Annotated in this window: 53 protein-coding genes and 1 pseudogene (1 of these 54 running past the window's edge); 18 read left to right on the top strand and 36 right to left on the bottom strand. The window is 69.5% G+C overall.

Features of this window, described 5'->3' with window-relative positions; all coding sequences use genetic code 11:
• The 4 genes from VF106_RS06315 to VF106_RS06300 form a co-directional block, all read right to left on the bottom strand.
• Positions 1-629 carry the 5' portion of an HAD-IA family hydrolase gene (locus VF106_RS06315; protein WP_330838615.1) on the bottom strand. The gene continues 34 nt to the left of window position 1, outside the view, so only the first 629 of its 663 coding nucleotides appear in the window; the start codon lies at positions 627-629; the stop codon falls past the left edge of the window.
• A complete protein-coding gene (locus VF106_RS06310) occupies positions 629-1,552 on the bottom strand; it encodes a transglutaminase-like domain-containing protein (protein WP_330838614.1) in 924 nt (307 codons plus the stop codon). Before VF106_RS06310 ends, VF106_RS06315 begins: the two co-directional genes overlap by 1 nt.
• On the bottom strand, positions 1,539-1,781 hold the full coding sequence (locus tag VF106_RS06305; protein ID WP_330838613.1) for a hypothetical protein: 243 nt from the start codon (positions 1,779-1,781) through the stop codon (positions 1,539-1,541). The genes VF106_RS06310 and VF106_RS06305 overlap by 14 nt, the downstream gene beginning before the upstream one ends.
• A gap of 137 nt (positions 1,782-1,918) precedes the next feature.
• A complete protein-coding gene (locus tag VF106_RS06300) occupies positions 1,919-2,989 on the bottom strand; it encodes an LLM class flavin-dependent oxidoreductase (protein ID WP_330838612.1) in 1,071 nt (356 codons plus the stop codon).
• A gap of 25 nt (positions 2,990-3,014) precedes the next feature.
• Here VF106_RS06300 and VF106_RS06295 point away from each other — a divergent pair, with 25 nt between their 5' ends.
• The gene (locus VF106_RS06295) at positions 3,015-4,394 is read left to right on the top strand and encodes an alkaline phosphatase family protein (protein WP_330838611.1); all 1,380 of its coding nucleotides are present in this window, start codon (positions 3,015-3,017) and stop codon (positions 4,392-4,394) included.
• 5 nt (positions 4,395-4,399) lie between these two features.
• Here VF106_RS06295 and VF106_RS06290 read toward each other — a convergent pair whose 3' ends face one another.
• The 6 genes from VF106_RS06290 to VF106_RS06265 form a co-directional block, all read right to left on the bottom strand.
• The gene (locus tag VF106_RS06290; protein WP_330838610.1) at positions 4,400-6,223 is read right to left on the bottom strand and encodes a B12-binding domain-containing radical SAM protein; all 1,824 of its coding nucleotides are present in this window, start codon (positions 6,221-6,223) and stop codon (positions 4,400-4,402) included.
• A gap of 139 nt (positions 6,224-6,362) precedes the next feature.
• The gene (locus VF106_RS06285) at positions 6,363-7,652 is read right to left on the bottom strand and encodes an alkaline phosphatase family protein (protein ID WP_330838609.1); all 1,290 of its coding nucleotides are present in this window, start codon (positions 7,650-7,652) and stop codon (positions 6,363-6,365) included.
• Entirely contained in the window at positions 7,649-8,317 is a 669-nt protein-coding gene (locus VF106_RS06280; protein WP_330838608.1) for a hypothetical protein, read from the bottom strand. Before VF106_RS06280 ends, VF106_RS06285 begins: the two co-directional genes overlap by 4 nt.
• Positions 8,318-8,432: 115 nt before the next feature.
• Positions 8,433-9,773: an alkaline phosphatase family protein gene (locus VF106_RS06275; protein WP_330838607.1), complete on the bottom strand. Its 1,341-nt coding sequence runs from the start codon at positions 9,771-9,773 to the stop codon at positions 8,433-8,435.
• Positions 9,774-9,777: 4 nt separating this feature from the next.
• The gene (locus VF106_RS06270; RefSeq protein WP_330838606.1) at positions 9,778-10,032 is read right to left on the bottom strand and encodes an acyl carrier protein; all 255 of its coding nucleotides are present in this window, start codon (positions 10,030-10,032) and stop codon (positions 9,778-9,780) included.
• Between the two features lie 23 nt (positions 10,033-10,055).
• Positions 10,056-11,561 (bottom strand): alkaline phosphatase family protein, encoded by a 1,506-nt coding sequence (locus tag VF106_RS06265; RefSeq protein ID WP_330838605.1) that lies wholly within the window; start codon positions 11,559-11,561, stop codon positions 10,056-10,058.
• A gap of 189 nt (positions 11,562-11,750) precedes the next feature.
• Between VF106_RS06265 and VF106_RS06260 the strand changes: the two genes are divergently transcribed.
• A complete protein-coding gene (locus tag VF106_RS06260; RefSeq protein WP_330838604.1) occupies positions 11,751-12,401 on the top strand; it encodes an HAD family hydrolase in 651 nt (216 codons plus the stop codon).
• 258 nt (positions 12,402-12,659) lie between these two features.
• Here the strand turns inward: VF106_RS06260 and VF106_RS06255 are convergent, their stop codons facing one another.
• On the bottom strand, positions 12,660-13,430 hold the full coding sequence (locus tag VF106_RS06255; RefSeq protein WP_330838603.1) for an LLM class F420-dependent oxidoreductase: 771 nt from the start codon (positions 13,428-13,430) through the stop codon (positions 12,660-12,662).
• Positions 13,431-13,461: 31 nt separating this feature from the next.
• Here VF106_RS06255 and VF106_RS06250 point away from each other — a divergent pair, with 31 nt between their 5' ends.
• Positions 13,462-14,241 carry a phytanoyl-CoA dioxygenase family protein gene (locus VF106_RS06250; protein WP_330838602.1) on the top strand — a complete coding sequence of 260 codons (780 nt, stop codon included), beginning with the start codon at positions 13,462-13,464 and terminating at the stop codon, positions 14,239-14,241.
• Positions 14,241-14,693: a hypothetical protein gene (locus VF106_RS06245; protein ID WP_330838601.1), complete on the top strand. Its 453-nt coding sequence runs from the start codon at positions 14,241-14,243 to the stop codon at positions 14,691-14,693. Before VF106_RS06250 ends, VF106_RS06245 begins: the two co-directional genes overlap by 1 nt.
• A gap of 11 nt (positions 14,694-14,704) precedes the next feature.
• Here the strand turns inward: VF106_RS06245 and VF106_RS06240 are convergent, their stop codons facing one another.
• Complete coding sequence (locus VF106_RS06240) at positions 14,705-15,574, bottom strand: LLM class flavin-dependent oxidoreductase (RefSeq protein WP_330838600.1); 870 nt, start codon at positions 15,572-15,574, stop codon at positions 14,705-14,707.
• 63 nt (positions 15,575-15,637) lie between these two features.
• Between VF106_RS06240 and VF106_RS06235 the strand changes: the two genes are divergently transcribed.
• A complete protein-coding gene (locus VF106_RS06235) occupies positions 15,638-16,441 on the top strand; it encodes an alpha/beta fold hydrolase (RefSeq protein WP_330838599.1) in 804 nt (267 codons plus the stop codon).
• Here the strand turns inward: VF106_RS06235 and VF106_RS06230 are convergent.
• Positions 16,438-17,232 carry a PEP/pyruvate-binding domain-containing protein gene (locus tag VF106_RS06230; RefSeq protein ID WP_330838598.1) on the bottom strand — a complete coding sequence of 265 codons (795 nt, stop codon included), beginning with the start codon at positions 17,230-17,232 and terminating at the stop codon, positions 16,438-16,440. The genes VF106_RS06235 and VF106_RS06230 overlap by 4 nt on opposite strands.
• A complete protein-coding gene (locus tag VF106_RS06225) occupies positions 17,229-18,905 on the bottom strand; it encodes a PEP-utilizing enzyme (protein WP_330838597.1) in 1,677 nt (558 codons plus the stop codon). Before VF106_RS06225 ends, VF106_RS06230 begins: the two co-directional genes overlap by 4 nt.
• Positions 18,906-19,068: 163 nt before the next feature.
• Between VF106_RS06225 and aroB the strand changes: the two genes are divergently transcribed.
• A complete protein-coding gene (aroB, locus tag VF106_RS06220) occupies positions 19,069-20,163 on the top strand; it encodes a 3-dehydroquinate synthase (RefSeq protein WP_330838596.1) in 1,095 nt (364 codons plus the stop codon).
• Positions 20,164-20,228: 65 nt separating this feature from the next.
• On the opposite strand, the gene VF106_RS06215 is transcribed toward aroB, so the two are convergent.
• From VF106_RS06215 to VF106_RS06200, 4 genes are all read right to left on the bottom strand, one after another.
• Positions 20,229-20,561, bottom strand: a complete 333-nt coding sequence (locus VF106_RS06215; RefSeq protein ID WP_330838595.1) for a hypothetical protein — start codon at positions 20,559-20,561, stop codon at positions 20,229-20,231.
• Positions 20,562-20,879: 318 nt separating this feature from the next.
• A complete protein-coding gene (locus VF106_RS06210) occupies positions 20,880-21,245 on the bottom strand; it encodes an MmcQ/YjbR family DNA-binding protein (protein WP_330838594.1) in 366 nt (121 codons plus the stop codon).
• Positions 21,246-21,367: 122 nt separating this feature from the next.
• A complete protein-coding gene (locus VF106_RS06205; RefSeq protein WP_330838593.1) occupies positions 21,368-22,027 on the bottom strand; it encodes a response regulator in 660 nt (219 codons plus the stop codon).
• Positions 22,024-23,058, bottom strand: coding sequence for a sensor histidine kinase (locus VF106_RS06200; protein ID WP_330838592.1), 1,035 nt, complete (start codon positions 23,056-23,058; stop codon positions 22,024-22,026). The genes VF106_RS06205 and VF106_RS06200 overlap by 4 nt, the downstream gene beginning before the upstream one ends.
• Positions 23,059-23,316: 258 nt before the next feature.
• Here VF106_RS06200 and VF106_RS06195 point away from each other — a divergent pair, with 258 nt between their 5' ends.
• The gene (locus VF106_RS06195) at positions 23,317-23,694 is read left to right on the top strand and encodes a DUF6326 family protein (RefSeq protein ID WP_330838591.1); all 378 of its coding nucleotides are present in this window, start codon (positions 23,317-23,319) and stop codon (positions 23,692-23,694) included.
• On the opposite strand, the pseudogene purU reads toward VF106_RS06195, so the two are convergent.
• The 3 genes and pseudogenes from purU to VF106_RS06180 form a co-directional block, all read right to left on the bottom strand.
• Positions 23,695-24,575 (bottom strand): annotated as a pseudogene (purU, locus tag VF106_RS06190) (formyltetrahydrofolate deformylase).
• A gap of 10 nt (positions 24,576-24,585) precedes the next feature.
• Positions 24,586-25,431 (bottom strand): methylenetetrahydrofolate reductase, encoded by an 846-nt coding sequence (locus VF106_RS06185; protein WP_330838590.1) that lies wholly within the window; start codon positions 25,429-25,431, stop codon positions 24,586-24,588.
• Between the two features lie 78 nt (positions 25,432-25,509).
• Positions 25,510-25,806, bottom strand: a complete 297-nt coding sequence (locus VF106_RS06180; RefSeq protein WP_330838589.1) for a hypothetical protein — start codon at positions 25,804-25,806, stop codon at positions 25,510-25,512.
• Between the two features lie 45 nt (positions 25,807-25,851).
• Here VF106_RS06180 and VF106_RS06175 point away from each other — a divergent pair, with 45 nt between their 5' ends.
• Positions 25,852-26,340 carry a MarR family winged helix-turn-helix transcriptional regulator gene (locus VF106_RS06175; protein WP_330838588.1) on the top strand — a complete coding sequence of 163 codons (489 nt, stop codon included), beginning with the start codon at positions 25,852-25,854 and terminating at the stop codon, positions 26,338-26,340.
• Between the two features lies 1 nt (position 26,341).
• Here the strand turns inward: VF106_RS06175 and VF106_RS06170 are convergent, their stop codons facing one another.
• On the bottom strand, positions 26,342-27,577 hold the full coding sequence (locus tag VF106_RS06170) for an MFS transporter (protein WP_330838587.1): 1,236 nt from the start codon (positions 27,575-27,577) through the stop codon (positions 26,342-26,344).
• Between the two features lie 252 nt (positions 27,578-27,829).
• Here VF106_RS06170 and VF106_RS06165 point away from each other — a divergent pair, with 252 nt between their 5' ends.
• The 3 genes from VF106_RS06165 to VF106_RS06155 all read left to right on the top strand — a co-directional run bounded on the left by VF106_RS06165 (position 27,830) and on the right by VF106_RS06155 (position 31,028).
• Positions 27,830-28,777 carry an NADP-dependent oxidoreductase gene (locus VF106_RS06165; protein ID WP_330838586.1) on the top strand — a complete coding sequence of 316 codons (948 nt, stop codon included), beginning with the start codon at positions 27,830-27,832 and terminating at the stop codon, positions 28,775-28,777.
• Positions 28,778-28,908: 131 nt separating this feature from the next.
• The gene (locus VF106_RS06160; RefSeq protein WP_330838585.1) at positions 28,909-30,114 is read left to right on the top strand and encodes a PQQ-dependent sugar dehydrogenase; all 1,206 of its coding nucleotides are present in this window, start codon (positions 28,909-28,911) and stop codon (positions 30,112-30,114) included.
• A 17-nt stretch (positions 30,115-30,131) separates the two neighbouring features.
• Complete coding sequence (locus VF106_RS06155; protein WP_330838584.1) at positions 30,132-31,028, top strand: SMP-30/gluconolactonase/LRE family protein; 897 nt, start codon at positions 30,132-30,134, stop codon at positions 31,026-31,028.
• 3 nt (positions 31,029-31,031) lie between these two features.
• On the opposite strand, the gene VF106_RS06150 is transcribed toward VF106_RS06155, so the two are convergent.
• Together VF106_RS06150 and VF106_RS06145 are read right to left on the bottom strand one after the other, a co-directional pair.
• On the bottom strand, positions 31,032-31,409 hold the full coding sequence (locus tag VF106_RS06150) for a DoxX family protein (protein WP_330838583.1): 378 nt from the start codon (positions 31,407-31,409) through the stop codon (positions 31,032-31,034).
• 22 nt (positions 31,410-31,431) lie between these two features.
• Positions 31,432-32,298, bottom strand: coding sequence for an NAD(+)/NADH kinase (locus tag VF106_RS06145; protein ID WP_330838582.1), 867 nt, complete (start codon positions 32,296-32,298; stop codon positions 31,432-31,434).
• Between the two features lie 85 nt (positions 32,299-32,383).
• On the opposite strand from VF106_RS06145, the gene VF106_RS06140 reads away from it, so the two are divergent.
• The gene (locus VF106_RS06140) at positions 32,384-34,528 is read left to right on the top strand and encodes an autotransporter-associated beta strand repeat-containing protein (RefSeq protein ID WP_330838581.1); all 2,145 of its coding nucleotides are present in this window, start codon (positions 32,384-32,386) and stop codon (positions 34,526-34,528) included.
• Between the two features lie 42 nt (positions 34,529-34,570).
• Entirely contained in the window at positions 34,571-35,959 is a 1,389-nt protein-coding gene (locus tag VF106_RS06135) for a TIR domain-containing protein (protein WP_330838580.1), read from the top strand.
• Here VF106_RS06135 and VF106_RS06130 read toward each other — a convergent pair whose 3' ends face one another.
• Entirely contained in the window at positions 35,960-37,129 is a 1,170-nt protein-coding gene (locus VF106_RS06130) for an NAD(P)/FAD-dependent oxidoreductase (RefSeq protein ID WP_330838579.1), read from the bottom strand.
• A gap of 246 nt (positions 37,130-37,375) precedes the next feature.
• Here VF106_RS06130 and VF106_RS06125 point away from each other — a divergent pair, with 246 nt between their 5' ends.
• Entirely contained in the window at positions 37,376-38,953 is a 1,578-nt protein-coding gene (locus VF106_RS06125; protein ID WP_330838578.1) for a pectate lyase family protein, read from the top strand.
• An 8-nt stretch (positions 38,954-38,961) separates the two neighbouring features.
• Positions 38,962-40,233, top strand: a complete 1,272-nt coding sequence (locus VF106_RS06120) for a pectate lyase family protein (RefSeq protein ID WP_330838577.1) — start codon at positions 38,962-38,964, stop codon at positions 40,231-40,233.
• A gap of 50 nt (positions 40,234-40,283) precedes the next feature.
• Here the strand turns inward: VF106_RS06120 and VF106_RS06115 are convergent, their stop codons facing one another.
• The 3 genes from VF106_RS06115 to VF106_RS06105 form a co-directional block, all read right to left on the bottom strand.
• Positions 40,284-42,392: a choice-of-anchor P domain-containing protein gene (locus VF106_RS06115; RefSeq protein ID WP_330838576.1), complete on the bottom strand. Its 2,109-nt coding sequence runs from the start codon at positions 42,390-42,392 to the stop codon at positions 40,284-40,286.
• 142 nt (positions 42,393-42,534) lie between these two features.
• Positions 42,535-43,509, bottom strand: a complete 975-nt coding sequence (locus tag VF106_RS06110; protein WP_330838575.1) for a sodium:calcium antiporter — start codon at positions 43,507-43,509, stop codon at positions 42,535-42,537.
• Between the two features lie 3 nt (positions 43,510-43,512).
• Positions 43,513-44,880, bottom strand: coding sequence for a DNA-binding protein (locus VF106_RS06105; RefSeq protein WP_330838574.1), 1,368 nt, complete (start codon positions 44,878-44,880; stop codon positions 43,513-43,515).
• A gap of 102 nt (positions 44,881-44,982) precedes the next feature.
• Here VF106_RS06105 and VF106_RS06100 point away from each other — a divergent pair, with 102 nt between their 5' ends.
• A complete protein-coding gene (locus VF106_RS06100) occupies positions 44,983-45,405 on the top strand; it encodes a cupin domain-containing protein (protein ID WP_330838573.1) in 423 nt (140 codons plus the stop codon).
• A 66-nt stretch (positions 45,406-45,471) separates the two neighbouring features.
• On the opposite strand, the gene VF106_RS06095 is transcribed toward VF106_RS06100, so the two are convergent.
• The 8 genes from VF106_RS06095 to VF106_RS06050 all read right to left on the bottom strand — a co-directional run bounded on the left by VF106_RS06095 (position 45,472) and on the right by VF106_RS06050 (position 55,242).
• On the bottom strand, positions 45,472-45,873 hold the full coding sequence (locus VF106_RS06095) for an ankyrin repeat domain-containing protein (RefSeq protein WP_330838572.1): 402 nt from the start codon (positions 45,871-45,873) through the stop codon (positions 45,472-45,474).
• On the bottom strand, positions 45,870-48,131 hold the full coding sequence (locus VF106_RS06090; protein ID WP_330838571.1) for a catalase: 2,262 nt from the start codon (positions 48,129-48,131) through the stop codon (positions 45,870-45,872). The genes VF106_RS06095 and VF106_RS06090 overlap by 4 nt, the downstream gene beginning before the upstream one ends.
• A gap of 248 nt (positions 48,132-48,379) precedes the next feature.
• Positions 48,380-49,552 (bottom strand): ROK family transcriptional regulator, encoded by a 1,173-nt coding sequence (locus VF106_RS06085; protein WP_330838570.1) that lies wholly within the window; start codon positions 49,550-49,552, stop codon positions 48,380-48,382.
• Positions 49,553-49,771: 219 nt separating this feature from the next.
• Positions 49,772-50,671 (bottom strand): TauD/TfdA dioxygenase family protein, encoded by a 900-nt coding sequence (locus tag VF106_RS06080; RefSeq protein WP_330838569.1) that lies wholly within the window; start codon positions 50,669-50,671, stop codon positions 49,772-49,774.
• A 20-nt stretch (positions 50,672-50,691) separates the two neighbouring features.
• Positions 50,692-52,593: an FAD-dependent oxidoreductase gene (locus VF106_RS51125; RefSeq protein WP_422653103.1), complete on the bottom strand. Its 1,902-nt coding sequence runs from the start codon at positions 52,591-52,593 to the stop codon at positions 50,692-50,694.
• Positions 52,590-53,426 carry an ABC transporter permease gene (locus VF106_RS06060; RefSeq protein ID WP_330838568.1) on the bottom strand — a complete coding sequence of 279 codons (837 nt, stop codon included), beginning with the start codon at positions 53,424-53,426 and terminating at the stop codon, positions 52,590-52,592. Before VF106_RS06060 ends, VF106_RS51125 begins: the two co-directional genes overlap by 4 nt.
• A complete protein-coding gene (locus tag VF106_RS06055) occupies positions 53,423-54,220 on the bottom strand; it encodes an ABC transporter ATP-binding protein (RefSeq protein WP_330838567.1) in 798 nt (265 codons plus the stop codon). Before VF106_RS06055 ends, VF106_RS06060 begins: the two co-directional genes overlap by 4 nt.
• On the bottom strand, positions 54,220-55,242 hold the full coding sequence (locus VF106_RS06050; protein ID WP_330838566.1) for an ABC transporter substrate-binding protein: 1,023 nt from the start codon (positions 55,240-55,242) through the stop codon (positions 54,220-54,222). The genes VF106_RS06055 and VF106_RS06050 overlap by 1 nt, the downstream gene beginning before the upstream one ends.
• Before the next feature lie 271 nt (positions 55,243-55,513).
• Here VF106_RS06050 and VF106_RS06045 point away from each other — a divergent pair, with 271 nt between their 5' ends.
• Together VF106_RS06045 and VF106_RS06040 are read left to right on the top strand one after the other, a co-directional pair.
• Positions 55,514-56,287: an IclR family transcriptional regulator gene (locus tag VF106_RS06045; protein WP_330838565.1), complete on the top strand. Its 774-nt coding sequence runs from the start codon at positions 55,514-55,516 to the stop codon at positions 56,285-56,287.
• Between the two features lie 325 nt (positions 56,288-56,612).
• Positions 56,613-57,503, top strand: a complete 891-nt coding sequence (locus VF106_RS06040) for an IS982 family transposase (RefSeq protein ID WP_330838564.1) — start codon at positions 56,613-56,615, stop codon at positions 57,501-57,503.
• The last annotated feature ends 168 nt before the right edge of the window (positions 57,504-57,671 follow it).

The raw sequence follows: 57,671 nt of genomic DNA, 5'->3' as shown, positions 1-57,671 counted from the left end.
GCCGACGTTACGTCGGACGGCCGATGGCACACCAGGTCCGGCCGTTCGGCGAGCAGCGGCCCTGGGCCGTGGCCGTCCCCGCCCCACAGCGCCGCCACGGACCGCACCGCGGCCGCCCGTGCGCTCTGCATGTCGGCCGGGGCGTCGCCAACGTACATCGCGTACGCCGCCGGCACGCCGAGCTTGTCAAGGCAGGCCTCGACGATGTCCGGGGCCGGCTTGGGACGGGACACCTCGTCGCTGCCGATCACCACGTCCAATGTGGACGACAGGCCGACCGTGTCCAGCAGTTCCCGTGCACGCCAGCCGTGCTTGCCCGTCGCCACGCCGGTAGCCAGGCCCGCCTCGCGCAGCGACAGCAACATCTCGGCCACCCCGTCGTACACCAGCACCCGGTCCGCAAGCTGTTTGCTGGCCGCGATGAATGGGCCCTCCATCGTCAGCGGAAGGTCCATCTTCCGCATGATGTCGGGAAAGTACAGTCCCAGGTGCCGGCTGTACTCCTCGAACGGCGGCGTGCCGGATCCCACGACCTCCGTGTAGGCGATGGAGAAGGCCTCCCGCATCGCGGCGAAACTGTCCACGAGGACGCCGTCGAGATCGAACACGACGGCATGGACCGCGGTCATCACACCACCTCCGTAGGCAGGGACAGGCCGGCCCAGAGTCCGTTGTGGACGGCGACGCGGGTGAACCGGTCGGTCAGCCGGCAGAACAGGACCCCGGGCGACCGCGACTCCGGCCACTGTTCCGCCGGCAGCCCCGCCCACTCGGACATCGCGGCGACCATCAGCGGATCCACCGGCACCCAGGTCTCGTCGACCTCGAACTCCGCCCAGCAGTGCGGTGTCGAGTACGGCTTCGACACCAGCAGACCGAACGAGAACCGCACCGGTATCCCCCGCCGCCGGGCCGCGGCCACCAGGTACTTGGTCACGCCACCGCAGTCGGCCAGCCGGGTGTGGCACAGGAAGTCCAGGTCCCAGCGGATCGCCTCCGGCAGCAGGAAGAACCGCACCGACCGCACTTCGGCCAGCAGCTCCCGCACTGGCGTCGGCAGCTCCGGCCACTCCGCCCGCACCCGCACGTCAAGGCTCGTCACCGGCGCCATCGGGTCGTCGCAGCCCACACACTTGCGCCGCGTGCCACCGGGAACCAGCACCTGGTACTGGCACGGGCCCCGGTGACCCGGCGCGGGACAGGTCGGCACGTACCCGACCCGCCGGTCGAGGCCGCCGTCACCACCGCGCCGCAACGCGCCGGCCCACGCCCGCATCGCCCGCCGACGCACCGACATCAGCCCGAGGTGTAGCGCGATGTTGCTGATGTCGTAGTCGTCGAACAGACGGGTCGACCCGACCTCCACGTACGGCAGGCCCAGTGCCACCAACCGGTTCAGCAGCTCCTCGTCGACACGGTGCAGCGACCGGGCGGCCTCGACCGGCAGCGCGAACCGGCGGACCCCGTCCGGCACCCGCCGCACCAGGTCGACGAGGTCGCCCAGCTGGTCGGACGTGACGTCCGCCGCCGGCGGCGCGCTAGTCGTCGGCACGGTAGTCGAAGTACAGCGCCGCGGGAGTGCGCGTGCGCAGGTCGACGTCGTCGGGCAGGTACATGCCGAGCTCCAGCTCCAGCACGATCGACAGCTCCATCAGCCGGGAGGAGCTCACGTCGAGTTGCTCACCCAGCGGCAGGTGGGGATCCAGCACCGTGCCGGCCGCGCCGACCCATCTCGTCAGGTAGTCCGCGAACTCCTCGGCGGACATCTCCTTGCCCATCACGCCCTCTCCTCACTCGAGGTAGCCCAGCTCCTGCAGCCGCGCCGCGAGCTGCTCCTCCTCCTCGCGGCTGTAGACGTCCGCCTGGTCGACCGCCACCTCGGTGACCGGATCGTTCCGTTCTGGTTCCACGTCTCCTCCTAGTAGGGCTCGAACTCCGCCAGCGCCGGCATGACCTCGGCGGCGAACCGACGCATCGAGTCCGACAGCTCCGGCCAGTCCAGCGAGCCGAAGTTGAACTCGGCCAGCAGCGTGTTGAAGCAGCCCTCCTGCGCGGCCCGGCGGATCTGACCGGCCACGGTTTCCGGCGAGCCGGCGAAGACCAGGTTGTGCTCCATGAGGAAGCTCATGTCGCCGGCGTGCCGCAGGATGTCCTCGGTGGACAGCGCGCTGCGGGCGCCGTACCCGCCGCCGACCGGCTCCGCGGTGTTCCGGCCGTACCCCAGCACCTTTGTCAGCGTGTGGATCACGTGGGGCGCCGCCCGCGCCACCGCCTCCTCGTCGTCGTCGGCGACGTGCACCAGCGTCCAGTAGCCGATGTTCGGCTTCCCCGCGTGCCCCGCCTCCGCCCACCAACGCAGGTAGTGCCGGTACACCAGGCCCAGCGCCGTGCGCGGCACGATCATCGTCGAGGACGTGTGCGCGCCGATCCGCGCGAGGTAGCGCAACATGTTCCGGTCCCGGGTGGGAATCCACAGTGGAGGGTGCGGTCGCTGCACCGGACCGAACGACAGGGTCAGGTCGTGGTAGCTGTGTGTTGGGCCGTCGAACGAGAACGGCCCGTCCGCGGCCAGCGCGACCTGGATCAGCTCGAGGCACTCCTGGGTCAGCTCACGCCGCCGGTCGAAGTCCGCGCCGTACCGGTCGAAGAACGCCCGCATCAACCCGGACGTGAGCCCGATGTCGAGCCGCCCGCCGGTCACGTGGTCCAGCGCGGCGATCTCCTCCACGACCCGGATCGGGTTGTACAGCGGCGGGATGTACCCCATCGGCCCGAGCCGGATCCGCTCGGTGCGCGACGCGGCGCCGGTGCAGAAGATCGTCGGCGACGGCATCCAGCTCTCCTCCGGGGAGAAGTGGTGCTCAACGGAGAAGGCGTAGTCGAAACCCAGCCGGTCGGCGAGTTCGACCTCGTCCCAGAGGATTTCGTAGCGCTGCCCGGCGGTCAGTCCCGGACCGCCCCACACGTGCGAGAAGTAGCCGAACCTCACCGATTCCTCCGGTATTTTCCTTGATATGCCTCAACGAGTCGCACTCATCGGACTGGATTGCGGTACGCCCCAGCTCGCGTTCGACCGGTTCGCCGCCGACATGCCGACCCTGACGAGGCTGCGGGAGGACGCTGCGTGGGGGCCGATGCGCAGTGTCGTGCCGCCGATCACCGTGCCGGCCTGGGCATGCATGATGTCCGGCCGAACGCCGGGTGAGCTGGGCGTCTACGGCTTCCGCGACCGGCGCGACCACGACTACGGCTCGCTCGCCTTCGCCTCGTCGGACAAGTTCACGCTGCCCCGGCTGTGGGACGTGCTGTCCGGGCAGAACCGCCGCAGCGTCGTCCTCGGCGTGCCGGGCACCTATCCCCCGGCGCCCATTCACGGGGAGATGGTGTCGTGTTTCATGGCGCCGTCGACCGACGCCGACTTCACGTATCCCCGGGAACTTCGTGACGAAGTACAGGAAGTCACCGGCGGCTACCAGCTCGACGTCGACAACTTCCGGTCGCCGGAGCTGGCACGAATCTCCCAGCAGATCTTCGACATGTCCGAGCAGCGGTTCACCCTCGCCGGCCACCTGGCCCGCACGCGCGAGTGGGACTTCTTCTCCTTCGTCGACATGGGCCCGGACCGGCTGCACCACGGCTTCTGGCGTTACTGCGACCCCGAGCACCCTCGGTACGAGCCGGGAAACCAGTGGGAGCACGTCTTCCGCGACTACTACCGGGCGCTCGACGCACACCTCGCGACGTTCCTGGAGGGGTTGCCGGACGACACCGCCGTGCTCGTCGTGTCCGACCACGGCGGGCAGCCGATGGTCGGCGGGTTCTGTGTCAACGAATGGCTGCGGCAGCAGGGCCTGCTGGTGCTCGCCGAAGAGCCGACCGGGCCGACGAGGATGTCCGACGCCAAGGTCGACTGGTCCCGCACCACCGCATGGGCCGAAGGCGGGTACTACGGCCGGATCTTCCTCAACGTCGCCGGCCGTGAACCGCAGGGCACGGTGCCGGCCCGTGATGTCGAGTCCACACTGGACCAGGTGGCCGCGGCGATCGAGGCCATCGTCGACGAGGACGGCCAACCGATGGGCAACCGCGCGATGCGGCCCGCCGACGTCTACCCCGAGGTCAGGGCGATCCCGCCGGATCTGATCGTCTACTTCGGAGACCTGCGCTGGCGGGCACTCGCCACCCTCGGCCTCGGCCGCGGCCTGTACTCCCCTGACAACGACACCGGACCCGACCACGCCAACCACGCCGAGCAGGGCATCTTCGTCCTCGCCGGCACCGACCGCGACCCGGGACCGAGGGAAGGACTGTCGCTGTACGACGTGGCGCCCACCCTGCAGGACCTGCTGGGCCTGCCGCGCCAGCCCGGCCAGCGCGGCGTCGTGGTCGAGTAGGTCGATCACCATACGGCGCTCGCGCCCTCGGTGCTGTAGCTGCGTGGCGCGCCGCCCGGCCGGACGGGCGGCAGCGACGAGCTGATCTCGGCGACGGCGCAGCCCAGCCGGTGCAGCGCCCTGCCGACCCGCAGCTGCTCGCTCTTGATCTGGTTGATCCGCTGCCGGTAGTGGTGGTCGATCGCCTCGACGTCGCTGCGCTGCTTCGCCAGGTCCAGCCGGTCGTTCAGGACGTCGTCGAGGTTCTGCATGAAGAACTCGAAGTTGAACTGCCCGCACTCCTGACGGACGCCGTGCACCCAGTCCTTGAACCCCTGGATGACCTCGTTCGCGCCCGGCACCTGGTGGAACCGGCGGTACAGCCGCGAGATGAACGTCTGCACGACGACGTTGAACGTCTCGAACTCGAACACCGAGGACTGTTCGGTGATGACGCCGTGCCGGTGGTAGTCGTCGTTGTTGTACAGCGACGCGTAGTGTTTCGCGAGCCGTTCCACCCGAGGGTCGGCGAAGTGGTAGCCGTACGGGTCGAGGGTGTCCCAGTACCCGTCGGCGAGCAGGCCGTCGCCCTCGATCCGGCGCAGGATCGCGGTGCCCGGGTAGATCTCCAGTCGTTCGGTCAGCCGGCGCAGGTTGTGACCGGCGTTCTGGCGCAGGAACTCCGCGTTCTGCACCAGGGTTTCCGCCGTGGCGTAGGGGTGGAACGGGATGAAGCCCATCGCGAGGTAGACGCCGTGTTCGCGGAGCAGCCGGATGATCGTGGCGTTGTTCGCCACGGTCGCCCGCTTCTCCCACAGTTCCAGCTCCTCGGGGACACCGGACTCGATGCCGACGTTGACCTTCTCCAGACCGGACCGCACCAGCAGGTCGAGCAGTTCGTTGTCGTCGTCGCTCCAGTTCTCGGCGCGCATGCAGACGTTGTAGTAAATGTCCAGTCCGCGTTCGAGGATGCCGTTCGCGATGGCGGTGACGCGTTTCTTCCCGACCCGTCCGCCGTCGGGGTCCTCGAACGTCGAGTCGACGAAGTCGTAGGTGCGGAACTGGTACCGCTTCACCAGTTCCTCGACCTCGTCCACGACGATCCTCGGATCCCGCGCCCGCCACGGTTTGCCCGGTTGGGCACGGTTCTTCAGGTGCGGCGCCGAGCAGAACGTGCAGTGCGCGACGCAGCCGCGGCTGGTGCTCACCCGCACGTACTCCAGCTTGTTGCCGTGCTGTTCGAGTTGGTCGCGCGCGGGGAACGGCAGCACGTTCAGGTCGTGCAGCACCGGCCGCGGCGGGTTCTGCTTCAGCTCGCCGTCCGGGAGCCGCAGGCCGACGCCGGGGCACTCGGCCAGTGACTCGCCGAGGTAGAGCTTCTGGACGAGGTCGAGGATGACCGGTTCGCCCTCGCCGACCGCGACGACGTCCACGTTCGGGTTGTTACGCAGCACGTCCAGGCCGGCGAAGGTGCCCGCCGGGCCGCCGCACGCGATCACCGTGTCCGGCAGCCGTTCGCGGATGAGCGCCGCGACCCGTTGGCAGCTCGCGACGTTCAGGCTCATCAGCGTGAAACAGACCAGCCGCGGCCGGTACTCGGCGAGGTGGGCGACCGCGTCGTCCTCCTCGCCGTGCACGACCTCGCGGATCTCGGCGGTGACCCCCACCTGGCGCAGCACGGCCGCCATGTACGCAACGCCGAGGTGCTCCGGCGACATCACGAGGTCGCCGTCGAGCAGGATCAGGAAGCTGACGCGGAACGACGCCGGGTCGGTGATCCGCGGGTCGATCGCGATCTTGAACGCGCCAGGCTTCCGCCGCACCTGAGTGATCGGCAGCGTGGTGGTCATGACTGTTCCGCCTCCCCGCAATTCAAGGTGTTGGTTGCGCCGGGGAACGGGTGGTTCTGCATGGTCACGTACTTGTGGCTGGCTTGCGTCACGTTCCCCTGAGGTGCGGTTGCGAGCCGCGAGGCTGACACAGGGAGTGTCATGGCCATCCTCCAAGGGGAATCGTGGCCGGCACCCCCAGGCGCTCGAGCAGGACCGGTGCGACGTCCGCCATGTCCATGGGGTCCGGCAGGACCGGGTCGCCACGCAGGTAGAACACGGCGTTGCCGCGGGTGTGGGTGCCGGTGAAGACGTCCGGACGCACCACGGAGTCGGCCGCGAACGCGCCACGCAGCTGCACGCCCGGCGCCGGCATGACGACGAGGTCGGGGGCGCGGTCCAGCAGCGGCCCTCGGTAGACCTCCTCGCGCCGGTACACCCGGTCGACGACCGGCCGCCCCGCCCAGCGCAGGTCGAGGAGCGTCGCGACCAGTTCGTCGGCGAAGGCGTCACCCAGACCCGTGCGGCCACGCGGGAAGCGACCGGGCCGGTGCAGGTACAGCCGTGCGGGATCGAGGGCGAACACCGAGGTCCGCTCGTCCAGCTCGGCCAGCGCCGGACTGTCCTGTATGGACGCCAGGTGCCCCTGCTCGCGCAGCCAGGCGTTGACGTGGAACTGGCAGTCCGCCGGGCCGAAGCCGTGGTCGCTCACGATGGCGATCCCGTCGTCGTCGGCACACCGTTCGACCAACCGGGCCAGGCAGTCGTCGACCTGGCCGTACACGGCGAGCACCGCCTCGTGCAACGGGCTCGCCTCGTCGGTCACGTGCCGCCACAGGAAGTGCTGCAGCCGGTCGGTCTCGGTGATCACCGCGATCGCGAGGTCCCAGTGCTCGGTGTCCAGCAGGTACTCGAAGCTCCTGGAGCGGGCGGCCAGGGCCGCGCGAACGCGGCCGACGAACGCGAGTGGGTCGGCGGCCACGTCGCCGACCTCGACGTCGAGCTGGTATCCCTGTCGGCGCAACGGTTCCAGCAGCCGGGCCGGCCGGACCGCGCGGTCGAACGACGGCGCGACGAAACCGGACACCACGACGCCGTCGGTCTCCGGCGCCGGGTAGGTGCCGGGCACGTTCAGGCACAGTGTCCGGTGCCCGGCCGCCTGCTCCCACAGCGGCGGGACGCGCAGGTGCGTGACGTTCGGGAAGTATGTCTGGTAGCCACCGGGCACCAGGTCCACGAAGCCGTAGACGCCGTGCCGTGCGGGGTTGGCGCCAGTCAGGAACGACGCCCACGACGTCGAGCTGACCTCCGGCACGGGCGCACGCAGCTCGACACTGCGCCCTTGCGCCAACAGCTCTCCCGCGGCCGGCATGACGCCGGTCGCGGCCAGCCGGTGCAGCAGGTCCAGCGGCATCCCGTCCAGGCCGACGACCAGCAGCCGCCGTGTCATGCCGGCGTCCCGACGCGACTGTCCACCGCGGAGTGGACACCGACGACCAGCGGGTGGCAGCCGCCGAAACGGTTGGGGAACCGGTGGTTCGGCTTGGTCAGGCCGAGCGTGAGGAAGGTGTCCCCGCAACGCAGCGACGCCAGCAGGTCGGCCCGGAACGCCTCGTCGAGCCGGCCGTCGTGGACGTGCGGCCACACCCGCGCGCCGAACGCGATCTCGGGCACGATCCAGTCGTACTCTCGGCTCGCGCCGTCGCGGAACTTGCAGCGCAGGAACGCCTGTCCCCGGGTCGCACGACGGACCGTGACATCGAGGACCTCCGCCTGGATCAGTCCCAGCGTGCGCCGGGCGCCGCCGATCGCCGCCTCGGCGTCCGGTGCGCACAGCGGCGCCAGCAGGCCCGGCCTCTCGTCGGGCGGGACGTAGGAGCCGGCGTCCAGCGCGGGTGGCGCGAGCACCGCCCGATCCTCCGGCCGTGGGTCGGATGCCTCCGGCGGCCCGAGCGCGATCTCGGTGACGTACCAGTACCGGAACGGCGGCTCGGCCGAGGTGACGTGTCCGGTCAGCACCGGTTCTGGCCTGATCCACATGCCGTGCTCGGTGACCGCGCCAACGCACGCCTCGTGGTCGTCCACCTTGGTGATCGCCAGCGGCAGCAACCTCATGCTGCCCCCTCCCCCGCTCCGCGGCGCCGGAACGCTCCGCAGGCTCCGCTCCACCGGCGCCCTCCGCGGGCTCGGCGGCAGCCTGAACACTGTTGATTCGCTCCGCAAGCTGCGCTCATCGCAGGGCCTCCAGTGGAGTGCCGGCGAAGTCTCTCGGGATGTCGCGGCCCGCGTAGCCGACCACCGCCGCGGCCACGTCGACCGGCGTGGCCGGGCCGCTGGCCCGACCCGGTCGCACGCCGGCGCCCGCCGCGGCCCAGTACGAACGGGGCCGGTGCCATGCGCTTTGCCAGTGCCGGTGTACGTGCGACGCCCAGCCGGGCTCGCCCAACGGCAGGTAGCGCCAGTCGGCGGGTTCGAGGACGAGATCGGGGGCCTCGTCGAGGGCATCGCCCTGGTAGACCTCCTCGCGGCGCAGCACGGCGGCGAGGTAGGGCAGTCCGGTGCGCGGGTTGACGGCGTCGAGCAGCGCCTGGGCCGCGTCGTCGCGGACGCGGTCGTAGTCCGCCGGGTCGACCGTGCCGTCGCGGTACCGGCCGCGCAGGTTGACGTTGACCCCGTGCGTGCCCTGGACGGCCTCGAACGCGGAAGTCTTCGCCCAGGTGGTGCTGCCGTGCTCGTCGCGGCCGAGGAGCCCACCGCGCTCCAGCACCTCGTTCATCGAGCAGTACGCCCGCAGGGGCCCGAAGCCGATCTCGGAGAACGCGACCAGCGTGGTGCGGTCGTCCAGCCGGTCGAGGAACTGGCCGAGGACACCGTCCGCGGTCCGGTACGCGGCGAGCACCGCGCTGCCGGCCTCCCGTTCCGGCCCGAGTTCCAGTTCCTGCCAGAAGATGTGCGAGCAGCGGTCGATCGCGGTGAGGTTCACGAGCGTGATGTCGGCGCCCTCGTCGAACAGCGCCAGCGTCGCCTGTCCGCGTCGCGTGTCGGCCTCCAGCAGCCGGGGCAGCAGCTCCGACCGCGGCTGGCCGGACCACCAGATCGACACGTCGTGCACCGGCTTGATTCCCCGCTCGGCGAGGTCGCGGTGCAGGTTCGGCGGGTAGCACGCGCGCAGTGTCTGGCGCATCGGGTAGGTGATCAGCGAGCCGGGCATGGGGGCCGGCGGGTGCGTGCCGAAGATCCCGACGCTGGCGAAACGCAGCCCGTTGAGCTCGGATCGCTGCCACAGCAACGGGTGCCGGTGCCGCTCGGCACCCAGCACGCTCGGTTGGTGGTCGTGGTCGTGCGCCGACCAGTACGAGTAGAACCCGTGGTCGCCCGGACGCCGGCCGGTCAGCAGCGACACCAGCCCCGGCGGCTCGTACGGGACCCCGTCGGCGTCGAGCGGCCCGGACCGGCCAGAGCGGAACAACCGGTCGAAGTTCGGCAGCTCGCCCGCGTCGCACCACCGCGTCAGCAGTTCCGGGGTGGCGCCTTCGGTGATGACGACGACGACGCGGCGGGGCGTGGCCACGGCGTCACACCGACTCGGCCACTTGGGCCTCGACGTAGGAGGCCAGGTTGTTCAGGTCGTCGATGAGGTCGACGGACAGGTCCTCGTCGGCGATCTGGATGCCGAACTCGCTCTCCACCCAGATCAGGTACTCGAGGGTGTTGATCGAGTCCAACCCCAGCTCCTGCACGAGGTTGGTGTCGGGGATGTCGTCAGCGGCCCGGTCCAGCTCCAGCGAGTCCACGAGGATCTGCCGAAGCCGTGTCTTGGTGTCTGCCATGAGCTGTCCTTCGCGCGTCGGGGTTACAGGTAGCCCATCTCCCGGAGCCGTTGGCTGGTGTACTCGTCTTCCTCGGTCGGCCCTTCGTGGTGGCCGTCCCGGGCACCGGCCTGGTCCTCGGCGAGGGGGCCGAGCGGGCGGGCCGGCTGCTCGCGCACGACCGGGACGGGCTGGCCGTCGATCGTGTCCGGCCAGCTCGCGCCCAGGTCGGTGAGCAGCGTCGGCAGCAGGTCGACGATCCGCACCGGCTCGGCGAGCCGCCCAGGCTTGACCCGGGGTGAGCGGTGGATCCACATCCCCTGGTACCGGTGCAGCCCGGTCTGCCAGCTCGGTCGCCACACCGGACCGTCCAGGTCGCTCACCGGCAGCACGCTCTCGTCGCGCGGCACGAGCAGCAGGTCGGGCGCCCGGGTGACGTGCGCGCCGGGATAGACCACGTCGCGCGGCACGACTGAGGAGAACACGGGCTCGCCGTCCAGTCGGACGTCGGCCAGCACGTCGGTGGCCGCCGCCAGGACCGCGGCCCTGTCCCGCTCGGTGACGATGCCGTCCCGTTGCCGGCCGGCGAGGTTCACGTTGAGGCCGTAGCTGCCGGGCACCGGCATGTAGACCCGCGTCCGTCCAAAGTCGACGGATTGTTCCTCGCCGGTGAACCAGCTCGCCTGCTGACCATCCTGGCGCTGTCCGGTTGGGACGGTGGCGAGCAGCCCGGCCTCTGCCAGCAGTCGGTGGACCGCGACGCCGTACCGGCCGACGCCGAGCCCGTGGTCGGAGGCCACCACGACCGACGTCTCGTCGCCGACCATCTCCAGCAGCCGGCCGACGCCGTCGTCGAGTGCGGTGTAGATCCGTTCGACCGCCTCGTCCCAGCCGCTGCCGGACGGCGCCGCCTCATACCGAGGGTGCTCCGGGTCGCAGAAGTGCCAGTAGTGGTGGCACACCCGGTCGGCCTCGGTGAGCACCGCCATCACCAGGTCGGTCGGATGGTTGGTCATGAGGTACTCGAGCGAGCGGACGCGTGCCTCGACGCTGGCGACCGCCTCGTCGAGATAGCTCATGTCGCCACGGAACATCGTGGCCAGGTCGGACTGGAAGTGGACGCCGTTCTTCGCCAGTTCTGCGAGCAGCCCGGCTGGCCGGCAGTAGCGGATCGTCTGCTGCAGCGGCCAGGTGATCTGGTAGCCGGGCAGTTCGCGCGGCGGGTGCGACATCGGGACGTTCACCAGGCCGAGCGACCAACCCTGCGCGGTGAGCCAGTCCCAGGCGGAGGAACAGCCGAGGTCGGAGGCCTGCGTGAGGTGCGCGCCGTAGTCGCGGTCCTGGGTGTCGAAGAACTGGTAGATGCCGTGCCCACCCGGGCGCCGCCCGCTGACGAACGAGCTCCAGCCCGGGGCGGTGTGGGCGGGCCACGTGCAGTTGACCCTGGCCGAGGCCCCGCTGCCGAGAAGTGCCGCCAGATTCGGCAACCGACCGGTCGGCACGAGACGGTCGACAATGTCGAAACTGGCGCCGTCCAATCCGATGACCAACGCCTTTGGCGGGATGATTGAGGTGGCCAAAACAGTCCTCCGACAAGAGCTCGACATAACGTTAGGCAGCGGGCTCCGCGGCGGTCCAAACATTGAGGGAGCCTTCGTTAAGTCTCGCCGTGCGGGCTCCGATCTCGGCCGTACCCTACGGGAGTTGCGCCGCGCCACGAACGAGGAAGGTCGCGGAAGATGCCGAACAGTGAATACGGGGCACTGCTTTTCGACTACGGCGGCACGTTGACATTACCCGCCTCGCACGTCTTCGCCAACTTCGCCGCCGCCGAACGACTGGACCTCCAGCATTTCACGCAGTTGATGCGGGACTGGACCGAACGGCCGGCAATCGACGGAAAATACACACCCATTCAGTCGCTGGAACGCGGCGCCATGTCGATCCCGGTTTTCGAGCGGTTGTTCGCCGCCGCCATCCGCACCACCGACGGCCACGTCGTCGAACCGAAGGGCCTGGTGTCCCGGTTCCACGCGAGCGTGCGGATGGACGACGCCATGGAGGACCTGCTGGCACGCGCCCGCCAGCACGGCGTCCACACCGCGGTGCTGTCGAACTCGTGGAACTTCGACTACGACGCCCGCAACTGGTCGGGCCTGTTCGACACGGTCGTCGTCTCGGGCACGGTCGGGATGCGCAAACCCGAACCCGAGATCTACACCTACACCGCGGAACTGATCGGGGTGTCGCCGCAGGCGTGCGTCCACGTCGACGACAACGCCGCGAACGTCCGCGGCGCGGAAGAAGCCGGCATGACCGCGATCCACCACAAGACGGCGGAGGAGACCAGTACCCGGATCTACGAACTGATGGGCTGGCCGCCGGACTAGGGAGTGCGTCAGGTGCAAGCCGGGCTGGGGTGGCGATGTCCCGAAGGTGCCCCTGAGGACATGCGGTGCGCCAGGCGTGCAGGCGATGTCCTGAAAGACGCGCTCATGTCGTTGAACGTCCCCATCGCGTCTTTCAGGACACCGGCTATGTCCCGAAAGCGTCCGTCGCGGCGCGGCACCCCGCGGGTGCTGCCGGGCGCTGCGCGCCCCGCGCCCGCCGAGTGGGCCCGACCAGCCAGCGTCCCCCCATACCTCCCGCTACGCCGCGGCCTTGCGGGAGAGGCTCATGAGCCGGTCGACCGGCTCGAGGTCGAACGGGTCGCCGAGTTGCATGATGATGTGCCGCGCGCCCGCCGCGACGAGTCGTTCCACGTCGTCCAGGTGCTCCGGTGCGGTGAGGAAGCAGGTGCGCTCGATCTCGGCGGGGTCGCGGTCGGTTCGGGCGCACCACTCGTCGAGCGTCTGGTTGCCGTCCTCGAACCGCCACACCACCGTGTTCCACGCGTCGGCGTGCCTGGCCACCGTGCGCAACGCGACTCGCTTGCCGTCGCCGCCGATGAGCAGCGGGATATCGCGCAGCGGCGGTGGGTTGAGCTTGGCCAGCCGCGCCTTGACGCGCTCGACGTATCCCGCCAGCGCCTCGGCCCGCTCCCGCCCCGACCGGAACTCGTAGCCGTACTCGGCGTAGTCGCGCTCGATCCAGCCGGCGCCGAGCCCGAGCACGAGCCGCCCGCCGCTCAGGTGGTCGACGGTGCGTGCCATGTCGGCGAGGAGGTCGGGGTTGCGGTAGTCGTGGTCGGTCACCAGGACGCCGATCTCGGCGTGGGACGTCTCGACCGCCATCGCCGAGAGCAGTGTCCAGCCCTCGAAATGCGTGCCGTCCGGGTCGCCGGTCAGCGGGAAGAAGTGGTCCCACACCCAGATGGAGTCCACGCCACGGCGATCGGCCTCCCGCCAGGCGGCCCGCAGCCGCTCGACCGAGGTGTGCTGCGGCATCAACCAGGCACCGACCTTGAATCGCGCGGACATATCCGACCCCTTTCCGCCACGGAGGCATCGTATGACGACATTTGAAACGATAACCGGCGACTACGAGAAAGCCAAGGAAAATCTTCGGGAATGGGGCCTGTGCCTGATTGACAATCCGCTGCCGCCGGCAAAGTTCAAAGAGCTACGAGAACGCCTCGTCGAACTTGCCGAGGCCGAACGCGCGGACAACTCAGCATTCCTCTATGACGGCGGCAACCAGCGGGTGTTCGGCTTGCTCAACAAAGGCGAGATCTTCGCGGAGATCGTGCAGAACGAGGCCGTGTGCGAGCTGATGGAAGAGCTGCTCGGGTACAATTTCCTGCTGTCGAGCATCCATGCGAACATTGCCGGCCCGGGCGGCGCTCGGATGGCGTTGCACCCGGACCAGACATTCGCCCGAATGCCGTGGCCGCCGTATCCGTTCGTCGCCAACAGCATGTGGATGCTCGACGATTTCACCGAGGAGAACGGCGCCACCCGGGTGATCCCCGGCACCCACCTGCTCGGCAGGCCCCCGGACTACGCGGCCGGCGAGGGCGATCTCGAGACCCAACCGGTGTGCGGTCCGGCAGGCACGGTGATGGTCTTCGACGGGCGCCTGTGGCACCAGACCGGCGCCAACCGCACGAAGGACCAGCTCCGCCACGGCATCCTCACCTACTACTGCCGGGCCTACATCCGCCAGCAGGAGAACCCGTTCGTGGCCGTCGACCAGGAGGTGCACGACCGGGCCACACCGGTGATGCGCCGCCTCCTCGGCTGGGAGATCTACCAGGGCGCCCTTGGCCAGACCGGCGGGCTGCCGACATAATGCCCGCCGTCCACGTCCTGGTCCTCGGCGCCGTCATCAACTGGCCGGACCGCATCGGCGCCGAGATCGAGTTCCACCGACTGTCCACACCGGACCGCGTGGACACGGTCCGCCGCACGACGGCCGGGGCCCCGTTCGCCGTAGCCGCCCACGACGGCGGCATCGCACCGGCGCTTCGCCTTGTCCAGGCCCTGCTCCCGACCGACCGCCCGACCCACCTCTTCCTGTCAGGCCGCCCCGACAGCGCCGTCACGCCACCCGCCACCACCCCACCGATCCCGGTGACCTACCTCGCCACCGCGGGGGTCCCGGCCGCCCTGTCGGGCTGGCGCCCACTGGCGGTTCGGCTCGTGTGCCCCGCCGACCCGGTCCCGACCGCGATCTGCGCGATCCGCGAACAACCTGTCACCCTGGACCCAGGCGACCACGTCTGGTCCAAACGTCCCCAGTAGGTGCCGGCGGTCTAGCCGAAGCAGGCCTCTGCCAGGCGGTCCACCTGGGACACTCGTGCGACCGTGGGGTTGAAGACCAGTTCGTCCACTCCGGACTCCGCGTACTTGCCGATCATCGCCTGGACGGCTTCTGTGTCGCGGGCGGCGTCGTCGGCGAAGAGTTCTGCTTGTTCCGGGCCCAGGATCGAGAAGTAGTCGCGTACCGAGTTCCGGGACTCGGTCAGCACGTCAGGGCCGATGCCGAAGCGGGCCATCGCGATGATCTCCGGTTCGCCGGACCGGCCGGCCGCCGACCAGGCCTCCCGCACCCGCGCCGCGAACGGCACCACGTCGTCCGGCGGCAGGCTCGGGGCGGCCCAGCCGATGCCCCACTCCACGGCGCGCCGGATGCAGCCGTCGCTGAAGCCGCCCATCAGCAGTGGGACGCCATCGGCCGGTAGCGGTCGGGGCAGCGGTGACCGGTCGGTGCCCTCCGCCGGCTCCCCCGACCACACCCGCCGCATGATCCCCAGGTCGCGCTCGAACCGGCTGAACCGCCCGGTGAAGTCCCGCTCCGCCACGGTGAAGTCGTCCGACCGCACGCCCGGTCCGACGCCGAGCACCAGCCGGCCCTCCGAGATCTCGTACACGCCCGCCGCGTCCTTGGCCAGTAGCACGGGGCTGCGGACCGGGCCGACCAGCACATCGGTGACCAGGCGGATCCGGCTCGTCACCGCGGCTGCCGCGCCCAGCGCCAGCAGCGGGTCGTAGCCCGGGTAGACGACCCGGTCGGTCGTCACGAGCGACGAGAACCCGGCCGCCTCGGCCCGGGCGGCCCAGTCGACGAGCACCCGCCCCGGGACGTCGGGGATGACATTGGGAAGTCCGATACCGATCTTCACGTTCTACGCTCCAATCCTCCGGCGTCACCCGCCGGCACCTCCGGGATAGGGCACTGTGTCTGGGTGTCCCTCCGCTACCACGATCTGGCCGGCGGCTCGCGGCTGCCGTACGTCGAGTTCGGCGATCCCGACGGCGCCCCGCTTCTGGTCCTGCGTGGCCTCGGCGACGCGCTCACCACGCTGGAGAATCCGGGCACTCTCGCCGGAGTGCAGGCGCTGTACGGCCCTCTCGCCCATCGCCGCGTCGTCGTGACGTCCTGGCGGGTGCCGGCCCGGTCCCTTCACATGAGCGACCTCGTCGACGACGCCGCGACGCTGATCACCGCGCTCGGCCTCGGCCGGACCGCGATCTGGGGCAACTCGATGGGCGGCATGGTCGCGCTGCAGCTCGCCGAGCGCAGTCCCGAGCTGGTCGAGTCGATCGTCGCCGAGTGCACTCCCAGCCGCGCGACCGAACCGTTGCTGCGTTACGTGACGCGCTGGGACGACATGGCCGCCCGGCGCCGGTGGCCGGCACTCCAGCGTGACACGTTGCGCAACATCTTCACCGGCCGGATGCCCTGGGCGTTCCGCAAGCTCGTGTGGTTTCCGCGCACGATCCCGATTCCCGACGACGAGGACCGCTGGCAGGTGCTGTCCTCGGCTCTGCGGGAGTACGACGTCCGCGCCGCGGGTGTGCGCTGCCCGGTCCTGGTGATCGGCGGCCGGCAGGACCAGATGACGCCGCCGGACCAGCTCGCGGACCTGGCCGATCGGCTGCCGGACGCGCGGCTCGTCCTCATCGACCACTGTGGACACGGCGCGTCGCTCGAGCAGCCGGCGGAGTTCCACCGCGAGATCGGCCGGTTCCTCGCGAACGGTCATTAGGTCACCGCCGTCAGCGGCCGGGACTGCAGCAGGTACATCTGCCCGCCGGACAGTGCCCACTCGACGTCCTGCTCGGCGCCGAACACCGACACGCACCGGCGGCCGAGGTCCGCGAGCCTGCCGAGCGTGGCGGCGTCAAGACACGGCCGCGTGCACCACGGCTCGCCGACCGGCTCCCGGCGGGTGCCCCCGTCCTGCACCGGCCAGATCGCGATGTCCTTGCGCCCCAAGCGTTCCTGACGCACGGCGCCGTCCGGGTCCAGCCGCCACTGGTCCGGGGTCACGAGCCCGGACACGACGACCTCGCCGAGCCCCCACGACGCCTCGACCAGGATGCCGGCGCCGCCCATCGGGTCACGGGTGAACAGCACGCCCGCCACGTCCGGTGCCACCAGCTCCTGCACGACGGCGGCGAGCCCTCCTCCGTCGAGACCGAGACGACGCCGGTACTCCGCCGCCCGCAGTGCCGATCCGTGCACGGTCGCCAGCGCGGCCAGCAACTCGACGGGCCCGCAGACCGCCAGCACCGTCTCGTACTGCCCGGCGAAGCTCGCCAGCGTGCCGTCCTCCCCCACCGCCGACGACCGCACCGCGACCGGCCCCAGCGTCTGGGCCGCCTCGTGCACCGCCGCCGTGGCCTCGGGATCGCCGGCGACGACCGCCGCGAGAGTGTCGACCGGCACGGCGAACCCGCGTGGCACCGGCAGTCCGGCGGCCGCGGCGGCGGCCAGAGCGGTGGCCTTCCCGCCGAACCGGTCGGGGTCGAGGGTTCCGGCGAGCGTGGCGATCATAGGAACGTCACGACGCCCCGCGCGCCGTCGACCCGGACGAGGCCTCCGTCGCGGATCGTCTGCGTGGCGACCTCGGTGCCGACCACCGCCGGCACACCGAACTCCCGCGCGACCACGGCCGCGTGCGACAGCGCGCCGCCCCGGTCGGTCACGACCGCGCCGATGAGCGGCAGCACGACGTTGTAGGACGGGCCGGTGGTCGGCGCGACCAGCACGTCGCCCTTCTCCAGCCGGCCGAACTCCGCGGGCCCACGCACGATCCGCGCCCGTCCCGTGTGCTCGCCGGGGCTCGCGGGTGTGCCGCGGACCTCGGTCTCGGACGGCGCCGGTGGTGCGGCCAGGACAAGAAGGTCCTGCGACATCGCCTGGTGCAGCGCGTCGTTGACCCGGGCGAGGGGGGCGGGAAGCGACGGCAGGGGCATGGCCGGCTCGTCCTCGCCCAGCTCCAGCGGCGGCCGGGCCTCGGTGCGCCGTCGCACTGCCCGCTCGGCGAGTTCGGTGGCCGTTGGCGTGGTCGCGCCGGCGAGCAACGCCGCCAGCTCGGCGGGATCGGCTTCCACCGCGTGCTCGGGTTCGTGCAGCGCGAGCCGTCGCCCGGCGGCGAGGAGCGCGCGGCGCAGCAGTCCCCACGGCCGCATCTCGGTCCACGCCACGTCGTCGTCACGCAGCCCGTACAGCAGCCGCGCGTCGGCCAGAAGTCGGTCGTACTCGGCACAATGCCCGGCGGGAACCCGTGCCCGCAACGGATCAGGCGCGACCGGCTGACGGGGCGAGGTCACGGCCGCCGTCAGCCGCGCCTCGAGCGCCGAGAGCACCAAGGCAGGCATCTCCCGCAGGGTCGGCTCGTCGAGGTCGAAGCCGAGCAGGTCGTCGCCGTGCTCGGTCAGGTACTCCCCCAGTGCCGCGGCGACGTCCGGCGAGGCCGCCCGCAGCACCGCCAGTCGCTGTTCCGCGGACCGGCCGGCCGCCGCCAGGTCCGTGCCGGCCGCGCGGACCGCGGCGACCAGACGATCCAGACCACCCAGCGGACGGACCGAGGCCGGGGAGGCACCCCGCAGCACGGCCAGCGCGTCGGCCGGGTCCACGCCGGTCCAGCGCTGGACGTGGGCCAGCCAGTCGCCGACCGCGATGTTCTGTGCGACGAGGTGTCGCATGTGGACCGTGTCGCCGTCGTGCAGCAACGCGACCAGCTCGTCGATGTGGTGGCGCAGGCCGATGTCGTCGAGGGTGTCGGACGGTACCGCCTGCAGTGCCCGGTTGCGCCGCACGAACCGCGCCCGCAGGCCGCCGTCGAACCATTCCGTGGCCTCGTCCCGCCATGCCCGTGCGGCGAGCGCACGGCGGGCGGCGCGGCTTCTTCTCCGCACCTCCGGCTGCCACCGCCAAGCCAGTTGGCGGACCGGCAGGAGCACCGCCGGTCCCCGGTCCCGCCACGGCGCGACCGGCCGGGCCTGGACGTACTTCCAGATGCCGACCAGGCGCATGTCCAGCCGCTCCGTCAGCAGCCCGTACCGGCGGAACGCGGCAGGCATCGACTCCGCGAAGACCGGCAGCCAGACCCCCAGGAAGAAACGGGTGAACGGGCGCGCCTGGTGCGCCGTCTCCAGCACCCACCGTCCCGGACCGGGAGCGACGCCGGCGACGGATCGCGGCCCGGCCTGCGACAAGGTCATAGCGCGCTCCCCACGAATTCCTGCCGACCCAATGCTTTTGGACCGACCGCACGTTGTCGAGCGTTCCGGGGAAACACGGCGGCAATGTGTCAAGTCCCTCCTGAATCATCGTGACCACCGCCGATAACCTGGACGAACCGCAAGGACGGAAGTTGGTGACCCCGTGTCCAGTTCTGACCTGACGCGTATCCCGGTCGGCGGTTCGTCGCCGTACGAGGTCGTCATCGGGGAAAACGCCCTCACGGAGATCCCCGGCCTGCTTTCCCGTTCCGGTCGGGTGGCCGTGATCCACTGCGAGACAATGAAGGACACCGCCTCCGACATCGCCGACGCGGTGCGCACGCACGGCCCGGACGTGGACCTCATCGCGGTGCCCGACGGCGAGGCCGCCAAGAACTGTGAGGTGGCAACGCATTGCTGGACCGAGCTCGCCAGCCTCGGCTTCACCCGGTCCGACGCGATCGTCGCGGTCGGCGGCGGCGCCACCACGGACCTCGCCGGTTTCGTCGCGGCGACCTGGTTGCGTGGCGTGCCCATCGTGCACGTGCCAACGTCGCTGACCGCGATGGTCGACGCGGCGATCGGCGGCAAGACCGCGATCAACATCCCGGCCGGCAAGAACCTCGTCGGCGCTTACCATTCCCCGGTCGGGGTGGTCTGCGACCTGACCCAGCTCTCGACCCTGCCGGAGATCGAGCTCGTCAACGGTCTCGCCGAGATCGTCCGGGTCGGCTTCATCGCCGATCCGTCCATTCTGGACATCATCGAGGCCGACACCGAAGCCGTGACCACACCGTGCACGCCACCGTTGCGGGACATCATCGAGCGCTCGGCCCGCGTGAAGGCCGAGATCGTCACCGAGGACATGCGTGACAAGGGTCGCCGGCAGTTCCTGAACTACGGCCACACGCTCGGCCACGCCATCGAGCAGGACGCGCGGTACCAGTGGCGCCACGGCTCCGCGGTGTCGGTCGGCATGTGTTACGCCGCCGAGCTCGGCCGGCTCACCGGGCACCTCGACGACGCGACCGCCGCCCGGCACGCCGAGATCCTCATGATGCTGGGCCTTCCCACCACCTACCGGCCCGACGCGTGGCCGGATCTGTTGAAGGCCATGCGGATCGACAAGAAGGCACGCGGTTCCCGGATGCGCTTCGTCGTACTGGACGGACTCGGCGCGCCGACGGTGATCAACGACCCCGACGAGGACGTGCTCGTGGCGTCGTACGCGCCGTGCTGCCGGGTGATGCCGGTTTAGTCAACACGACAAAGGCTGGTGAGCTCCGGAAATTCGGGGCCACCAGCCCTTTTTCCTCGTGTGGTCTACTGGCGGGCGATCGCCTCGCGGTAGCCACGGAGAGGGGTGTCGTGGAAGGTGGCGCCCGCGCCACCGAACGTGACCCTGCCGGTGCCACCGTTCGCCTTCACCTTGATGGATGCCTGCACACCGTAGCCGGTCGCCGGACGGTCGCCCTCGCTGGTCTGGACGGTGTAGGTGTTTTCCGGGATGTCCGGCCCGGCCTGCAGGAAGCTGCCCTGCTGCGGGGAAGTGGAGAGGGTGTAGCTCTCACCAGGACCGTGGGTCGCGACGACCTCGGTGACCTCCGCGTTCTCCGTCTCCCACAGAATGGCTACCCGCTCGAGGTAGTAGGCCATGTCATTGACCAACCACGGCGTCGGCAGCGGGAAGTGGAACCAGACCTCCTGTCCCGACGGGATCTCGAAGGTCGAGGTGCCACCGGAGTGAGTGCCCTGTTCCAGACCCCCCTCGTACTTTTCGGGACGGACTGCGGCGCTGGAGGTCCAAAGAGTTGTTCTGGCCACTGGTCTCTCCTTCCAACGGATGAGGCGTGTCCTTGGGCCGAGAGGAGCCTCGCACGCTGGCAGGCGTTCGTGGTGGTTCGGCGAACATCGGCGCCGTACTTGGGTATGTTCAAGTATTTCTTGACAAAGTCGGGGTGTGAGTCGGCTCGCTCACGAGCGGGAGAGTTCGGCGAACACCCGCTCGCGGTCGGCCTTGCGCAACCCCGCCGCGGCCTCCTCGTACGAGTGACGCATGAGGTCGACGAGCAGCGTGTCGGGAACGGTGCCGTCGAGGCTGACCGTGTTCCACAGCCGTTTGTTCACGTGGTACCCGGGCACGATAGCGGGATACTCGCCGCGCAGGTGCATTGCCCGCGAAGGATCGCACTTCAACGTGATCTGCGCAGGCGGGTCGGGTTGGTAGATCGCGAACACCTTGCCGACCACCTTGTACACCGGCAACCCTGGCGCGAACGGCTCCTCCTCGGTGACCTCCGGGAGGCCCAACAACACCGAGGCGATCTCCTCCGGACTCATGTCGTTCCTCCTCTTCTCGCGCCGGGCGGAATCACCGCCATACCAGAGCACAAAATACGGGACGGCGGCAATTGTCAAACCGAAGACCGGCACCTGACGAACTTGACGTGATATTCCCCGGGTTACGGGCGCACCCGCCGTGTTTCGTACGCCCAGATGGCGATCTGGACCCGGTTACGGGCGCCGATCTTGTGCATGAGGCTGGTGAGATGGAACTTCACGGTGCTGAGGCTGATGTGGAGCTCGTCGGCGATCTCGGCGTTGGTGCGGCCACGCGCGACGGTCACCGCGACCTCCTCCTCCCGTTCGGTCAGGGCCGTGAGTGGTTCGGCGCGTTTCCTGGCCGAGGTCGCGGAGTCGGCGAAGGTGGCGAGCAACCGGGCGGTGATGCTGGGGGCGATGAGGGCGTCGCCCTCGGCCGCGGCGTGGATGGCCTGGACGAGCAGGGCGGGTCCGGCGTCCTTCAGGAGAAAACCCCTGGCTCCCGCCTTGAGTGCACCGGAGACGTGTTCGTCGGTGTCGAAGGTGGTGATGACGACGACGGCCAGCGGATCGTCGACATCGGGTCCGGCGAGGAGGTGGGTGGCCTCGACACCGTCGAGGTTCGGCATCCGGATGTCGAACAGGCACACGTCGGGACGAAGGCGGCGGCCGAGCGCCACGGCCTCGTTGCCGTCGGCGGCCTCGCCGACCACCTCGATGTCCGGCTGTCCATTGAGGATCGTGGCCAGTCCCGCCCGGACGATGCTCTGGTCGTCGGCGATGATGACGCGGATGGTCATGCGTGGCCGCCTTGTCTCGGGATCGTCGCGTGGACCGTCCAGCCGTGGTCCGGGCCCGGGCCCGCCTCGAGGGTGCCGCCGAGCAGGCTCACGCGTTCCGCCATGCCCACGAGGCCGTAGCCGGGTGCCCGTGCGGTGGGCAGGCCGCGTTCACCGTCGTCGCTGACGCTCAACCGCACGTGCTCGGTGTCGCCGGTCACCAGGACGTGCACCCTGGTCGCGTGCCGGGCGTGGCGCTTCGCGTTGGTGATCGACTCCTGGGCCACCCGGTACAGCGCCGCCTGGACCGACGGCCGCAGATCGCCCAGGTCGCCACGCTGCTCGACGTCGATCCGCGGGGATCCGTCGGCGGTGGCCAGGCCTTCGATGTCGGCGACGCCGCGCTGGGCGGGCACCGGCGCGGCGCGCAGGGAGCCGACGATGGCACGCATCTCGGCCAGGGTGCGTGACGCCTCCTCCTCGATGACCGCCAACGCCTTGGCGGCCCCGTCCAGGTCCTGTGTGCCGGCCAGGAACTGCCCCGCCTGTGCCTGGATGGCGATGGCGGACACGTGGTGGGCGACGGTGTCGTGCAGTTCCCGGGCCAACAGCTCCCGCTCCTGGAACCTGACCTGCTCGAACCGCTGCGTGCGCACGATGCGCCGGTAGCGGACCACGACGCCGAGCGCCGCCGGGAGCAGCAACAGGACCAGGCCGCCCGCGGCGTCGGCGACACCGGGGAAGTCGGTCGTCACGCTCACGAGCCACGCCAGCAGCACGACGGCCGACCCGATCGCCGCCTGCCGGCTGGTACCCCACCGGTACAGCGAGTACACGAGCACCACGACGAACAGGCCGGCATACGAGTAGAACGGCTCGCCGGTGACGAGGACCGACCCGAGGTCGCCCACGGCGAACACGCCGAACCCGAGCACCACCATCGCGAGCGGGCGGGTGCGCCGCCACAGCATCGTGATTCCGAACGTCAGCCCGAACGCGACGGTGAACACGTCGTCGCGGACGATCGCTTCCACCAAGGCGGTCGCGGCCACGCCGCGACGAGCACCCAGTCACGCCAGACTCGCGCCGGCGGCTCCCCGACATCTGGCTCCACCCGCGGCGTTCCCCTCACGCCGAAAGGGTACGACCCGTGGCGAACAGGCGAATCACCCGAAGAGACGGTTCCGTCCCTGGCCGATCGGCCAGGTCGACACTGGCCTGCTGCCCGGCGCGCCGCGGCCCTGTCGTGCCGACACTGGTTTCCCGTGTGGACGACAACGTATCGAGACAAGCCAGTCGACGTCAGGATCGTGCTGAGCGCACTGTGGATCACGACGCTGTTCGTGTTCGCCTACGTCGACATCTTCGGGTTCTTCCGTGCCGACGTGCTCGGCGCCGCCCTCGACGGGACGGTCGCGACCATCGCGGTCGACCAGACGTTCCTGACCGGCGCTCTGATCTATCTCCTGCCGTCGATCCTGATGGTGGTGCTGTCACTCGTGCTCGGACCGCGAGCCAACCGGATCGCCAACATCGTCGTCAGCCTCCTGTACGCGGTCAGCATCATCGCGCTGTGCGTTGGCGAGACGTGGGTCTACTACCTCCTCGGCAGCCTCGTCGAGGTGGTGCTTCTGGTCGCCATCGCCCGGTTCGCCTGGCGCTCGCCGGTTCCGGTGCCGACCGGGTAGTCATCCCGCGAACACGATCGTCTGGTTGCCGTGGCGGATCACCCGGTCCTGGCTGTGCCACAGCACGGCCCTGGAGAGCACCGCGCGTTCCACGTCGGCGCCGCGTCGTTGCAGGTCGGCGGCGGTGTCGGCGTGGCTCACCCGCACCATGTCCTGCTCGATGATCGGGCCGTCGTCGAGGTCCTCGGTGACGTAGTGGGCGGTGGCACCGATGAGCTTGACGCCGCGTTCCTTGGCCTTGGCGTAGGGCCCGGCGCCGATGAGGCGGGCAGGAACGAGTGGTGGATGTTGATGATCGGCACCGCGAGCCGTTCGATGAACTCGCCGGACAGGATCCGCATGTAGCGTGCCAGGACGACGAAGTCCACGTTGCCGCTCAGCAGGCGGAGGTGCTCGGCCTCGGCGGACTCGGTGGACGGTACGTGGAAGAACGGGACGCCGAACGCGCGTACCTCCTCGGCGGTGTCCGGGTGGTTGGAGATCACCATCGTGATCGTGACGGGAAGCTGCCCTCGGCGCTGTCGCCACAGCAGGTCCAGCAGGCAGTGGTCCGATTTGGACGCGAAGATCGCCACCCGGTGTGCCACCGACAGGTCGCGCAGCGTGAATGTCAGGTCCGTCCCGAGCCGCTCCGTCAGGTCGTGCTCGATGGCGGGTAGCGCGGCCTTGAGGTTGTCCAGGCTGAAGACCGTGCGCTGGAAGAAAGCGCCGCCCTGCGGGTCGTCGGAGTACTGGTCGAGGGACACGATGTTCGCTCCGTGTCCGGAAAGGACGGAGCCGACGGCGGCCACGATGCCGGTGCGGTCCCGTCCCTGGACGACGAGCGAGGCGTGCGGTGGGGTCCGCTGGCGCACCGGGGTGCGAGCGGGTGTCTCCCGCATGAGCGTCACGTCAGTTCCTCCCGAACCCGGCGACCCACTCGGACGTGGCCGCGAGGCCACCGAACGTGTAGAAGTGCACCTTGAGCTCACCGTGCCGGCCGGGGTCGTGGCCTGCTCCGAGCGCGTGGACGAACCGGTCCGGACCGGCGGTGCCCATCAGGTTGGTGATCGAGAACCCGTACTTGCGTGCGATGGACATGCTCGTGCTGACGCCGAAGCGGGTGGCGTAGGCCAGCAGGCGCTTGACCCCGGCCGGGCCGGGCACGCCGACGCGGACGGGCAGGTCGACGCCTCGGCCTCGCAGTTCTTCGAGCCAGGCGAGCACCGGCGTGACGTCGAAGCCGAACTGGGTGATGACCGTGCCGGACAGCCCCTCCTCGGCGAGCACCCGGGCCTTGGTCTCGATCGCCGACCAGAGGACGGGGGCGGCGATGTCCGGATGGCCTTCCGGGTAGCCGCTGACCCCGACGTGCCGGACACCGTACTTCTGCGGCAGCCCGGAACGAAGCACGGCCAGCGAGTCCTCGTAGGGTCCGTGCGGCTGCGCGGGATCGCCACCCACCACGAAGACGTTCTCGCCGGTGCAGTCGGCCGCCAACGCGGCGAGGAACTCCTCCAGTTCGAACTCGGAGTGCAGGCGGCGCGCCGAGATATGCGGCACGGGCACGAAACCCGACCGCTTGACCGCACGCGCGGCGGACAGTCTCATGTGGACGTCCTCGTTGCCGAGGAACGTCACGTTGACCCTGGTACCCGGCGGGATGCCGGCGTGGGCCTCCGCCAGCTTCGGGAGGTCGTTTCCGGTCATCTCCAGGGAGAAGTCGGTCAGCAGTGCGGCTGTGGTGGCGGAGTCCATGTGTGCTCCTCGGTGGTACGCGAGCGCACGGCAGCGGCGCGCCGGCCCGGTGGGCCGGCACGTGCTCGGTGGTAACGCTCAGGAGTTGCGGCGGTATCGGGTCCGCGCGTGCTCGTCGAACGGCGCGGGGTGGACGGTGGCGCGGATGCGCGGGAAACCCAGATCGGCGTCGGGGTCGGTGCCCGGCCCCGGGTGCTCACCCCACACGACGCTCACCCGCGTGCCCGGTTCGGCGTGCTGCTTGTCGAGCAGCGCAAGCGACAGGACGGTGCCGACCGGGTCGAGGGAGTCGGACTGGTAAGTCAGGCCGACCAGGTCGGTCCCGACCTCCACGCGGTGCCGGCTCTCGACGTTGAGATGGCGAGTGACATACATATGTCAACATAGAAGACACCTGTCATCAAGAGGGAGGGCATGCCCGTGTCGGCGAGAGATCCGGACACCGTGGTCTGGAACGACGAGTTCACGCACGTGCTGTGGCGGGCGCAGAACGCCGTGCACCGCGCCGTGCAGGCAGCACTGGACGAGCTCGGCGTCACGGCGACGCAGCTCGGTCTGGCGGTGCACCTCGAGGAGCTGGGCGCGTTGTCGGCCGCGGACCTGTCCCGCGGGTTCCACCTCACCCCGCAGAGCGTGGGCACGGCGCTGACCCGCCTGGAGAAGATCGGCTGGGCCGACCGCGAACCGCACCCGGTGCACGGGAGGGTCGTGCTCTACCAGCTGTCGACGAAAGGGCTCGCCGGCGTCAAGCGCGGGCGAGCCATCATGGCCTCGGTGAACGAGCAGGTGACGAGCGTTCTGGGCCGGTCGGAGCTGGACGGTCTGATCGCAGGTCTGCGCAAGGTCACGGCCGAGATCGACGGCCCGGCCGGCACCGTCCAGCCGCTATGGCCGCTGCGGGAGACCTGACCTACCGCGAGCCGCGTTCGGCCAGTTCCTGGCTGTCCTGCCCGGCCGGCGCGCTCTCGGCCGGCGTGGGCGTGGGTGGCCGCAGTCGGCCGGAGAGGATGGTCAGCGGGAGGCCGACCAGGCACATCACCATGGCCGCGAGCAGCACGGACTCCACGCCGTAGCTGTCCACGAACACGCCGCCCAGGATGGCGCCTGCCGCGATCCCGGCGTTGACCGCGGACGCGCCCAGCGTCGCGGCCAGGTCGCCGCCCTCGCCGGCCAGGCTGATCACCCGCAGTTGCAGGGACGGCACGAGACCCATGCTGACCAGGCCCCACGCGGCCAGCATCACGGCGGCCAGGACGGGTGAGGCCCCGAGCAGGTACAGCCCGCCGATCGAGAGGATCAGCACGACGTTCGCGAAGATCAGCGTCTTGGTGGCGCCGCGGTCGGCGAACCAGCCGCCCGAGAAGACGCCGACGGCACAGAACAGGCCGTAGGCGAACAGGAACACGCTGATCAGGCTGCCGGAGATACCGGTGATCTCCTCCAGGTACGGCGCGATGTAGGTGAAGGCGGTGAACTCGCCGCCGATCAGCAGCAACCCCACACCGAGCATCACGAGCACCCTCGGCACGAACGCGGCACGGACCTGCGCGCGGACGTCACTCGTGCCGCTGGTCCGCACGGCCGGGATGAACAGCAGGGTCATGGCCAGCGCGACGACGCCGAGGATGGCGATGGCGAAGAACGCGGCCCGCCAGCCCATCGCCTGGCCGATCAGGGTGCCCAGCGGCACCCCGAGAACCGTGGACACGGCCGTGCCGCCGAACGCGATCGCCATCGCCCGGCCCTGCTGCCCGGCCGGGGCGAGCGCGGCGGCCACCGTGAACGCGAGACCGATGAACAGCCCGTGGACCGACCCCATGATCACGCGGGCCACCATCAGCAGGCCGAAGCTGACCGCCACGGCCGCCATCGCGTTTCCCGCGAGGTAGACGGCCAGGGACAGCGCCAGCATGAAGCGGCGGCTGAACCGGATGGTGAGCGCGGTGATGAGGGGCGCGCCGAGCGAGAGTCCCAACGCGTACGAGGTGACGAGCAGGCCGGCCGTGCTCACCGACACCGACAGGTCGTCCGCGATGAGACTCAGAATGCCGACGACGACCAGCTCGGCGGTGCCGGCGGTGAACATGCCCACCGCGAGGACACCGAGTGCCACTCCATTGCGCCCTGGGCGCACGGTTGCAGTCATGATTCAGGCAAACCCCAAATCCGTGTTTCCGGTTTACCTCTCGGGATATTCGCGGAAATCGCGGTCGAGGCGGCAGCGCGAGCAGCGGTATATGTCCCACTTCGGCAAGTCGGCGGCCAGTTCACAGGCACTTCGTCAGATCGGCGTTCTGGCGACGTCGTCTCGACCTGACGTACTGCCCGTCCGCGGTGTCGGTGTCCGCCGTTCCTTCGGTAGCCTCGGCCCCTGTCCATCGCGAATGAGGGGTAGGGCGTGACGGCAACGGAAACAATGCGGGCAGCGGTCATCGACCGGTTCGGTCCGCCGGAAGTCCTGCACATGACCGAGGTGCCGAAACCGCGTCCCGGCGACGGCGAGGTCCTGGTCGCAGTGCGCGCCGCCGGCGTCAACGCGATCGACTGGCTGATCCGGGCCGGGATCTCCCCGGCCGAATTTCCGCTGGTGATCGGCTGGGACGTGTCCGGCACGGTGGTCGCCACCGGCCCGCACGTGACCGGGCTCCGCGAGGGTGACGACGTCTTCGGCATGCTCCGCTTCCCGTCCCCGGCCGGTTGTTACGCCGAGTACGTCGCCGCGCCCGCCGCGGAGTTGGCCATCAAGCCGGACAACATCGACCACCTCACCGCGGCCGCGGCACCGATGGCGGGCATCACCGCCTGGCAGGCGCTGTTCCGGCAGGGTGAGATCGCGCAGGGACAGCGGGTGCTGGTGCACAGCGCCGCGGGCGGCGTCGGCCATGTCGCCGTGCAGCTCGCGAAGCTCGCCGGGGCGGCCGAGGTGATCGGTACGGCCTCGGCCCGCAACCACGACTTCCTGACCGGTCTCGGCGCGGACCGGGTGATCGACTACACCTCCGAGCGAATTTCGGAGGTGGTGTCCGATCTGGACCTCGTCGTCGACCCGAGGGGCGGCGCGGACTTCTTCGAGCTCCTCGAGGTGGTGCGGCCGGGCGGAGTCATCGTCACGCTCAAGGGCAAACAGCAGGGCTACGAGAACGCGCTCGCCGAACGCGGAGTGCGTGACGGATACGTGTACGTCACCCCCGACCGCGAGGCGCTGACCGAGGTCACCCGATACCTGGCCGAGGGCCGACTGAACATCGCCATCGATCGCGTGCTGCCACTGGACGACGTGGTGAAGGCACACACCTTCGGCGAGCAGGGCCACGTGCGTGGCCGGATCGTCCTCGAAGTGTCCTGACACGAGCAGGTCAGGCGGCCGCTCTACTGAATGGCGTAGAACAGCGCCCTGGTGTTCACTGCGTGGTGAACCGATGACTATCCGTGCGCGTATGACTCCGCATTGGATCTTCTACGCCTGAGGAGCTGTGTATGTCAGGAGTCAGACGGCTGGGCCTCGTGTTCGCGGCGGCCGCTCTGTTGCCCGCCACGGTCTCGGCCGCCACGGCCGAGCCGCTGGACGGGTCTCGTCATGGCGTGCCCCTTGACCAGTTGACGGTGGTCACCACCCAGGTGGCGACCGGTCTGGTCCGACCCGTCGCGATGGTCGCCGCCAACGACCGCAGTGGACGGATGCTGATCGCGGAGAAACGTGGCACGGTTCGGGTCTTCCACCCGCGGGACGGGCTCGCCGCGGACCCCGTGCTGGACATCAGCGCACGCGTGAACAGCGTCGCCAACGAACGCGGCCTGCTCGGCATCGTGCCGGCTCCCGACTTCAAGCGCACCTCCCAGGTGTACGTGGCCTACACCCGCCAGCCTGACGGGGCGCTGACGCTGTCGCGGGTGCCGCTGGGCGATCCGGCGAAGGAACAGGTGCTGCTCACCCAGGACCACGCCCGGTTCTCCAACCACAACGGCGGCCAGCTCGCGTTCGGGCGCGACGGCTACCTGTACTGGAGCCTGGGCGACGGCGGCAGTGGCGGGGACCCGGACGCCAACGGGCTGAACCTCGGCACGCTGCTCGGCAAGGTCCTGCGCCTGGACGTGCGCCGTTCCTGCGGCGAGCTCCCCTACTGTGTGCCGAGGAGCAACCCGTTCGTCGGAACACCCGGTGCCCGGCCGGAGATCTGGGCGTACGGCCTGCGCAACCCGTGGCGGTTCTCGTTCGACACGCTCAACGGCTCACTCTGGCTGGCCGACGTCGGTCAGGGCTCGTTCGAGGAGGTCAACCACGCCAGGACCGCCCGAGGGCTCAACTTCGGCTGGTCGTGCATGGAGGGGCCCGCGGTGTTCAACGCCGCGCGCTGCGAGCCGGACGCCGACTTCACCGACCCGGTCTTCCACTACCGGACCGGTGTCGAGGGCTGCGCGGTGATCGGCGGTCACGTCTACCGCGGCTACCGGCACGCCCGCGTCGCCTTCGGTACCTACGTGGCCACCGACTACTGCTCGGCGACCGCGTTCGCGGTGCGCGAGAACCGTGACGGCACCTACACCAGCGCCACGATCGGACAGTTCCCGGCCCAGGTCAGCACGTTCGGGATGGACCGGTTCGGTGAGTTGTACGTCGCCACCGACCGCTCCGGCCAGCTGCACCGCGTCGACTTCGCGCGCGTCGCCCCGCCGACGGAGTAACCGCCTACGATCCATTCGTGGATCTCATCGAGGCGAACTTCGTGGTGCTGGACGAGCGTTTCAAGGCGTGCGGCGGCGACGGGTCGATGCGCCGACTGCACACCGGATGTCGCTGGACCGAGGGGCCGGTCTACTTCCCCGCTGGCCGGTTCCTCGTGTTCAGCGACATTCCCAACGACCGACTTCTGCGTTGGGACGAGACGACCGACGCGGTGGGCGTGTTCCGCGAACCTTCCGGCTACGCCAACGGCCACACCAGGGACCGGGCGGGCCGGCTGGTCAGCTGTGAGCACGGCAACCGCCGCGTCACCCGCACCGAGCACGACGGCACGATCACCGTGCTGGCCGACCGCTATCACGGTCACCGGCTCAACAGCCCCAACGACGTCGTCGAACGGTCCGACGGGTCGATCTGGTTCACCGACCCGAGCTACGGCATCGACAGCGACTACGAGGGCTACCGGGCCGAGAGCGAGATCGGCGGCTGCCACGTCTACCGCGTGGATCCGGCGGACGGCGAGGTCCGCATCGTGGCCGACGACTTCGAACGCCCCAACGGGCTCGCCTTCTCCGTCGACGAGACCCGCCTCTACATCGCCGACACCCGCCAGAATCCCAGCCACATCAGGGTGTTCGACGTGTCCGACGACGGCACGCTCTCCGGCGGCGAGATCTTCGGCACCTCCGACGCCGGCGGCTTCGACGGCGTCAGGGTGGACACGGAAGGCCGGGTCTGGGCGGCCGCCCACGACGGCCTGCACTGTTTCGCACCCGACGGCACCCGCATCGGCAAGCTGCTGGTGCCCGAGATCTGCTCGAACCTGACCTTCGGGGGCCGGCGCCGCAACGAACTGTTCATCACCGCGTCGACGTCGGTCTACACGCTGCGCGTCAACTTCAACGGCGCCCGCTGACGGTCAGAACGACTGCGGACCGAAGCGGCCCCAGGCAACGAACGCGGCCACGGCGAGATAGGCGAGGTTCACGACGACCGCCTTCGACTCGTGCCGGCGCGAGTGAACGACGATCGCGCCGACCATCAGCAACACCAGCCCAACGGCGGCCAGTGGCACGAGAACGGGTGCGATGTGCAGCGCGGCGGGCAGGACCAGGCCCACCGCGGCCAGGACCTCGAGAACCCCGATGCCCTTGACGGCACCGGCATGGAAGTCTCCGACCCATCCCCCGCCAGGAGCGGCGGCCAGCTTCTCCTTGGTCAGGGCCAACTTGATGCCGCCGCTGGCCAGAAAGGCCGCGGCGAGCAGTCCCGCGACAACCCACAACGTGATGTTCATACCGCTTCGACGGGACGGCCCCTCAGAATGTGAGGCGCCCGTCGAGCTCGGCCGAGTCGGACAGACGCAGCTTGCGGCGAGCCCGCTGGTAGAAGGTCGTCCTGCCGAGGCGTACCACCCGCGCCGCACCTGGCCGGCCCCGCAGCTCGATGCGGTCGCCTGGCTCGACGTAGCCGGCGACCTCCCCGTCCACCTCGACGGCCAGCCGGCCGCTGGACGGCAGGATGTCCAGTGTCACCGTGTCGTGCACGGAGAGAACGACGCCCCGGCTGTACGCGGAGTGCGGCGCGGCGGGGGTCACGAGCAGGGCCTCGACGGACGGGCTCGTGATCGGTCCGCCCGCGGAGAAGCTGTACGCGGTCGACCCGGTCGGCGTGGCGACGATGACCGCGTCGGCGGCGTAGCTGACGAACTCGTGGCCGGCGACGCGAACCGCGACCGCCGCGCTGCCGTCCCCCGGGACCCGCACCACGGCGATGTCGTTGAACGCGGTGACGGTACGGGTGCCGAGGACGCCGTCCACGGCCAGCCGTGGCTCGACGGTGAACTCGTGGCTGTCGATGGCCGAGAGGGCGCCGGGTAGGTCGGGTACGTCCACTTCGGCCAGAAAGCCCAGTTTGCCCAGGTTCACCCCGAGCACCGGCGCGCGCTGCCCGTCGGCCAGCCGCATCGCGCGGAGCATCGTACCGTCCCCGCCGAGGCTGACCAGCAGGTCTGCCCGGCTACCGAGTTCGGCCGCGGTCACCGCCACCGCCGAACAGTCCAGCCGACCGATCTCCTCCTCGACACCGAGGATCTCGATGCCCCGGTTCGCCGCCCAGCCGGTCACCGCGTCGACCGCCGCCGCGGAGTCCCGTCGCGGATGCAGCACAAGACCGGCAGAGTGCATGTCCACGAGGTTGACACAGTTGGGCCCAGCCACCAACACTATGGCCCGCTCAAGATTGTGATCGCTAACATCGTGGAGTCAGCTCGTGCGCGCACAGCGTGATGGTCGTTGGGTCGCCGCGGTTCTGACCGCGATCATCGTGGCCGCCGTCGGGGCACCGAGCGCGGCAGCGCAACCCGGGAGCAGGGACGTCAGCGCCGACATCCAGGCGAACCGGAACGTCACGCTGAGCGGGGACGCCGTCGTGCGGCTGACCGGTGGCGTCACCACCTACACGGGTGTGATCACCGGCGAAGGCACCTTCACCGTCGGCGGCACGGGCACCCTGGTGCTGGTGAAGGACAGTGACTTCACGCTGCCGGCCGACCGGCACCGACAGAGGATCGTCACCGTCGGCGGCAACCATCCGGTGACCACCATCGAAGATCCCGATCCGCCCGCCGTGATCGTCCAGCGCGGCGCGACCCTCCAGTACGGTGACGGATCGGGCGGCGACGGCGTCATCGGGCATTTCACGCAGGCGCCAGAGGTGTCCCTGAACACCCTGAACCACCAGATCGACGGCACGCTGGACCTGGCCGTGCACGAGCGGGTGAACCTGGGTGTCCTCAGTGGCACCGGCCTCGTCAAGCAGCGCAGGAACACCTGGCCCGGCATCGAGCTGCCCGGCACACACCCGTTCTCCGGCACGCTCTACGTCGGCACGGGAGCGGACTACGGCAGCCTGCACTTCCTCACCGCCATGCCGAACGTGCGGAAGGTGGTCAACCAGGGCTCGTTCATCCACAACGCACCGGACGGCGAGGAGATCACCGACGCCGCCGACATCTACTCGCAGTACTACGGCAACGACATCAACTTCCACACCTGGGGCACCGGCGTGGTGCGGATGTCCGGTGTGTACAGCTGGTCCGACAACGGTTCGGACACCGATCCCGCGCTCAGCGACCCGTCGAGGAACTTCGCCGGCGTCCCGCACCGCGACAACAAGCGCGGCGTCAACATCGAGGGCGCAACGGTGATCTGGGGCGACGGCACGAACAACCGCTTCTTCCTGCCGGGCAACGAGAACACCGTCTACATCAACATGCACGCCGAGAGGAACGGCACCCGCAGCGTGCTGACGTTCGACTACAACGGACCGGTCACTGTGGACGCACCCATCTCCGGCGGCCGGTACCACGACACGATGGCGGACGTCGGCCGCGGCGACGTTGTCATCGCGGACACGCCGGGCAACGCGGTCACCTTCACCGCGCCACAGAACTACGACGGCAACACGACGATCGGCGGCGGCGCGTCGCTACGGCTGGGCGACGGCAGCCCGCAGGGCGACAGCTCACTGCTCCCGACGGGCGAGATCATCGACAACGGCGAGCTGATCGTGCAGAACGCCACCCAGGGCGTCCAGCTCGCGCGGATCAGCGGGCCGGGCTCACTGACCCAGGCCGGCCCGGCCACCACCACCCTGACCGGCGACCTCACGTACAAGGGCAGGACCACGGTGAAGGCGGGCACTCTCGCCGTCACCGGCGGCACCCTGGCCGCGAGCGCCGGCGTCGACCTACCCGCGGCGGGCACGACACTCGACCTCACCCAGGCCGGCGACCAGACGGTCAACAACCTCGCGGGCGTCGAGGGCAGCACGGTGACGGCGGGCGGCACGCTGACCCTGCACGCCACGACCGCGACGACGTTCAGCGGCACCGTGGGGGCCCCGACCGTCACGACCACCGGCACCGAAACGCTCACCCTGACCGGCACGGTGGAGGGCGCGATGGACAACACCGGCACGGTCGACGCCACCGGCCTGACCGTGCACGGGGCCTACACCCAACGTCCGGGCGCTCGACTGACCGCGACCCGGATGACCGTCACCGGCCCGGTGACGCTCGCGGGCACGTTCGAGCCGGATCCCGCCCACGGTCCCGGCGTGATCATCGACAACCAGGGCACCGCCCCGGTCACGGGCACGTTCGATGGCCTACCCGAGGGCGCCGCCGTCGGCACACTCCAGCTCACCTACCACGGCGGCGACGGCAACGACGTCGCTCTCACAAGCAAAACCGACACACCAGAACCCGGCGCCGCCCCCACACGGCAGGCCGCGACCGTGTCGGCGTCCGGACCGTGGTGGTGGCTCTCGGCCGCGGGCGCACTCGTGCTGCTGGGCGGACTCATGTTCGTGCTGCGCAGGCGCTCACGAAACCAGAACCGGTCCCGAACGTAGTTTCGGGACTCCGCACGGCGACGATTCGGTATCGTTCTCCAGGTGTACAGCATATTCGTCAACTACCGGCGGGGCGAGCATTCGGTGGCGGTCGCGGCCCTGGTCGAAATGCTGGCGCACCATTTCGGTCGCGACGAGGTGTTCCTCGACGTCGGCATTCCCTCCGGTGAGCGATATCCGCAGGAAATCGAGGAACGGCTGCACGGGTGCGACGTGCTCGTCTCGGTGATCCACAACGGCTGGGCGGCGACCTTCGGCCAGCCACGGCGGAAGGACTGGGTCCGCTACGAGATAAGGACCGCGCTGAGGAAGAACACCACCGTGATTCCCGTGGTGTTGGAGGATGCCGCGATCCCTGCCTGGGAACAGCTCCCGGAGGACATCGCCGACATTCTTCTCCTGCAGAGCGCGACCTTGCGGTCCGCGGAGTTCCGCGGCGATGTCGACAACCTGATTCGACGAATCGAGCACCACGTCGACCTAGACGGGGCCGCGGCACGAAAAGCACCCGTCAGGGCCAAGCCGAAAAGAACGTGGTTGCGAATCGCGGCGCTGGCGGTCGCCCTGTACCTCGTGACCCTCGTCATGTTCTTCGATTCCGTGGAAGACGAAGCGCTGTGGCGCAGGTTCGCCGAGCCGGCGTTCGCCTCCACCGCACTACTCGTGCTCGCTTCCTCGTTGACGATGATCGCCACCTGGCCGCTGAAACGGTTGAGCTACCGGTGGGAACGAAACGCCGGGACCCGCACCTACCGCGAGGCGCTGTCCAGGAACTGGATCGTGCCCGCGCTCCTGTTCGTCGCCACCGCCTTCGGCGTCTCGCGCGCCATGACCGAGGACGGCGGGTGGCAGGAGTGGGAGGTGTGGTACGTCGGCGTGGTCGTCCTTTTTGGTCTGTTCTATCTCCATCGCCAGTGGCGTATCTCCACCGTGGAAGACCATGCCTGGCCGCCGCCCGTGACGACCGACCACTGGCTGTTCCGGCGAGCCGCCCTGCGACTCCATGAAAAGCTGACGACCGACAAGGAGTGGCGTACTCCGCGTTCCCGGACGCTCCAGCGGCAAGCCGTGTCCGTCTACCTCGACCTGGCCCAGGCACGCCTCGACCTGATCGCCAAGTCGAGGCTCTCCCTCGGTCGCTGGATCCTCGGCGGCCACTCGGGAGAGACCACCGTCTACGTTGCCTGGTACACGAGCATCCTCGTACTGGACGTCTCCGCCGTGGCGGCCCTGGTGTTCGGCGAGCACGTGCCCGGGAACCCGCTCCTGGTCATCGCCATCACCGTCGTGGCCGCGACCGCGTTCACCGCGGCGATGGTGACGACCCACCTCCTCCTCGACCGGTACCGGGTCAGGAAGAGAATCGAAGAACTCACGGAATGGCAGGGGAAACTCGGTCCGTTGATCTTCTGCGTCGACGAGCCGAGCTGATCAGACGATGTGGGTCTCCGGTCGAAGCCCTGCCGGGGAGGCGAACCGGGACGCGTGGAGCGGGCCGACGTCCACGAACGGGTCGCGGCCGAGGTAGAGGTCTCGGACCACCTCGCCGACAGCGGGTGCCTGCAGGAAGCCGTGGCCGGAGAAGCCGGTGGCGTAGAGGAAGTTCGACGGCTCCGCCGCGCGGCCGATGAGCGCGTTGTGGTCCGGCGTGACCTCGTACAGTCCCGCCCAGCCCGGCGTCAGGCCGACGTCGAGCAGGCGGGGTGTCCTGGCCTCCATCGCCGCGCCGAGGCGGGGTAGCCACTCGTCGGAGTAGTCGAGGTCGAAACCGGGGGTCTGCTCGGGGTCGGACATGCCGAGCAGTAGGCCTCGGCCCTCGCGGTGGAAGTAGAACGACGTGGCGAAGTCGATGGTGAACGGCACCACAGTGGACAGTTCGGGCATCGGCTCGGTGAACATCACCTGCCTGCGCACCGGGGTGACCGGCAGCGACACGCCCACCATGTCGCCGACGGCGGCCGACCATGCGCCGGCCGCGCAGATGACGGTGCCGGCCGTGACGGCGCCGTGGTCGGTCACCACCGCCGTCACGCGGTCGCCGCGGGTTTCCATGTCGAGCACGGTCGTGCCGGTGCGCAGGACGGCACCCAGCCGGCGGGCGCCACGGGCGTAACCGAGCACGACCGACTCGGGCGTGCAGTGGCCGTCGTCGGGCGAGTACGCCGCCGCGAGCAGACCCCGGGTGTCGATCAGCGGTGCGAGCCGCCGTGCCTCGTCGACGTCGATCATCCTGCTGGTGACGCCGAGTTCGTTCTGCAGCGCCACGTCGCGTTCGAACGACGCCACGTCCTCCACAGTGGACAGGAGGAACAGGTAACCGACCTGGTGCAGGTCGATCTCCTGTCCCGGCCGGTGACCGAACCGGGTGAAGGCCGCCAGGCTGCTGGCACCCAGCGCGATGTTCAGCTCGTCGGAGAACTGGGCACGCACCCCGCCCGCCGCCTTGCAGGTCGAGCCCGACCCGAGCTCGGCCCGCTCGAGCAGGACCACGTCGGTGACGCCCGCTTCGGCCAGGTGGAACGCGATGCTGGCGCCGATCACACCACCACCGACGATCACGACCGACGCGGTGGCGGGCAAGGGAGCCCGGGAGTTCGACATTCGGCACTCCTGCGCGAGTTCTACCGGCCCTTGGCCTCGGACATGTCTTCAGCATAATGAAGGGCCGGGGGATCACCCTCCATGATCGACCCGTGACAGATCGTTGACAGGCCGGAAACGACGGCCTAACGTGAATCGGCGGAAAGCGCTTTCCTGACCTCGCGGCGGCCGGTCAGGCGCGATGCCCGAATGTTCGGCGTCCATAGTGGACGCCTGATTTCGCCTGCCCGACGCTGGGAGGACGGGATGAACAGACTCGGCACGTTGGCCGCCGCCTCGATTGGCCTCTTGCTCGCGATCGGCACGGTGGCGCGGCCGGTGGCGTCGGCAGCCACGTTGTTCAGCGAGAACTTCGAGGACGGCACCGCCGACGGATGGACGAGGTCCGGCGGTAGCTGGTCGGTGGTGACCGACGGTTCGCGGGCCTACCAGCAGAGCGGCGCCAGCACGGATGCCCGGGCGTTGGTCGGCGGTACCTGGACGGACCAGGCCGTGCAGATCCGGGTGAAACCGGGGACGTTCAACGGGACCGGCCGCCATGTCGCCGTGCTCGCCCGCGCGCAGAACACCAGCAACTACTACTACCTCGGGCTGTCCAACACCGGGTCGGTCGTGCTCGGCAAGCGAAGCGGCGGCGGGTTCAGCACGCTCGCCTCGGCGCCCGCCGCGGTGCCCACCGGAACGTGGCAGACGTTGCGGCTGGAGGCCTTCGGCACGACGCTGAAAGGTTTCGTCAACAACGTAGCGCTCGTCACGGCGTCCGACGGCACGTTCGCGTCCGGCCGTGTCGGTGCGGCGACCTACTACGCCTCGGCGTCCTTCGACGACGTGCAGGTGACCGACGTGCCCGGGACCGGCTCGCCACCGCCGACCGATCCCCCGCCGACCCCTGGCACCTGTGACACCTCGGGCAGGCCGACCGGGTTCGCGTCGGTCAACGCCTGGGGGCAGAACGGGACCACCGGCGGTGCCGGCGGCCCGACCGTCGAGGTGGACACGGCTGCCGAGTTCCTCGCCGCGATCGTCCGGTCCGGGCCGGTGAACATCTGTGTGCGCGGCATGATCGCGCTGCCCGGGCCGATGCACGACGTGGCGTCGGACAAGACGATCGTCGGTATCGGGACGGCGTCCGGGTTCACCGGCGGCGGCCTGAACATCGGCCTGCCGGTGGACAACGCCATGACCAGCCCGCCGGCGAACGCGGTCCGCAACGTGATCGTGCGCAACCTGGTGTTCCGCGACTGGGCGGACGACGCGATCAACGTGCAGATGTTCTCCCACCACGTCTGGCTCGACCACAACGACCTGTCGCACGGCTTCGACGGCGCGATCGACATCAAACGCGGCTCGAGCTACGTCACGGTGTCGTGGAACCACACGCACAACCACACCAAGAACATGTTGCTGGGCCACGACGACGGCAACAGCGCCCAGGACACGGGCCGGCTGAAGGTCAGCTACCACCACAACTGGTTCGACCAGACGCCGCAACGCAACCCGCGCGTGCGCTTCGGCGAGCCGGTGCACGTCTACAACAACTACTACCTGCACAACACCGACGTCGGCATCGCCTGCCAGGCGGGCTCGGGCTGCGTGGTCGAGGGCAACTACTTCGAGAACGTCGAGGAGCCGGTGTCCAACCACTACGCCGGTCCCGCCGGCCGCTGTGTGGCGCGGAACAACGTGTACACGGGCGAGGAGCCCGGGCAGCCCGACTGCGGCGGCATGGTCGAGGAGCCACGCACCTACTACAACTACACACTCGACGACCCGAACAACGTCAGGACCATCGTCATGGCGGGCGCCGGCGTCGGAAAGATCTGAGGGCACACATGAAATCGGCTCTGCTGGCGGCACTCGCCGCGACTCTGTTAGTCACTGCCCCGGCGGACGCCGAGCCTTCGCTGGGGCGGCAGGTCCTCCCACCCAACGACGGCTGGGCGGCCGAAGGCGCCGGCACCACCGGCGGTGCCGCGGCGCCGCCTTCGAACGTGCACGTGGTCGACACGCGCGGCGAGCTCGTCACCGCGCTCGCCGCGCCATCGCCGAAGATCATCTACGTGCGGTGGCGGATCGACGGCAACACCGACGACGCCGGGAACCCGCTCTCCTGCACCGACTACTTCGCCGACGGGTACACGCTGGAGGCGTACCTCGCGGCGTACGACCCGGCCGTGTGGGGCCGCGCGACCAGGCCGTCCGGACCGCTCGAGGACGCCAGGAGGGCGTCGGCCGCCAACCAGAACGAGCGGATCAGGGTGAAGGTCGGCTCGAACACGACGATCGTCGGCCTCGGCCGTGCCGTCCTGAGCGGGCTGAACCTGCACGTGGACAAGGCTGACAACGTCATCGTCCGCAACATCTCGTTCGTCGACGCGGCAGACTGTTTCCCAGTGTGGGACCCGACCGACGGCTCGGCGGGAAACTGGAACTCCGCCTACGACAACATCTCCGTCACCGGCTCGACGCACGTGTGGGTGGACCACAACACGTTCACCGACGGCGACAACCCGGACAGCGCGCAGCCGCGCTACTTCGACCGGCCGTTCCAGGTGCACGACGGCGCCCTGGACATCACCAACGCCGCGAACTTCGTGACGGTGTCGTGGAACCGGTTCGCCGACCACGACAAGACGATGCTGATCGGGTCGACCAACAACCCGGCCAACGACCGGGGCAAGCTCAACGTCACGTTGCACCACAACCACTTCCGCGCGACGCTGCAGCGCATGCCACGGGTCCGGTTCGGACAGGTGCACGTGTACGACAACTTCTACGAGATCCCCGAGTCGGTGAGCTACGCGCTCGGCGTCGGCGTCGAGTCGGCGATCGTGGCGGAGAGCAACGTGTTCGCGCTGGCCGACACGGTCGACCCGAGTGAGCTGGTCTTCGACTGGGGCGGCACGGTGATCACCGCACGGGACAACCTGCTGCGCACGGGCCGGCACGCCGCACCGGTGGACCTGGTCGGGGTCTACAACGCCGCGCACGACCCGGACCTGGGCGCCGACGCGGGCTGGACACCGACGCTGCACACCCGGATCACCCCGGCACGCCAGGTGCCGGCACTGGTGACCCGCAACGCGGGCGCGGGTAACTGCTGACAGCGTGACCGTTCGGCCGGCACCGGAGGGCGGCGCCGGCCGAACAGGGATCAGATGCCGAGTTGGCAGCCGGACAGGATGATCTCCTGGCCGAGCAGTGTCACGACGCGGACCGCGTACTGGGCGAGGCGCCCGTCAGGCGTGGTCACGGTCTGGTTCACGTGCACGGCGGCCACCCCGATGATGTTGATCGTCGCCGGGGCGGTGCCGATGGGTCGGCCGTTGATCGTGCCGACGCGGGACGAGCCGGACAGCCCTGCTTCCGTTGCCAGGCACTGGGTTTCGATGTCCGTGATCCGGATGGCCCCGCCGAGCAGGTTGGCGCCGCTGATCAGTGCCGAGGCGTCGGTGTTGCCGGTGTCCGGGTCGAGCGTGCACTCCGCGTGCAGCGCCTCCACACTGGCCAGCCCCGGCACGGTGACGCTGGCGGTCGTGAGATCGCTGTTCGGCGGGCACGTGGCGTGCGGTGTCTTCGCGACGTTGATCAGGCCGCTTGCGCTGATCCCCCACGCCTCCGCCCGGACGAACGACACGATCCTGACCACCGCGGTGGCCGAGCCGCCGTCGTCATCGGTGATCGTGACCAGCACCAGGTGCGCGCCCACCCCGGTGTAGGTGTGCGTCGCCCCGCACGTGCCCGAGCCTGCGCCCTGGGTGACCGTGCCGGTCGCCACCGGGGTGCCATCGTCGAAGTCCACAGTGCAGGTGTGCGTGTCGTTGGTCGCGATGTCGGTGAACGGCGCGGTGACCGTCACCGGGGTGCCACGCCGCACCAGTGTGCCGTCCGCGGGAGCGGAGATGGTCACCTGCGGAGCGACGTTGGTCAGCGTGAGCGTCGTCGTCGCCACCACGTCAGGGTGCAGACTGTCGTTCGCGGTCAGCCGAAGCGTCCAGACCCCGTCGTCGGTGCACGTCACCGTCGTCGACAGTGCCGCGGCGTCGGCGAACGAGCACGTCGCGCCCGGGTCGACACCGGAGGCCGGGACGACGCTCCACTGCGTGGTGAGGCTCGGGCCGTCCGGGTCGGTCACGATGCCCGCGATCGGCACCGGCGTGCCCTCCTGGCCCGCGTACGGTCCGCTCGGGTCGACCACCGGTGGGTCGTTGATGATCACGTGCACGCAGTCGGTGACCGAGCCGGTGCCGCCGTTGTCCTCACCGTGGGCGGTGACGCAGATTTCGTGCCGTCCCGAGGTGAGGTTGCCGGTGGTGAAGGTGTAGTTCACCGTGGCGGGGCCGGTCTGCGGCGGCGCGGGGGTCACGTTCGTGACCGGCGCGGCCGCACCGCCGTCGACCGACGCGGTGAGGTGGGTCAGCCTCGACTCCAGCAGCTGCGGCAGCACGTTCGGCAGGTTCGCGGGATCGGGGACCTGGGTGCAGGTGCCGCCGGTACGGTCGGCGATCACCTGCAGACTGGCGTTGTAGTCACCCGTGTTGCACGCGGATCCGCCGCCGACGGCGAACGTGTGGATGTCGACGTTGGCGGGCACCGCGTTCAGCGCCGGGTTCACGTCGCCGGCCGAGAAGCCGTCGGACACGAAGGCCACGATCTTGCGGTTCTCGGTCTGCGCGTTGGTCACCGTCGTCGCCTTCACGACGGCGTCTGGGAAGAAGGTCCCGGTGGCCACGTTCTTGACCGTGAACAGACCCACGTGCCCCTGGGTCAGCGAGCTGATCACCTCCTCGACGTCCCTGGCGCCGTTGCCGTTCTGGTCCGTGGCCGGGCCGGTGAGCATCTGGTCCCCGCCGGCCGGCTGCACGTCGGTGACGGCCGCCGAGGAGCCGAACATGACCGCCCCGACCGTGCCGATCACCGAGTCGGGCTCCGCGGCGGTCGCGTTGAGCGCGTTCGTCGCCTCGATCTCGCACTGCAGCACCGTGCGTCCGGCGCCGTCACAGCTGGACGCCGTGCTGCCGGAGACATCGACCACGTAGGTGAGGGCGGTGTCCTTCACGGGCACGGCCGCACCCACCGCCGCCGTGCCCGTGACCGTCACCGGTCCCTGCGGGAACACCGTGTCCTCGGCCGGACTGTCGATGGTCACCGAGATCGACGTGCCGCCGGGCAACTGCCCGTCGACCGCGACGGCGGTTCCGGTGAACACGGCCAGCGCCGCGGTGGCGGCGACCCCAGACCCGAGGAGCGTTCTTCGTCTCATCACGTCACTTCCTGACTGTCAGACAAACCTCCAGAACAACGCATCGTCAAAAGGATTCTCGAAGTTGCTACAACAATTCAGTGAATGACGAACGTAATAACCCGCATGAGGGATATTATTTTTCGCGAACGCGTACCAGACTTCAGTCCATCTCCGCCGGGATCTCGCCGAAAGCGCCGAAGCTCACGATCCAGTATGCGGCGTACAGACCGAGCAGCACGAAGCCGTGCCAGCGCCGAAGTTGGCCCGTGGAAAGGAAGTACGCGGCGAGCCCGGTCAGCACGATCAGCGCGGGAAGGTGCCAGGAAAGCACGTTCTGGCCGACCACGAGGCCGCCCGTGAGGAGGATGATGCCCAACTTTCCGGTGACCGAGAACACGACGCTCCCGATCACGTTGCCAACCCCGATCTCCGGCGCGCCCCGGCGGGCGGGCTCCACGGTCAGGAACACGTCCTCGACCGTCAACACCAGGGTCGCGATGGTCGCCCCGAAAACCGTGCCGTTGAGCCCGTAGGTCTCGAGGATGCCGCGCGTGCCGATGCCCGTGGTCGCGGAACCCACGACCAGACCGCCGATCGCGAGCACCGCCATCCCGAGACCGGTCCAGCCGGAGCGCTTCTCGGCATCTTGCACGGTGGTCAGGGCCTCGTACATTTCCTCGTCCCGGAAGACCGGCTTCTCCGCCCTCGACTCCCGGACCACGACGTAGGCGATGAACAGCACGAACACACCGAGAAGCACCACCCCGTCGACCGCGCCGAGCGGTGCGGTCAGCGCGAAGGCGATCATCGTCAGCGGGGCGGCGGCGAAGATGACCAGGTACGCGCGCGGCACGCGCACGGCGGTGGGGGTGAGGATCGCGGCGAGTGCGAGCACCACACCGATCAGCGAGAGGGCCGTGCCGAACACGGTGCCGAGCGCCACCCCGCCGAGGTCCTCGAGGTTCAGCGCGACACCGAGGAACACGTCGTCGAACTCGATGCCGGTGAAGACGATGGCGAGCAGGAACACCGAGATGTTCAGGCTGCTCGCGACGCGCACCAGATGGCCGATCAGCCTTTCGGCACTGTAGATCAGCAGCGCCGCCCCGGAGACGAAGACGAACATCGCCTCCATGGCTCACACACCCAGGAGGCGCCGCACCTCGGGCGCGTGGCGGCGGGAGACCGGGATGAACTCAGGGGCGAGCGGGTCGGTGATGAGGAACAACTCGCCCCGCACACCCCGTTCCAGTTCCGCGACCCGGCGGAGGTTGACCAGGAATCGCCGGTGTACCCGGCAGAACCCGTGGGCGCGAAGGACGCTCTCCACGTTGTCGAGGCCGCGCATCGCCGCCTGGAGCCTGCCGCGGTCCGTGCTCAGCCACACGGTGTTCCGGTCGGCCTCGGCGTAACGGATCTCCGCCGGTGCCAGCACGACGAGACGACTGTCGCGCACGCCGATGATCCGCTTCAGCCCCGGCGTCCGCCAACGCGTGGTGGGGTCGACGTACTCCTCGCCGTCCTGCTGCCAGAACTCACAACACATCCCGACCAGCCTGTTGTCGACGAACAGGGGACGCAGGCTCACCGGCACGGCACCGTCGTGCGGTCGCACGACGAGCCGGGCGAACCCGCGCCATCGCTGACGGACGAGCGACTCCCGCGTCGCCCATCGCACCACCGTGGACAGTTCGGGCACGGCAGGTCGCCATCGTTCTGCGGGTGCGATCATGGGACCGGCGCACGGCATTCCGAGCAACGACACGGCCGCGTCGTTCGCGACGATCACGTTGCCGCCGAGGTCGAGGCACATCAGCGGGCCCCGCGCCGACTCCCCCGCGAAGCCGGCGACGACGTTCTGGCCGTCCAGGACGGCCCGCCGGTGGAGGTCCGACTCCACGCTCGCCGCGGCCTTCTCGAGCCACGCCGGCACCTGATCGGGCAATTCCGCGCCCCACCGCGAGATGTCGATCGTCGCGAGTGGGCTACCGGTGACGACGTCGCGGATCGCGATCCCCGCGCAGGACCAGCCGTGGAAGCCTTCGCACCAGTGCTCGGGTCCGGTCACGGTCACCGCGCCGCGCACCTCGAGCGCGGTGCCCATGCCGTTGGTGCCCGCGGTCCGCTCCGACCAGGCCGACCGCGGGGCGAGGTTGTTCACCTCGGCCCGCCGACGTGCCTCCGGCGCACCGAAGGCCGCCAGCAGCCGCCCGCTGCCGTCGGTGACCGCGACGATCCCGCCGTCCTGTTCCATCTCCCGACCGGCGACGGCGGCCAGACCGCCGATCTTCGTCAGGATCACGTCCTGGTCGAACCGGTACTCGCCCCCGTTCGACGCGCCGGGCGCCGACCGCAGACGCGGATCGATCTCGTACTGGTCCCTGCACCGACACCAGGAAGCCAGGATCTCGGGACGTACTCCCTCGATGGTGTCCTTGCCTGTCGTGAAGCTCTCCCACGCACGGGCCACCGCGTGCTCGGTAGCCCGGAGCGATCCGATCGCCAACGGTGGCTCCTATGATCCCGAACATCATTGTCACAGGGGGTAGCTGTTCAACTATCCCGTGTTGACGACCCGATGTCGACAGTCCAGGCGAGGAAGACCGGTATGAGACCGACTGTTGAGGACCTTCGGCGGCTGTGGCAGCTCACGACGATGCCGCAGGAGGACGTCCTGTTCACCCAGACCTACGAGTCGGCCGGTCGGGGCGCGGACGGAAAACCGCTGTGTACGGCGATTGTGGCCGTGTTCACGGCCGATCCGGGTTCGTTCTCCGACATGCACCGACTGCCCACCGACGAGATTTGGCACTTCTACCTAGGTGATCCGATCGAGCTGTTGCTCCTCCACGCGGACGGCGGGGACGAGTTGATCGTCCTCGGCACCGACGTGCTCGGCGGGCAACGCGTCCAGGCGACCGTGCCGGCCGGCACCTGGATGGGCGCCCGCCTGCGCCCGGGTGGCGAGTACGGCGTCTACGGCAACACCATGGCACCCCGGTTTCGTCCCGAGCGACTTCGAGCTCGGTGACCTGACCGAGCTGTCCGCACGCTGGCCGCACCGAGCAGGCCTGGTCACGGCACTGACCCGTGCTGTCTAAAGTGGACTATCCACCGGTCGCAGGAGTGCCAGCATCTCCGGTAGGTCGAAGAAGTGCGCGATGTCGAGTGCGGAGCGCGGGCCGAGGGCCGGATCGGCGCCGGCGGCCAACAGGTGGGTGACGCTGCGCTCGGCGCGGCGGAACACCGCCGCGCCGAGCGCCGTCTGGCCGCGATCGTTGATCCGGGCGGTGTCCGCGCCCCGGTCGAGCAACGCGCGCACCGTGTCCGGGTGGTTGTGGTAGGCGGCCAGCATGAGCAGGGAGTCGCCGGAATCGTTGGTGAGGTTCACCGGTATTCCCGCGTCGATGCCGTTGGCGAGCCGCTCGGTGTCCCCGGCGCGGGCGAGGTCGAACATCGAGCGGAGCAGGTCGAGCTCCTCCTCGGTGAGCTCGATCATGGCACGGAGACGGGGAAGCGTTGCCACACCCGGTGTGCACCGAGCAGCTTCGTCACCTTCCCGAGCACGGTCGCCGGGTCGTCGCCGAGGACGATCCCCGCCCCGGTGGCACACCCGGCGGCCTCGAGCGCTGCGCGGGCACTCCCCCACCCGCCGATCGCCTTCGAGTGGCGGAAGCACTCCTGGACCATGAGCACCACGCGAGGGTCGACGGCGCCGCCGGGGGCACCCGCCTTCGCGTCGCGGGACGGTATCGCGTCCGCCGCGGGTGGCGGGCTCGCCGCGAGCAGCAGCGCGTCGAACTCGACGGACCGGGCGGTGAGGAAGGTGCGTTGCGCGACGAGACCGTCGGACAGCGGGCCGCCGGTCGGCGCGATCAACAGCGGCACCATCCCGCCGGCCAGGATCGTCTCGCGGACCACCCGCACGCCGTCGAGATCGGCGGGGTCGACCACGATGCCGATGATCCGCCCGTCCACCGGCCAGGTGCCGCCCACCTGGGACAGCGCGGGGCTCGGCGCCACCCTCTTCTGGCGGCCCGTGACGGTCGGCGCCGGCAACCCCAGTCCCTGTGCCACCTGCGCGCACAGCTCACTGTCCACATTGGCCAGAACGCGCAGCTCGCGTTCCTTGACCGCCTGCTCGTAGCACTTGCCAAGCTCGAAGGTGAACGCACGCACGACGTGCTCCTTCTCCACCGGCGACAGGCTCTGCCAGAACAACCTCGGCTGCGTGAAGTGGTCGGCGAACGACGTCGGCGCCTGCCGTACCTTCACCGCCGCCCTCGGCAACGGTTGCGACACCTCGACGTACACCCCGGTGCCGACATTCGCGGGGAAGGGGTTGCCGCCGTCGAGCGTGTTCGGCCGGTAGGGCGCCGCGCCCGCGTGGACCGCGTTCTGGTGGAAGCCGTCCCGGAGCATGTCGTTGACGGGCGCGTGCGGTCGGTTGATCGGGATCTGCCCGAAGTTCGGGCCGCCGAGCCGGGTGAGCTGGGTGTCCAGGTAGGAGAAGAGCCGAGCGTGCAGCAGCGGGTCGTCGGTGACGTCGATGCCCGGCACGAGGTGGCCGGGGTGGAAGGCGACCTGCTCGGTCTCGGCGAAGTAGTTCATGGGGTTGCGGTTGAGCGTCAGCATCCCGACCGGCTGCACCGGCGCGAGCTCCTCCGGCACGATCTTCGTCGGGTCGAGCAGGTCGATGCCCTCGAACGTCTGCCGTGGCGTGTCCGGGAAGACCTGGATGCCGAGCTCCCACTGCGGGTACGCCCCGGACTCGATGGCGTCGGCGAGGTCGCGGCGGTGGTAGTCGGGGTCGATGCCGTTGATCATCTGCGCCTCCTCCCACACGAGGGAGTGCACACCGAGCTTCGGCTTCCAGTGGAACTTCGCGAGCGAGGTCTGTCCGTCGGCGTCGACCAGCCGGAAGGTGTGGACCCCGAAGCCCTCCATCGTCCGGTATGACCGGGGCACCGCGCGGTCGGACATGTTCCACATGACGTGGTGGGTGGCCTCGGTGTGGGTCGAGACGAAGTCCCAGAACGTGTCGTGCGCGCTCTGTGCCTGCGGGATCTCCCGGTCCGGGTGCGGCTTGACCGCGTGGACGATGTCGGGGAACTTGATCCCGTCCTGGATGAAGAAGACCGGGATGTTGTTGCCCACCAGGTCGAACGTGCCTTCCTGGGTGTAGAACTTGGTGGCGAACCCGCGGGTGTCACGGACCGTGTCCGCCGACCCGCGCGATCCGACGACCGTGGAGAAACGCACGAAGACCGGCGTCTCCACCCCGTCTGCCAGGAAGGCGGCCCTGCAGACCTTCGCCGCTGTGCCGTAGCCGACGAACACGCCGTGCGCCCCGGCACCGCGGGCGTGCACGGCCCGCTCCGGGATGCGCTCGTGGTCGAAGTGCATGATCTTCTCGCGCAGGTGGTGGTCCTGCAGCAAGGTCGGGCCGCGGTCCCCTGCCTTGAGCGAGTGGTCGGTGTCGTACAGGCGCAGCCCCTGCGCGGTGGTGAGGTACTCACCCTGCTGCCCAACGGACTGTGCCGGCGCCCCGGTGTTCACTCCCGTCGGCGTCACTCTCGCCGGCCCCGCCTGGTCCGACTTGGGCGGTAGCGGGCCGCGCGGTTCCGTGGGCTCGTCGAGGTCCGGCGGCTGGCTGCTCGGCGCACCCGGGATCGGCGGGTTCACCAACTCGGCGACCTTCTCCACCGCCTTCTCGAGTGCCGCCTTGACGAGCTTGCCGGGTTTTCTCGGAGCCACTGAGATCCTCCTCGTCACGGATGTGTCTCAGGGCAGTACCCGAACAAACCCTCGCTACACACAGCGGGACACGAAGGAAGTACATGGGTCGGCGCGGCGGTCGCCTCTCGGCGGGTGGCGCGACGCGGCTCCAGCCGAACGGTATTCCGCGAAGGCAGTGATATGAGGCCCGGGGGACACGGACCGCACCGACCACTCCCCACAACGGCCGGTCCGCACGCGATGTTCCCGCGCACGTGTGCCGTCGATCACACGCCCCGTTGGCCCAGTGGATTGGCGTAGACCTCACTGAGCGCGACCGCGCCGCCGGCCACGGCCAGGACGTCGGCGGCGGCGAAGCTGGTCGGACGGACAGCGGTCTGCGGCGCCGCGCACGCGTGCGACCGGGCACGGACCTCGTCCCGCAACGCGGCAAGGCTTTCCGGCAGGTGGAGCACGCCGACCTCGGTGACCACCAGCACCTCAGGGTTCACCACGTCGGCGAGCAGCGCGACCAGCCTTCCCACTGTCCTGGCCCGCTCGACGAACAACGCGCGTGCGGCGAGGTGACCGCCGAGCGCCGCCGCCAGAAGGTCCTCAATGGACGGTCGGGTGAGCACACCGTCGCGGACGGCGCGGGTGGTCAGCGCCTGCTCGGACACGGCCGCCTGCACACATCCGCTGCGGCCGCACGGACAGCGGGCCGCCAGGTCGTCGCCGAGCGGCAGGTGCGCGACCGCACCCGCCGCCGAGCGTGGGCCGTGGTGCACCGCACCACTCGTCACGATGGCCGCGTCGACGACGTCGCCGACGAACAGGTGCACCGCGCTCGCCGCGTCGCGCGCCGACCCGAACAGCAGCTCGGCCCTGGCCAGTGCCCGAGCGTGACTGTCCACATTGACTCGAAGACCACAGCCGCGGGCCACGATGTCCCGCACCGGCACGCCACGCCAGCCCAGGAGCGCGTGCTCGACGACGACCCCCGACGAGGGATCCACCCACCCACCGACCGCGACCCCGACACCCAACGGCCGGCGGCCGGCGCTGTGCTGGTCAAGAAAACGGGGCAGGCGCGCGACCGCCGCGCCGAGGACGACCGCAGGGTCAGTGTCCACATGGGGCAGATGTTCGTTGGCGATCACCCGGCCACGCAGGTCGAGGACGGCGAGCGTGGTCGCCTCCGGTGCGATGTGCACCGCGCCGACGACCCGCCCGCCGAGGTCGACCGGCCGATGTGGCCGCCCGATCCCTTTGCTGGCAACCAGTTCCGGCGCGTCCTGTACCAACTCGTGCGCGATCAACTCGGCACAGTGCCTGGTGACCGACGCGTGACTCAACCCGGTCCGCTCGGCGACCGTACTGCGCGCCACCGGGCCGTGTTCGAGCACCGCGCGCAGCACGGTCGCCGCGCCGGACGACCGTCTCGACAGTTGGCTGGCCACGGTCGGATCGTGACATCCGATCCGTGGCCAGCCAAGGAGATCCAACATCTGGGAACGGCCGGCGATCCGGCGGGCGAAGCCCGCTTCGCGGGCGGCCACCGACGATGTCCCGAAAGACGCTTTCGTGTCATTGAACGTCATTAGCGCATCTTTCGAGACATCGGCGATGTCCCGAACGCGTCTTTCGGGACATCTGGCCGAGCCTTCGCGGTCACAGCATTAGGCGTCCGATGTGTAGTGAGTGGCCTCGTCGCCTTCGATGACATAGCTTGGCGTGCCGTCCACCCCGGCCGGGACGTCGCCGGCGACGGTCACCCGGTGCAGGCGGCGCGGGAGGTCGCCGTAGTCGTCCGGCGCGTAGTGCTGGGTCGCGCGGTTGTCGAACACCACCAGGTCGCCGGGCGCCCAGCGCCACCGCACGACGTTCTCCGGGCGTGTCACGTACGCCTGGAGGATGCGCAGGATGTCGCGGGACTCGTCGGAGGACAGGCCGATGATCCGTTGGGCGAAGCCGCCGATGAACAGGCCGCGCGCACCCGACTCCGGGTGCACCCGCACGACCGGATGTGCCGTCTTGTACTTGCGGGAAAGGAACTCCCGCCGGTGCTCAGCCGCCTTCTCGGTCTTCGGCTCCGCGTAGTCGTAGTCGTTGGTGTGCACGGCCCACAGCCGGTCGGCGAACTCGCGCAGCGGCTCCGGCAGGTCGTCGTAGGCGGACTGCGCGTTGGCGATCAACGTGTTGCCGCCGTAGGGCGCCACCACGAGGCTGCGGAGGGTGGTGACCTTCGGCGGTGTGCGCACGAACGTGACGTCCGTGTGCCAGTGGTTGGCACGGACACCTTCGACACCGTCGACCGGCAGGATGTGCGGCTGCCCGTCGACCGAGCCCACGGTGGGGTGCGCGGTGGTGAGCGCGCCGAACAGGCTCGCGAAGCGGATGTGCGTGACGTCGTCGAGGGTCTGCTCGCGGAAGAACAACGCCTTGTGCTCCAGCAGCGCGGCGTTCAGCTCCGCGACGATGCCCGGATCGAGCTCCGCGGCGGCGTCCACGCCGACGATCTCGGCGCCTATGCGGCCACCGACCTTACGGACTTCGAAGCCGGTGATGGTCTGACTCATGGTTGGTCCTTTCTGGACTGTCAGGAGGTGATGACGGAGGAGGTGGACGAGTCGAGGGCCGGGCCGATCGCCAGCAGCGACCCGGGAGTGCGGCCCTTGCCCCAGCCGATCACCTTCCGGTAGCTGCCGAGCTGCCCGGACTCGGCGAGCCGCCCGGCGTCCCGGGCGGACGGCTGGGGATGGGTCTGTGGCGCGACGAACAGCGCGTCCGTCGGGCAGTTCGCCTCGCACTGGAAGCAGGTCTGGCAGTCCTCCTGTCGAGCGATCACGGGAACTCCGTCCGGACCACGGTCGAACACGTTGATGGGACAGACGGCAATGCACTTGTCGCAGGTGATGCAACGGTCAGCGGACACCAGTTCGATCACGCGACACGCTCCGTGACCCGGGTCCACACGCTGTCGAGGCCGCCGCTCAGGATGTGGTGGTGCTGAGCGGAATCCTGGTCGGGAAAGTCGAGACGCCTGGCCATGCCGCGGGTTTCGCTGCGGGCCAGTGCGGACGCGTACATCCAGCGGGCGTGCGCGACCATGGCCGCCGCCTGCCGGGCCCGGAGCACGTCTCCGGACAGCGACTCGCGAGCACGGGCCCAGGTGTCGTCGAGCACACGCAGGGCCGGGGTCAGCACGGTCGCCGTGCCGCAGGTAGTTCTTCTCATACGGCAGTACCTCCTTCTGCACGGTGGCGATCACGTCGCGGGACTCCCCCGCGTCGCCAGGCTTTCCGGTCGGGCGCAGGCCGGCGCCGCCCTCGGCACTCGGCGCTCGCCTGTGGATGGTCGGGCCGAGGGAGCTGACATACCGGGCGGCGGCCCGACCCGCCCAGATGCCGGACGAGATCGCCCAAGCCGCGTTGTGGCTGCCGCCACCGGTGAACCCGCCGCAAATCCGTTCGCGGGTGGCCGCGTCGCCGGCCGCGTACAGGCCGGGCACCGTGGTGGCGCACCCGTCGTCGACGATCCGGATGCCGCCGGTGCCGCGAACCGTGCCCTCCGCGAGGAGGGTGACCGAGAACAGGTCCGTGAACGGGTCGACGCCCATCCGGTCGAACGGCAGGAAGAAGTTCGGCTGCGCGCGGCGCATCCCCTCCCGTGCCGCCGCGTCGGCGCGGTCGAGCCGGCAGTACACCTTCTCGGTCAGCAGCGTCTTGGCGATCACCGACCGGCCGCGCTGGCTCCCAGCGCCCTCCAGCACGGTGCCGTCGGCGTGGTAGAAGGTCGCGAAGTTGTAGAACGCGGTCTTGGTGACCGAGGTGTGCTCCGGCGCGATACCGTACGCGTTCGAAAACTCCATTCCGGACAGTTCGGCGCCGGTCTCGGCGGCCAGCAGGGCGCCGTCGCCGGTGTTGACGTCACACCCGAGCGCCTTGCTGAGGAAGGCGCAGCCGCCGGTGGCCAGCACCACGGCACCCGCCCGTACCTGGAAGTCCTGTCGTGCCTGGCGCTGGTATCCCGCCGCGCCCGCGATCGCGCCGTCCGCGTCGGTCAGCAGCTCGGTGACCGGGCTGTGGTCGAGCACCCGCACGCCGGCCCGGCGCACCCGGATCCGCATGCGCCGCATGTACTCCGGGCCCTGCAGCCCGGTCCTGATCTGCTGGCCGTCCTCGCCGACCGGGAACGGGTAGCGGCCCTCGACCGCGAGCTCGTCGATCGCGTCGTAGGTCTGGTCGAGCACCCGGGTCATCCAGCGGCGGTCGGCGAGGTAACCACCGAGTGCCTCCCTGCTGGCCATCGCGGCCTCGCGAGCCTCCGGGTCCGGTGGCACGTACCAGACACCGGTGCCCACCGACGCGGTGGCGCCGCTGGTGCCGCAGTACCCCTTGTCCGCCAACACCACCGTGGCGCCGGCCCGCGCCGCCTTCAGCGCGGCCCACGTCGCGGCCGGGCCGCCGCCGACGACCAGCACATCGGTCTCATGTTTCATGCCACTGCCTTCCACGCGGTGAAGCGACGTTCCAGCAACACGAGGAGCTGGTTGAACACCACCCCGATGACGGAGATCGTGACGATGCCCGCGTACATCTGGGGGATCGCGAAGTTGTACTGGGACGCGTTGATCAGGTATCCGAGCCCGGCCTTGGCACCGACCATCTCGGCGGCCACCACCACGACGATCGCGACCGCGCCCGCCAGCCGGATGCCGGTGAAGATCGTCGGCACGGACGCCGGCAGGATCACCTTCTGGAACAGACTGACCGGCGACAGGTTCATCGACCTCGCCAGCCGCAACAGGGTCGGGTCGACGTTGCGCACCGCGCTGATCGTGTTCAGCAGGATCGGCCACGTGCAGGCGTACAGCACGATCGCGATCTTGGAGGTCTCGCCGATGCCGAGGATGAGCACGAAGACCGGCAGCAGTGCGAGCGCGGCGGTGTTGAGGAAGATCTGGAGCAGCGGGCTGAGCACGTCGGAAACCGGTTTGTACCAACCGATCAACAGGCCGAGCGGCACCGAGATCGCGACCGCCAGCGCGAACCCGGACAGCGATCGGGTCAGGCTGGCCTCGATGTTGGTGGCCAGCTGACCGTTGACCGCGAGGTCCAGCAATGCCTGCCAGACCGTCGAGAACGGCGGCAGGAACGTCCGGTCCACCACATCGAGCCGTGGCAGCACCTCCCACAGCCCGAGCAGCACAGCCACGGCCACTGTCTTGGTGAAGAGGGACCGCAACAGGCGCGGCACGGACACACGAGTCTCGATGGCCTCTCCACTGTGGACCTGTGTACGGGTTGGCGCGCCTGTCAACGTAGTGGTCATGACGCCCTTTCCAACAAGTGTGTCCTGGCGACCTCGTCGTGCAGGAGGGTCCAGATCTGGTGGCGGTAGCGGGCGAACTCCGAGCTGGAACGAAGATCCTCGGCCGTGGACCGGTTCGGCAGGTCGATCGACACCACCTCCTTGACCCGCCCGGGTCGCGAGGTGAGCACCGCCACCCGTTGCCCGAGGTACACGGCCTCGTCGATGCCGTGGGTGATGAACACGATGGTCTTGCCGGTGTGCTCCCAGATCCGCAGCAGTTCGTCCTGCAGGGACTCACGGGTCTGGGCGTCGAGCGCGGCGAACGGCTCGTCCATCAGCAGTACGTCGGGGTCGTAGGCGAGGCTGCGGGCGATGGCGACCCGCTGGCGCATGCCACCGGACAGCTCGTGCGGGTGCCGGTCCTCGAAACCGTTGAGCCCTACCAGGTCGAGGAAATGCCGTGCCCGAGTGGTCCGCTCACCACGCGGCACGCCGACGGCCTCCAGTCCGAACTCGACATTGCCGAGTGCCGTGCGCCATGGCAGCAGCGCGTACTGCTGGAAGACGACGCCGCGGTCGAGCCCCGGCCCGGTCACGGGGCGGCCGTCGAGCAGGATCCGCCCCGTCGTCGGCGTGGTCAGGCCGGCGAGGAGGTCCAGCAGCGTCGACTTGCCGCACCCACTCGGCCCGACCAGCACGACGAACTCACCGGCACCCACGTCGAGGTCGATCCCCTCGACGGCGGTCATCCGGCTCCTGTCACGGGTCCGGAAGGTCATGCCCACGCCCTGGAAGCTGATCTTGGCGGTCATCAGGTCTGTCCCTTCGCCGTCTTGGCGAGGTCGTTGAACTCGTTCGTGTACAGGTCGGCGGCCTTGACCTGGCCGGGCTTGATGTCGCCACGGTCGGACAGCCAGTCGATCCACAGATTCAGCTCGTCGTCGGTGATCCGGCCGCCGGTCTGGGCCACACCGGTGGACTTCCAGTACTTCAGTGTGTCCGCGTCCTCGTTCCGCTTGCGCTTGGTGACGATCTCGGTGAACCGGTCGATCACCTCCGCGCGTGGGGTGGTCCTGGTCCACTCGATGGCCTTCGCGGTAGCGGTGACGAAGGTCCGCACCGTGCCGGGGTTCTGCTCGATGAACCGGTTGGTGAAGACGTAGGTGCCGGCCGTGAAGGCGCCGAGCAGTTCGAAGTCGTTGAACACCTGGCGGATGCCACCGGTGGCGAGTGCCTTCTCCCGCAGGATGTCGCCGAGCACGGCGACCTCGATCTGGCGCTGGCGCAACGCCTGCTCGGTGTTGACCGGCGGCAGCGCGAGCGGTTCGACGCGTGCGATGTCCTCTTTGGACAGCCCGTTCCGTTCCAGGTAGATGTCGAGCATCGCCTCGCTGTGCGCGCCGAGCGTGTTCATGCCGACCTTCTTGCCGAGCAGGTCGCGGGCGCCGCGGACCGGGCTGTCCTCGAGCACGAAGTAGCCGTTGTACTGCTGCTCGTCCACGCCGTAGTAACCGATCACCGCCTTGATGGGTGCCCCGGCCGTGGCGAGCTTCACCACCGCGCCGTTGAACGCGCCGCCGAAGTCGACCTGTCCGGTGGCCGCGGACTGGACGTCCTGCGGACCGCTGATGGTGTTGCCGACCCACTCGAGCTTGACGTCCTCGAGGTAGCCGAGGTCGGCCGTCAGTTCGGGCAGGAGCACCGTGCCCGCCCATCCCTGGTAGCGCAGGGTCTTCGTCTCGGTGCCGCCGGACGCGGTGCCGCACCCCACCGCCGAGGACGCGAAACCGACAAGGGTCAAGGCGAGGAAATCTCGCCGGCTGGATAACGTCACCGAAGGGTCCTTTGCTCTCGATCCGACTTAATTCCGATCGTTGGTTCCCTGGACCGAGAGGACAACATTCCGACCGACTGAAAATAAGTCGACTCATAGAGTGGGATGCGGGATGAGCAGCACTTTTCAACGCGTGACCGCATGGTGGGAATCATTTCCACGGCGGTTCGAACGGCGTAGTCTGCGGATGTTCGCCAACCGCTCCCCCTGTCGGGCGGCTACCGCTGTGCGAGGATGCCGGCGTGAGTAGCAGCGGAGCGAAGGGGGCGGCGTGACCGACGCGCCATCCAGTCAGCCGCGGTCCGGCGCCCAGGCCGTCGAGCGCGCGCTCAGTGTCCTACGTTGCGTCGAGGGCGACGACGACGGCGTGGGCATCACCGAGCTCGCGCAGCGAACGGGTCTCACTGTGAGCACCGCCCACCGCCTCGCCCGCACGCTGAGCGAGGCGGGCCTCCTGCTGCAGGACCCACGCAACGAGCGTTACCAGCTGGGCCCCGCGCTCGTCGTCCTCGGCAAGAAGGCGGAACAGCGGCTCGGCTACCGGCAGGCGCTGCCGCTGCTGGAGGAGCTCGCCGCGGCCACCGGCGAGTCGATCAACCTCGGCATCCGCGCGGGCAACGAGGTGCGGGTGGTGCTCGACGTGGTGTCCCGCCAACCACTGCGGTTCTCGCAGGCGCCGGGGAGCCGGGTGCCGATGCACGTGTCGGCCATGGGCAAGTGCCTGCTGGCCCACAGCGGTGACGTCGACGACCAGATCAAGCAGCTCGGCGACCTCGTCAAGGCCACCCACCGCACGATCACCGACCGCGACCAGCTTCGTGCCGAACTGGAGCTGGTCCGCGAACGCGGCTGGGCGCTCAACGACGAGGAACGCAACCCGGGCGTCCGCGCCATCGCCGCCCCGGTGCGCCAACCGGGCGGCGGCGTGGTCGGCGCCGTCGCGATCCAGGGCCCGACCGTCCGCATCACCGACGACCGGCTACCCGAGCTGGCCGAACTGCTGGACCGCACCACCCGGCGAATCGCGCCCCTGCTCACGGCCTGACTCGGGTAGGGCCGATGAGTTCGTCGGCTGTGTTTTCTAGCTCGGGCATGGCCGCCGACGCCTTCGGCGGCGGCCTCGGGTCGGCTTGCCCGGGTGGTTGCGGGCCGGGGTGCGTGGTTGCCTGCCGTGTGGTCGCGTGACGATGCCCGCGGCCAGGGGCTCGTTCCTCACCCCTGCCCTTGGCATCGTGCGGCGGCCGGCCTCGCCAAAGATTGGCGACCTCAGCACACTCCCGAGACCCGCGCTCTAGATGTTTGATTCCGTGAAGATCATGTGAAGTGGGGCCGCGATGCGGACGTGGGAGGAGGGCGTCCAAGATCGATGTGTGAGCAAGGATCTAGACACCCTCCTGACCGCACTTTACGTGCTGATCGATGACCATGTGGTACCGCCCCGCACTGGTCGTGGTCGCCGACCTGAACTGACTGACAGTGAGCTCCTGTGTCTGGCCGCGGCTCAGGTGTTGCTGGGCTATCACCGCGAACGTCGGTGGATCCGGCATATCCACAGCGACCCGCAGTGGCGGACCATGTTCCCTTACCTGCCCAACCAGTCCGGCTATCACAAGCGGCTGAAGAATGCGGAACCATTGCTCCGCAAGACGATCATCACTCTCGCCGTGTGTTGTCCGTCCTGGTTCGACGACCTGTGGATGACCGATGCCACCCCGGTACCGTGCGGCATGTCCCGCGAGACCGTGAAACGCTCGGACCTGGCCGGCTACGCCGGTTACGGCTACTGCGCGTCACACTCCCGGTTCTACTGGGGCCTGAAGCTCTACGTGATCTGCACCGGCGACGGCATGCCCGTCTCCTGGTGCCTGGCCAACCCCAAGATCGGCGAACGCGAGGTCCTCGCCGCGCTGCTCGACCATGACCACCACCTCATCCACGACGGTCAGATCCTGTTAGCCGACAAGGGTTTCTCCGGCAAACCGTTCAAACAACTCGCCACTGAGATGGGTCTGGAGTTGCTGCGCCCAGACCGCAAGGACGAGACCTACCGCAACGGCAACCTCGGCGGCGTCCGCCAGTGGATCGAATCGGTCAACCAGACCCTCAAAGGCCAACTCGGCCTCGAACACCACGGCGCACGCACCCCCGCAGGCGTGTTCACCCGCGTCGCCCAACGCCTCCTCGCCATGGCAGCAGCCATCTGGCACAACCGGACCACCGGCGTGACCAGCAAACCATCACTGATCGCCTACGACCACTAACACCAACTTCACGGAATCAATCATCTAGTGCCGTCCTGGCGCGACGCCAGCGGTGAGTGGGAGTCCTCCGTCTACGGAGGGAGCCTGCTGTCCGGGCCTCCTGACGATCCGCCTCCGCCGCCGGTGCGTGCTGGCACGATCGAGTGGATCAACGAGAGTTCGACCGAG

It is taken from the genome of Actinophytocola sp. (genome assembly GCF_036378875.1).
In the GTDB taxonomy this organism is placed as follows: Bacteria; Actinomycetota; Actinomycetes; order Mycobacteriales; family Pseudonocardiaceae; genus Actinophytocola.
The sequence above is the reverse complement of the archived record's forward strand: the minus strand, read 5'-3'. Positions and strand labels throughout refer to the sequence as shown.

Coding starts and splice junctions, on each gene's coding strand:
- VF106_RS06055 (WP_330838567.1), bottom strand. CDS start 54,220: ATGACCGCCAAGATCAGCTTCCAGGGCGTGGGCATGACCTTCCGGACC.
- VF106_RS06130 (WP_330838579.1), bottom strand. CDS start 37,129: ATGTCGAACTCCCGGGCTCCCTTGCCCGCCACCGCGTCGGTCGTGATC.
- VF106_RS06285 (WP_330838609.1), bottom strand. CDS start 7,652: ATGACACGGCGGCTGCTGGTCGTCGGCCTGGACGGGATGCCGCTGGAC.
- VF106_RS06280 (WP_330838608.1), bottom strand. CDS start 8,317: ATGAGGTTGCTGCCGCTGGCGATCACCAAGGTGGACGACCACGAGGCG.
- VF106_RS06295 (WP_330838611.1), top strand. CDS start 3,015: ATGCCTCAACGAGTCGCACTCATCGGACTGGATTGCGGTACGCCCCAG.
- VF106_RS06095 (WP_330838572.1), bottom strand. CDS start 45,873: ATGATCGAGCTCACCGAGGAGGAGCTCGACCTGCTCCGCTCGATGTTC.
- VF106_RS06100 (WP_330838573.1), top strand. CDS start 44,983: ATGAGACCGACTGTTGAGGACCTTCGGCGGCTGTGGCAGCTCACGACG.
- VF106_RS06250 (WP_330838602.1), top strand. CDS start 13,462: ATGACGACATTTGAAACGATAACCGGCGACTACGAGAAAGCCAAGGAA.
- VF106_RS06230 (WP_330838598.1), bottom strand. CDS start 17,232: ATGATCGCCACGCTCGCCGGAACCCTCGACCCCGACCGGTTCGGCGGG.
- VF106_RS06080 (WP_330838569.1), bottom strand. CDS start 50,671: ATGAGTCAGACCATCACCGGCTTCGAAGTCCGTAAGGTCGGTGGCCGC.
- VF106_RS06170 (WP_330838587.1), bottom strand. CDS start 27,577: ATGACTGCAACCGTGCGCCCAGGGCGCAATGGAGTGGCACTCGGTGTC.
- VF106_RS06270 (WP_330838606.1), bottom strand. CDS start 10,032: ATGGCAGACACCAAGACACGGCTTCGGCAGATCCTCGTGGACTCGCTG.
- VF106_RS06160 (WP_330838585.1), top strand. CDS start 28,909: ATGTCAGGAGTCAGACGGCTGGGCCTCGTGTTCGCGGCGGCCGCTCTG.
- VF106_RS06215 (WP_330838595.1), bottom strand. CDS start 20,561: ATGGCCTACTACCTCGAGCGGGTAGCCATTCTGTGGGAGACGGAGAAC.
- VF106_RS06145 (WP_330838582.1), bottom strand. CDS start 32,298: ATGCACTCTGCCGGTCTTGTGCTGCATCCGCGACGGGACTCCGCGGCG.
- VF106_RS06260 (WP_330838604.1), top strand. CDS start 11,751: ATGCCGAACAGTGAATACGGGGCACTGCTTTTCGACTACGGCGGCACG.
- VF106_RS06150 (WP_330838583.1), bottom strand. CDS start 31,409: ATGAACATCACGTTGTGGGTTGTCGCGGGACTGCTCGCCGCGGCCTTT.
- VF106_RS06245 (WP_330838601.1), top strand. CDS start 14,241: ATGCCCGCCGTCCACGTCCTGGTCCTCGGCGCCGTCATCAACTGGCCG.
- VF106_RS06185 (WP_330838590.1), bottom strand. CDS start 25,431: ATGGACTCCGCCACCACAGCCGCACTGCTGACCGACTTCTCCCTGGAG.
- VF106_RS06115 (WP_330838576.1), bottom strand. CDS start 42,392: ATGAGACGAAGAACGCTCCTCGGGTCTGGGGTCGCCGCCACCGCGGCG.
- VF106_RS06290 (WP_330838610.1), bottom strand. CDS start 6,223: ATGACCACCACGCTGCCGATCACTCAGGTGCGGCGGAAGCCTGGCGCG.
- VF106_RS06255 (WP_330838603.1), bottom strand. CDS start 13,430: ATGTCCGCGCGATTCAAGGTCGGTGCCTGGTTGATGCCGCAGCACACC.
- VF106_RS06205 (WP_330838593.1), bottom strand. CDS start 22,027: ATGACCATCCGCGTCATCATCGCCGACGACCAGAGCATCGTCCGGGCG.
- VF106_RS06180 (WP_330838589.1), bottom strand. CDS start 25,806: ATGTATGTCACTCGCCATCTCAACGTCGAGAGCCGGCACCGCGTGGAG.
- VF106_RS06110 (WP_330838575.1), bottom strand. CDS start 43,509: ATGGAGGCGATGTTCGTCTTCGTCTCCGGGGCGGCGCTGCTGATCTAC.
- VF106_RS06120 (WP_330838577.1), top strand. CDS start 38,962: ATGAAATCGGCTCTGCTGGCGGCACTCGCCGCGACTCTGTTAGTCACT.
- VF106_RS06225 (WP_330838597.1), bottom strand. CDS start 18,905: ATGACCTTGTCGCAGGCCGGGCCGCGATCCGTCGCCGGCGTCGCTCCC.
- VF106_RS06125 (WP_330838578.1), top strand. CDS start 37,376: ATGAACAGACTCGGCACGTTGGCCGCCGCCTCGATTGGCCTCTTGCTC.
- VF106_RS51125 (WP_422653103.1), bottom strand. CDS start 52,593: ATGAAACATGAGACCGATGTGCTGGTCGTCGGCGGCGGCCCGGCCGCG.
- VF106_RS06060 (WP_330838568.1), bottom strand. CDS start 53,426: ATGACCACTACGTTGACAGGCGCGCCAACCCGTACACAGGTCCACAGT.
- VF106_RS06210 (WP_330838594.1), bottom strand. CDS start 21,245: ATGAGTCCGGAGGAGATCGCCTCGGTGTTGTTGGGCCTCCCGGAGGTC.